The 56,415-nt window shown below is 63.1% G+C and carries 51 protein-coding genes and 3 pseudogenes (2 of these 54 cut by a window edge); 28 read left to right on the forward strand and 26 right to left on the reverse strand.

Features of this window, described 5'->3' with window-relative positions; translation table 11 throughout:
- The 5 genes and pseudogenes from IDM28_RS23280 to coaBC all read right to left on the reverse strand — a co-directional run.
- Positions 1 to 653, reverse strand: partial view of a CsgG/HfaB family protein gene (locus tag IDM28_RS23280; RefSeq protein WP_188036956.1) — the 5' portion only. It extends 28 nt beyond the left edge of the window; the window shows 653 of its 681 coding nt (coding positions 1-653); it begins with the start codon at positions 651 to 653; its stop codon lies beyond the left edge, outside the window.
- 150 nt (positions 654 to 803) lie between these two features.
- Positions 804 to 1,715: an acetylglutamate kinase gene (gene argB / locus IDM28_RS23285; RefSeq protein WP_150571447.1), complete on the reverse strand. Its 912-nt coding sequence runs from the start codon at positions 1,713 to 1,715 to the stop codon at positions 804 to 806.
- 29 nt (positions 1,716 to 1,744) lie between these two features.
- Positions 1,745 to 3,118, reverse strand: a pseudogene (locus IDM28_RS23290) (phosphomannomutase/phosphoglucomutase); the annotation flags it as partial.
- Between the two features lie 137 nt (positions 3,119 to 3,255).
- Positions 3,256 to 3,711, reverse strand: coding sequence for a dUTP diphosphatase (dut, locus tag IDM28_RS23295; protein ID WP_103435557.1), 456 nt, complete (start codon positions 3,709 to 3,711; stop codon positions 3,256 to 3,258).
- 5 nt (positions 3,712 to 3,716) lie between these two features.
- Complete coding sequence (gene coaBC / locus IDM28_RS23300; protein ID WP_101322890.1) at positions 3,717 to 4,928, reverse strand: bifunctional phosphopantothenoylcysteine decarboxylase/phosphopantothenate--cysteine ligase CoaBC; 1,212 nt, start codon at positions 4,926 to 4,928, stop codon at positions 3,717 to 3,719.
- A gap of 123 nt (positions 4,929 to 5,051) precedes the next feature.
- Here coaBC and radC point away from each other — a divergent pair, with 123 nt between their 5' ends.
- Positions 5,052 to 5,732, forward strand: a complete 681-nt coding sequence (gene radC / locus IDM28_RS23305; RefSeq protein ID WP_101322891.1) for a RadC family protein — start codon at positions 5,052 to 5,054, stop codon at positions 5,730 to 5,732.
- A gap of 6 nt (positions 5,733 to 5,738) precedes the next feature.
- Here radC and IDM28_RS23310 read toward each other — a convergent pair whose 3' ends face one another.
- A complete protein-coding gene (locus tag IDM28_RS23310) occupies positions 5,739 to 7,331 on the reverse strand; it encodes an ABC transporter substrate-binding protein (RefSeq protein WP_150571451.1) in 1,593 nt (530 codons plus the stop codon).
- A gap of 361 nt (positions 7,332 to 7,692) precedes the next feature.
- On the opposite strand from IDM28_RS23310, the gene rpmB reads away from it, so the two are divergent.
- Complete coding sequence (gene rpmB / locus IDM28_RS23315; protein WP_101322893.1) at positions 7,693 to 7,929, forward strand: 50S ribosomal protein L28; 237 nt, start codon at positions 7,693 to 7,695, stop codon at positions 7,927 to 7,929.
- 11 nt (positions 7,930 to 7,940) lie between these two features.
- Entirely contained in the window at positions 7,941 to 8,096 is a 156-nt protein-coding gene (rpmG, locus tag IDM28_RS23320; RefSeq protein ID WP_021702025.1) for a 50S ribosomal protein L33, read from the forward strand.
- A 135-nt stretch (positions 8,097 to 8,231) separates the two neighbouring features.
- On the opposite strand, the gene IDM28_RS23325 is transcribed toward rpmG, so the two are convergent.
- Positions 8,232 to 8,432, reverse strand: a complete 201-nt coding sequence (locus tag IDM28_RS23325) for a hypothetical protein (protein ID WP_101322894.1) — start codon at positions 8,430 to 8,432, stop codon at positions 8,232 to 8,234.
- 96 nt (positions 8,433 to 8,528) lie between these two features.
- The gene (locus tag IDM28_RS23330; RefSeq protein WP_101322895.1) at positions 8,529 to 8,888 is read right to left on the reverse strand and encodes a cupin domain-containing protein; all 360 of its coding nucleotides are present in this window, start codon (positions 8,886 to 8,888) and stop codon (positions 8,529 to 8,531) included.
- Between the two features lie 197 nt (positions 8,889 to 9,085).
- Here IDM28_RS23330 and IDM28_RS23335 point away from each other — a divergent pair, with 197 nt between their 5' ends.
- Together IDM28_RS23335 and IDM28_RS23340 are read left to right on the forward strand one after the other, a co-directional pair.
- Positions 9,086 to 10,579 carry an aldehyde dehydrogenase gene (locus IDM28_RS23335; protein WP_188036957.1) on the forward strand — a complete coding sequence of 498 codons (1,494 nt, stop codon included), beginning with the start codon at positions 9,086 to 9,088 and terminating at the stop codon, positions 10,577 to 10,579.
- A 129-nt stretch (positions 10,580 to 10,708) separates the two neighbouring features.
- Positions 10,709 to 11,848 (forward strand): MFS transporter, encoded by a 1,140-nt coding sequence (locus IDM28_RS23340; RefSeq protein WP_101322897.1) that lies wholly within the window; start codon positions 10,709 to 10,711, stop codon positions 11,846 to 11,848.
- Between the two features lie 41 nt (positions 11,849 to 11,889).
- Here the strand turns inward: IDM28_RS23340 and IDM28_RS23345 are convergent, their stop codons facing one another.
- A complete protein-coding gene (locus IDM28_RS23345; RefSeq protein ID WP_103435563.1) occupies positions 11,890 to 13,446 on the reverse strand; it encodes a phospholipase D family protein in 1,557 nt (518 codons plus the stop codon).
- A gap of 60 nt (positions 13,447 to 13,506) precedes the next feature.
- Positions 13,507 to 14,937 (reverse strand): PLP-dependent aminotransferase family protein, encoded by a 1,431-nt coding sequence (locus IDM28_RS23350; RefSeq protein ID WP_101322899.1) that lies wholly within the window; start codon positions 14,935 to 14,937, stop codon positions 13,507 to 13,509.
- Positions 14,938 to 15,116: 179 nt separating this feature from the next.
- On the opposite strand from IDM28_RS23350, the gene IDM28_RS23355 reads away from it, so the two are divergent.
- Positions 15,117 to 15,344, forward strand: a complete 228-nt coding sequence (locus IDM28_RS23355) for a DUF1127 domain-containing protein (protein ID WP_150572495.1) — start codon at positions 15,117 to 15,119, stop codon at positions 15,342 to 15,344.
- A gap of 12 nt (positions 15,345 to 15,356) precedes the next feature.
- Here IDM28_RS23355 and IDM28_RS23360 read toward each other — a convergent pair whose 3' ends face one another.
- Complete coding sequence (locus IDM28_RS23360) at positions 15,357 to 16,649, reverse strand: NAD(P)/FAD-dependent oxidoreductase (protein ID WP_188036958.1); 1,293 nt, start codon at positions 16,647 to 16,649, stop codon at positions 15,357 to 15,359.
- 208 nt (positions 16,650 to 16,857) lie between these two features.
- On the opposite strand from IDM28_RS23360, the gene IDM28_RS23365 reads away from it, so the two are divergent.
- A complete protein-coding gene (locus tag IDM28_RS23365) occupies positions 16,858 to 17,211 on the forward strand; it encodes a YkgJ family cysteine cluster protein (protein ID WP_101322903.1) in 354 nt (117 codons plus the stop codon).
- A 3-nt stretch (positions 17,212 to 17,214) separates the two neighbouring features.
- Here IDM28_RS23365 and dadR read toward each other — a convergent pair whose 3' ends face one another.
- Entirely contained in the window at positions 17,215 to 17,703 is a 489-nt protein-coding gene (gene dadR / locus IDM28_RS23370) for a transcriptional regulator DadR (RefSeq protein ID WP_039581953.1), read from the reverse strand.
- Between the two features lie 155 nt (positions 17,704 to 17,858).
- Here dadR and dadA point away from each other — a divergent pair, with 155 nt between their 5' ends.
- The 6 genes from dadA to IDM28_RS23400 all read left to right on the forward strand — a co-directional run bounded on the left by dadA (position 17,859) and on the right by IDM28_RS23400 (position 23,844).
- A complete protein-coding gene (dadA, locus tag IDM28_RS23375; RefSeq protein WP_101322904.1) occupies positions 17,859 to 19,160 on the forward strand; it encodes a D-amino acid dehydrogenase in 1,302 nt (433 codons plus the stop codon).
- Complete coding sequence (locus IDM28_RS23380; RefSeq protein WP_101322905.1) at positions 19,132 to 19,485, forward strand: RidA family protein; 354 nt, start codon at positions 19,132 to 19,134, stop codon at positions 19,483 to 19,485. Before dadA ends, IDM28_RS23380 begins: the two co-directional genes overlap by 29 nt.
- Before the next feature lie 93 nt (positions 19,486 to 19,578).
- Positions 19,579 to 20,652, forward strand: a complete 1,074-nt coding sequence (alr, locus tag IDM28_RS23385; RefSeq protein WP_150572499.1) for an alanine racemase — start codon at positions 19,579 to 19,581, stop codon at positions 20,650 to 20,652.
- 109 nt (positions 20,653 to 20,761) lie between these two features.
- Entirely contained in the window at positions 20,762 to 21,310 is a 549-nt protein-coding gene (locus IDM28_RS23390) for a cupin domain-containing protein (protein WP_101322907.1), read from the forward strand.
- A 135-nt stretch (positions 21,311 to 21,445) separates the two neighbouring features.
- Positions 21,446 to 21,868 carry a c-type cytochrome gene (locus IDM28_RS23395; protein WP_224785531.1) on the forward strand — a complete coding sequence of 141 codons (423 nt, stop codon included), beginning with the start codon at positions 21,446 to 21,448 and terminating at the stop codon, positions 21,866 to 21,868.
- A 113-nt stretch (positions 21,869 to 21,981) separates the two neighbouring features.
- Positions 21,982 to 23,844, forward strand: coding sequence for an acetyl-CoA hydrolase/transferase C-terminal domain-containing protein (locus IDM28_RS23400; protein ID WP_150570447.1), 1,863 nt, complete (start codon positions 21,982 to 21,984; stop codon positions 23,842 to 23,844).
- 3 nt (positions 23,845 to 23,847) lie between these two features.
- Here the strand turns inward: IDM28_RS23400 and xpt are convergent, their stop codons facing one another.
- Together xpt and rep are read right to left on the reverse strand one after the other, a co-directional pair.
- Entirely contained in the window at positions 23,848 to 24,420 is a 573-nt protein-coding gene (xpt, locus tag IDM28_RS23405) for a xanthine phosphoribosyltransferase (protein ID WP_101322909.1), read from the reverse strand.
- Positions 24,421 to 24,486: 66 nt separating this feature from the next.
- Entirely contained in the window at positions 24,487 to 26,496 is a 2,010-nt protein-coding gene (gene rep, locus IDM28_RS23410; protein WP_188036959.1) for a DNA helicase Rep, read from the reverse strand.
- Positions 26,497 to 26,811: 315 nt separating this feature from the next.
- Between rep and IDM28_RS23415 the strand changes: the two genes are divergently transcribed.
- On the forward strand, positions 26,812 to 28,476 hold the full coding sequence (locus tag IDM28_RS23415; RefSeq protein ID WP_101322911.1) for a putative bifunctional diguanylate cyclase/phosphodiesterase: 1,665 nt from the start codon (positions 26,812 to 26,814) through the stop codon (positions 28,474 to 28,476).
- 141 nt (positions 28,477 to 28,617) lie between these two features.
- Here IDM28_RS23415 and IDM28_RS23420 read toward each other — a convergent pair whose 3' ends face one another.
- Entirely contained in the window at positions 28,618 to 29,988 is a 1,371-nt protein-coding gene (locus IDM28_RS23420) for a NorM family multidrug efflux MATE transporter (RefSeq protein ID WP_101322912.1), read from the reverse strand.
- A gap of 156 nt (positions 29,989 to 30,144) precedes the next feature.
- Here IDM28_RS23420 and IDM28_RS23425 point away from each other — a divergent pair, with 156 nt between their 5' ends.
- The 3 genes and pseudogenes from IDM28_RS23425 to IDM28_RS24315 all read left to right on the forward strand — a co-directional run bounded on the left by IDM28_RS23425 (position 30,145) and on the right by IDM28_RS24315 (position 33,215).
- On the forward strand, positions 30,145 to 31,077 hold the full coding sequence (locus IDM28_RS23425; RefSeq protein ID WP_188036960.1) for a LysR substrate-binding domain-containing protein: 933 nt from the start codon (positions 30,145 to 30,147) through the stop codon (positions 31,075 to 31,077).
- 155 nt (positions 31,078 to 31,232) lie between these two features.
- Positions 31,233 to 32,354 (forward strand): annotated as a pseudogene (locus tag IDM28_RS24310) (Cache 3/Cache 2 fusion domain-containing protein); the annotation flags it as partial.
- A 132-nt stretch (positions 32,355 to 32,486) separates the two neighbouring features.
- Positions 32,487 to 33,215 (forward strand): methyl-accepting chemotaxis protein, encoded by a 729-nt coding sequence (locus IDM28_RS24315; RefSeq protein ID WP_371411595.1) that lies wholly within the window; start codon positions 32,487 to 32,489, stop codon positions 33,213 to 33,215.
- Between the two features lie 54 nt (positions 33,216 to 33,269).
- Here the strand turns inward: IDM28_RS24315 and IDM28_RS23435 are convergent, their stop codons facing one another.
- Together IDM28_RS23435 and IDM28_RS23440 are read right to left on the reverse strand one after the other, a co-directional pair.
- Positions 33,270 to 34,664: a VOC family protein gene (locus IDM28_RS23435; protein ID WP_188036962.1), complete on the reverse strand. Its 1,395-nt coding sequence runs from the start codon at positions 34,662 to 34,664 to the stop codon at positions 33,270 to 33,272.
- Between the two features lie 117 nt (positions 34,665 to 34,781).
- Complete coding sequence (locus IDM28_RS23440; RefSeq protein ID WP_181088528.1) at positions 34,782 to 35,672, reverse strand: LysR substrate-binding domain-containing protein; 891 nt, start codon at positions 35,670 to 35,672, stop codon at positions 34,782 to 34,784.
- 136 nt (positions 35,673 to 35,808) lie between these two features.
- Between IDM28_RS23440 and IDM28_RS23445 the strand changes: the two genes are divergently transcribed.
- Positions 35,809 to 37,299 (forward strand): aldehyde dehydrogenase family protein, encoded by a 1,491-nt coding sequence (locus tag IDM28_RS23445; RefSeq protein WP_103435578.1) that lies wholly within the window; start codon positions 35,809 to 35,811, stop codon positions 37,297 to 37,299.
- Positions 37,300 to 37,398: 99 nt separating this feature from the next.
- Positions 37,399 to 38,685: an NAD(P)/FAD-dependent oxidoreductase gene (locus IDM28_RS23450; protein WP_101322918.1), complete on the forward strand. Its 1,287-nt coding sequence runs from the start codon at positions 37,399 to 37,401 to the stop codon at positions 38,683 to 38,685.
- 106 nt (positions 38,686 to 38,791) lie between these two features.
- Here the strand turns inward: IDM28_RS23450 and IDM28_RS23455 are convergent, their stop codons facing one another.
- Complete coding sequence (locus tag IDM28_RS23455) at positions 38,792 to 40,216, reverse strand: mechanosensitive ion channel family protein (protein ID WP_188036963.1); 1,425 nt, start codon at positions 40,214 to 40,216, stop codon at positions 38,792 to 38,794.
- A gap of 228 nt (positions 40,217 to 40,444) precedes the next feature.
- On the opposite strand from IDM28_RS23455, the gene ycaC reads away from it, so the two are divergent.
- The 4 genes from ycaC (at position 40,445) to IDM28_RS23475 (ending at position 44,496) form a co-directional block, all read left to right on the forward strand.
- Positions 40,445 to 41,077, forward strand: a complete 633-nt coding sequence (gene ycaC / locus IDM28_RS23460) for an isochorismate family cysteine hydrolase YcaC (protein ID WP_101322920.1) — start codon at positions 40,445 to 40,447, stop codon at positions 41,075 to 41,077.
- Positions 41,078 to 41,153: 76 nt separating this feature from the next.
- Complete coding sequence (locus tag IDM28_RS23465; protein WP_188036964.1) at positions 41,154 to 41,720, forward strand: antibiotic biosynthesis monooxygenase; 567 nt, start codon at positions 41,154 to 41,156, stop codon at positions 41,718 to 41,720.
- 55 nt (positions 41,721 to 41,775) lie between these two features.
- Complete coding sequence (locus IDM28_RS23470; protein WP_150572509.1) at positions 41,776 to 42,594, forward strand: alpha/beta fold hydrolase; 819 nt, start codon at positions 41,776 to 41,778, stop codon at positions 42,592 to 42,594.
- 60 nt (positions 42,595 to 42,654) lie between these two features.
- A complete protein-coding gene (locus tag IDM28_RS23475; RefSeq protein WP_188036965.1) occupies positions 42,655 to 44,496 on the forward strand; it encodes an amidohydrolase in 1,842 nt (613 codons plus the stop codon).
- Positions 44,497 to 44,699: 203 nt separating this feature from the next.
- Here the strand turns inward: IDM28_RS23475 and IDM28_RS23480 are convergent, their stop codons facing one another.
- Positions 44,700 to 45,611 carry a LysR substrate-binding domain-containing protein gene (locus IDM28_RS23480; RefSeq protein WP_103435587.1) on the reverse strand — a complete coding sequence of 304 codons (912 nt, stop codon included), beginning with the start codon at positions 45,609 to 45,611 and terminating at the stop codon, positions 44,700 to 44,702.
- Positions 45,612 to 45,909: 298 nt separating this feature from the next.
- Here IDM28_RS23480 and IDM28_RS23485 point away from each other — a divergent pair, with 298 nt between their 5' ends.
- Both IDM28_RS23485 and IDM28_RS23490 read left to right on the forward strand, forming a co-directional pair.
- On the forward strand, positions 45,910 to 46,188 hold the full coding sequence (locus IDM28_RS23485; protein ID WP_188036966.1) for a type II toxin-antitoxin system RelE/ParE family toxin: 279 nt from the start codon (positions 45,910 to 45,912) through the stop codon (positions 46,186 to 46,188).
- A 13-nt stretch (positions 46,189 to 46,201) separates the two neighbouring features.
- Positions 46,202 to 46,486: a HigA family addiction module antitoxin gene (locus IDM28_RS23490; RefSeq protein WP_103435589.1), complete on the forward strand. Its 285-nt coding sequence runs from the start codon at positions 46,202 to 46,204 to the stop codon at positions 46,484 to 46,486.
- 7 nt (positions 46,487 to 46,493) lie between these two features.
- Here the strand turns inward: IDM28_RS23490 and IDM28_RS23495 are convergent, their stop codons facing one another.
- On the reverse strand, positions 46,494 to 48,278 hold the full coding sequence (locus IDM28_RS23495) for a monovalent cation:proton antiporter-2 (CPA2) family protein (protein WP_188036967.1): 1,785 nt from the start codon (positions 48,276 to 48,278) through the stop codon (positions 46,494 to 46,496).
- Between the two features lie 211 nt (positions 48,279 to 48,489).
- Complete coding sequence (locus IDM28_RS23500; RefSeq protein WP_101315222.1) at positions 48,490 to 49,791, reverse strand: Nramp family divalent metal transporter; 1,302 nt, start codon at positions 49,789 to 49,791, stop codon at positions 48,490 to 48,492.
- Positions 49,792 to 50,290: 499 nt separating this feature from the next.
- Here IDM28_RS23500 and IDM28_RS23505 point away from each other — a divergent pair, with 499 nt between their 5' ends.
- Positions 50,291 to 50,545 (forward strand): hypothetical protein, encoded by a 255-nt coding sequence (locus tag IDM28_RS23505; protein WP_188036968.1) that lies wholly within the window; start codon positions 50,291 to 50,293, stop codon positions 50,543 to 50,545.
- Between the two features lie 12 nt (positions 50,546 to 50,557).
- On the forward strand, positions 50,558 to 50,806 hold the full coding sequence (locus IDM28_RS23510) for a DUF3077 domain-containing protein (protein ID WP_188036969.1): 249 nt from the start codon (positions 50,558 to 50,560) through the stop codon (positions 50,804 to 50,806).
- A gap of 148 nt (positions 50,807 to 50,954) precedes the next feature.
- Here IDM28_RS23510 and IDM28_RS23995 read toward each other — a convergent pair.
- The 5 genes and pseudogenes from IDM28_RS23995 to IDM28_RS23535 form a co-directional block, all read right to left on the reverse strand.
- Positions 50,955 to 51,410: pseudogene (locus tag IDM28_RS23995) on the reverse strand (REP-associated tyrosine transposase).
- 163 nt (positions 51,411 to 51,573) lie between these two features.
- A complete protein-coding gene (locus IDM28_RS23520) occupies positions 51,574 to 52,317 on the reverse strand; it encodes a penicillin-binding protein activator LpoB (RefSeq protein ID WP_188036970.1) in 744 nt (247 codons plus the stop codon).
- A gap of 3 nt (positions 52,318 to 52,320) precedes the next feature.
- The gene (lpoB, locus tag IDM28_RS23525) at positions 52,321 to 52,908 is read right to left on the reverse strand and encodes a penicillin-binding protein activator LpoB (RefSeq protein WP_150572511.1); all 588 of its coding nucleotides are present in this window, start codon (positions 52,906 to 52,908) and stop codon (positions 52,321 to 52,323) included.
- A 21-nt stretch (positions 52,909 to 52,929) separates the two neighbouring features.
- Positions 52,930 to 53,295 carry a YcfL family protein gene (locus IDM28_RS23530; protein WP_150572512.1) on the reverse strand — a complete coding sequence of 122 codons (366 nt, stop codon included), beginning with the start codon at positions 53,293 to 53,295 and terminating at the stop codon, positions 52,930 to 52,932.
- A gap of 15 nt (positions 53,296 to 53,310) precedes the next feature.
- Positions 53,311 to 54,702, reverse strand: a complete 1,392-nt coding sequence (locus IDM28_RS23535) for a COG3014 family protein (RefSeq protein WP_188036971.1) — start codon at positions 54,700 to 54,702, stop codon at positions 53,311 to 53,313.
- 220 nt (positions 54,703 to 54,922) lie between these two features.
- Here IDM28_RS23535 and IDM28_RS23540 point away from each other — a divergent pair, with 220 nt between their 5' ends.
- Positions 54,923 to 56,415, forward strand: the 5' portion of a protein-coding gene (locus IDM28_RS23540; protein WP_188036972.1) for a cytochrome c/FTR1 family iron permease. Its footprint extends 439 nt past the window's final position; the window shows 1,493 of its 1,932 coding nt (coding positions 1-1,493); the start codon lies at positions 54,923 to 54,925; its stop codon lies off the right edge, out of view.

A 56,415-nucleotide genomic window follows, 5' to 3' on the forward strand; every position in this document is an offset into this window, starting at 1 on the left:
TTGTCGATCGCGTCGACCATCTTGTTGATCGCTTCGCGCATGGCCAGGTCGAGGACCTTGCCGTTGAGCGTGGAGTCATAGCTGGCGGTACCGCCAAAGCCGATGATCTCGCGATTGGAAAGGGCGTACTCGCCGGCACCCTGGGTCGAATAGACCACTTCCGAGGTGCTGATATTGACGATGTTCAGCGCCACTTTGGCGTAGGCGATCTGGGTCTTGCCGCGGCCAAGAATGCCGAACAGCTGGTGGTCGCCGACTTCTTTGCGGCCGAACTCGGTGACGTCACCGGTGACCACGAAATCCGCACCCTTGAGCTTCTGCGCCATGCCCTTGATGGTTGCTTCCTGCTGGATCTCGCCCATGTTGTCGCGATCAAGCACATTGAAGCGGTTGGTCTGCTGCAGGTGGGTGATGAGGATGGTCTTGGCCTGGCCGCCGAGGCGGTCGACGCCGTCGGAGAAGATCCCGCGCATGTAGCTGGAACGGTTGTCGAACTTGCCCACAGCGATTGGGGTGCGTTGGCCGCTGTACGGGCGGTTGACGCTTTCGACCTGTTGCACGGCAACAGCTTTGGACGTTTCAGTGGCGCAGCCGGCGAGGGACCCGACAGCCAGAACGGCTGCCAGCACGAGTCCATGTGATGCGTATTTCACGCGCTTTCTCCAGGGTAGGTATTAGTTTTTGCAGGGGTGTTGCGGGTCCGCTTTGCGGCCCTTCGCGGGCAAGCCCGCTCCCACAGGATGCACTGCTGGCCCTGTGGGAGCGGGCTTGCCCGCGAAGGGCTGCCAAGCAGCCCCGACAAATCAGGCCAAAGCGCGCTTGCTGTTGGTGATCAAAGTGCCTACACCGCTGTCGGTGAAGATCTCCAGCAGCACCGCGTTCGGTACGCGACCGTCGATGATGTGCGAACTCTGCACGCCGCCCTGGACTGCTTCCAGTGCGCATTTGATCTTCGGCAGCATGCCGCCGTAGATGGTGCCGTCGGCGATCAGCTCGTTGACTTGCTCGGTGGTCAGGCCGGTCAGGACCTGGCCCTGCTTGTCCATCAAACCGGCAATGTTGGTCAGCAGCATCAGCTTCTCGGCCTTCAGCGCTTCGGCAACCTTGCCGGCAACCAGGTCGGCGTTGATGTTGTACGACTCACCGTTGGCGCCGACACCGATCGGCGCGATCACCGGGATGAAGTCACCGCGGACCAGCATGTTGAGCAGGTCGGTGTTGACCCCGACCACTTCGCCGACGTGGCCAATGTCGATGATCTCGGGCGAGGTCATCTCTGGCGTCTGGCGGCTGACCTTGAGCTTTTTCGCGCGGATCAGTTCGGCGTCCTTGCCGGTCAGGCCGATGGCGCTGCCGCCATGGCGGTTGATCAGGTTGACGATGTCTTTATTGACCTGGCCGCCGAGCACCATCTCGACCACGTCCATGGTCGCCGAGTCGGTCACGCGCATGCCGTCGATGAAGTGGCTCTCGATCGACAGACGCTTGAGCAGGTCACCGATCTGCGGGCCACCGCCGTGCACTACCACCGGGTTGATGCCGACCGCTTTCATCAGCACGATGTCGCGGGCAAAGCCGGTCTTGAGCTCTTCGCTCTCCATCGCGTTGCCGCCGTACTTGATCACCAGCGTCTTGCCGACGAAGCGACGGATGTAAGGCAGCGCTTCGGACAAGACTTCGGCTACATGGGAGGCGGCTTCGCGATCGAGGGTCATGCAGGGCTCCAGTGGGTACGGATAATCGGTCAGAACGGCAGTTGCAGGTCAGGGGCAACCCGCAGCAACTGCGCGCGGAAAACATCCTTGATACGTTGCAATTCGGCCTCGCTGTCGGCTTCGAAGCGCAGCACCAGCACCGGCGTGGTGTTGGAGGCGCGGACCAGGCCCCAGCCTTTGGCGTAGTCGACCCGCACACCGTCGATGGTGGTCAGGTTGGCTTCACCCCAGTCGGCGTCGCGTTGCAGTGCATCAATGATGCTGAATTTACCCTCGTCGGTCACATCAATATTGATTTCCGGCGTAGAGATGTCGTTCGGGAATGCAGCGAACAGGCTCTCGGCGTCCTGCTCGGCCTGGCTCAGGATCTCGAGCAGGCGTGCGGCGCTGTAGATGCCGTCGTCAAAGCCGAACCAGCGTTCCTTGATGAAGATGTGCCCGCTCATTTCGCCAGCCAGCAAGGAACCGGTCAGCTTCATCTTCTTCTTGATCAACGAGTGACCGGTCTTCCACATTAGCGCGCGACCGCCGTGCTGTTCGATCAGCGGGGTCAGGCGACGGGTGCATTTGACGTCGAAGATGATCTCGGCGCCTGGGTTGCGCGACAGCACGTCCTGGGCAAACAGCATCAGCAGGCGGTCGGGGTAGACAATGCTGCCGGTGTTGGTCACCACGCCCACGCGGTCGCCGTCGCCATCGAAGGCCAGGCCGATATCGGCGCCGGTTTCCTTGACCTTGGCAATCAGGTCTTGCAGGTTTTCAGGCTTGCCCGGGTCCGGGTGGTGATTGGGGAAGTTGCCGTCGACCTCGCAGAACAGCGGGATCACTTCACAGCCCAGGGCCTCGATCAGTTGCGGGGCATTGACGCCCGCTGCACCGTTGCCGCAGTCGACCACTACCTTGAGTTTTTTCGCCAGTTTCACATCGCCGACGATCTGCTGATGGTAGCGCTGGAGGATCTCGACCTGCTCGACGCTGCCTTCGCCGCGGCTCAGGTCATCTGTTTTCAGGCGGGTCAACAGGGCCTGGATCTGCTCGTTGGCGAGGGTGTCGCCGGCGATGACGATCTTGAAACCGTTGTAGTCGGACGGGTTGTGGCTACCGGTGAGCATCACCCCGGAGGTACCGGCCAGCACGTTGGCGGCGTAATACAGGGCAGGGGTTGGCACCAGGCCAACGTCGCTGACCTTACAGCCGGCTTCGACCAGGCCCTTGATCAGTTGCTCGACCAGCATCGGCCCGGACAGGCGACCGTCACGGCCAACCGAGATATTCGGCTCGCCCTGAGCGAGGGTCTGGGCGCCGATGGCACGACCGATCCAGTAAGCGGTTTCAGCGTGCAGGGTCTTGCCGACCACGCCGCGGATGTCATAGGCGCGGAAGATGCTCTCAGGCAGTGCAGGGACCAGCTGGGCCATATCGTTCATCTCTGGGAAAGCTCCAATGTCTAAGGCTTCTGGGTAGGCGCAAACTGCACGCTTGGACGGTACTTTCGCCAGAGAGTTCGCCATCCGTGGCGCAAACGATCGTTCTCTGGCCGTTATTGGCTGCCCGAATGACCGAAGCCGCCAGCGCCACGTTGGCTCTCGTCGAAGGCCTCGACGATGTCGAAATGCGCTTGTACCACAGGTACCAGGACAAGCTGTGCAATACGCTCGCCAATGTTGATGGTGAAAGCGGTATTGCCGCGGTTCCAGCACGACACCATCAGCTCGCCCTGGTAATCCGAGTCGATCAAACCGACCAGGTTGCCGAGCACGATGCCGTGTTTGTGGCCCAGCCCCGAGCGCGGCAGGATCAACGCCGCCAGGCCTGGATCGCCGATGTAGATCGACAGGCCGGTCGGGATCAGCAGGGTCTGGCCCGGCTCCAGAACGGTGTCCTGTTGCAGCATGGCGCGCAGGTCCAGGCCAGCGGAGCCAGGCGTGGCGTACTGCGGCAGGGGGAATTCGGCGCCGATGCGCGGATCGAGAATCTTGGCTTGAAGAGCGTGCATGTAACTTATTGAACCTGCTTGAGTCGTTCGGCGATAAAAGCAACCAGCTGGCGGGCGATCTTGCCCTTGCTGGTCTGCGCGAATAGGGTCTGGTGCTGCTGGCGGTCGATCACGGTCAGGGCGTTTTCCTCGCTGTTGAAGCCGATGCTGGGGTTGGCCACATCATTGGCGACGATCAGGTCGAGGTTCTTGTCCTTGAGCTTGCGCGTGGCGTAATCGAGCAAGTGTTCGGTCTCGGCGGCAAAGCCGACGCTGAACGGGCGGTCGGCACGGCCAGCAATGGTCGCAAGGATATCCGGATTACGCACCATCTGCAGCAGCATGCCGTCGCCGGTCGTAGGATCCTTCTTGAGCTTCTGCGTGGCGACTACTTCCGGGCGGTAGTCCGCAACCGCAGCCGAAGCGATGAACAGGTCGCACGGCATAGCGGCTTCGCACGCCGCGAGCATGTCCCGCGCGCTTACCACGTCAATCCGGTTGACCCGGTCGGGGGTCTGCAGGTGCACCGGGCCGGTCACCAGGGTTACCCGAGCCCCGGCTTCGGCAGCCGCTTCGGCCAGGGCGAAACCCATCTTGCCGGAGCTATGATTGGTGATGTAGCGCACCGGGTCGATGTTTTCCTGGGTCGGCCCGGCGGTGATCAGCACGTGCTTGCCGGTCAGTGCCTGGCGCTTGAAGCTCTCGGCGGCGCACCAGGCCAGGTCGGTGGCTTCAAGCATGCGGCCAAGGCCGACATCACCACAGGCCTGGCTGCCGGAGGCCGGGCCGAATACCTGAATGCCACGGCTTTGCAGCAGTTCCAGGTTGGCCTGGGTCGCCGGGTCGCGCCACATCGCCTGGTTCATCGCCGGGGCGACGGCGACGGTGGCGTCGGTGGCCAGCACCAGGGTGGTCAGCAGGTCATTGGCCATGCCTTGGGCCATGCGCGCCATGAGGTCGGCGGTGGCCGGGGCAATGAGCACCAGATCGGCCCACTTGGCCAGTTCGATGTGGCCCATCGCCGCTTCGGCGGCAGGGTCGAGCAGGTCCATGTGCACCGGGTGACCAGACAGCGCCTGCAAGGTCAGCGGGGTGATGAACTCGGCACCGCCGTGGGTCATCACCACGCGCACCTGGGCGCCGTGTTCCAGGAGTCGGCGAATCAGCTCGGCGCTCTTGTAGGCGGCGATGCCGCCACCGACGCCGAGAACGATGCGCTTGCGATACAGCCGCTGCATAGGCTTGCCTTTTTTCAGTAAGCGGATGACGACGATGGGGCCTGCGGCAGATCGTCGCATTTTTGAAGCGAAATAGATTAACACACGGCTTAAACGCGCCGCAGCAGCACTCAAGGAGCAGTAATGAACATCAGGGAATGGCCGGCCGACGAACGGCCGCGAGAAAAGCTGTTACAGCGCGGCGCAGCCGCATTGTCCGATGCCGAATTGCTCGCCGTGCTGCTGGGTTCGGGGGTAGCCGGGCGCAATGTCGTCGACCTTGCCCGCGGCTTGCTGGTGCGCTTTGGCGGCCTTCGCCAGTTTCTCGAGGCGCCACGCAGCGCAGTGCTCGGTGAGCCTGGGCTGGGACCGGTGAAGTACGCGCAGTTGCAGGCGCTGCTGGAGACCGGGCGGCGTTATCTGCACGAGACCATCGAACGTGCCCCCGCGCTGGAAAGCCCGATGGCAGTGAGACGTTACCTGAAATCGATGCTGCGCCATGAACCTAGTGAGGTATTTGGCTGCCTGTTTCTCGACTCCAAGCACAGGCCGTTGGCGTTCGAGATCCTCTTTCGCGGCACCATCGACCGGGCCAGCGTGTACCCACGTGAGGTAGTCCGGCGCTCGCTGGTGCACAACGCCGCGGCGCTGATCATCTGCCACAACCATCCTTCCGGGAGCAGCGAGCCGAGCCAGGATGATGTGCACCTGACAATGACCCTCAAACGCGGGCTGGCGCTGATCGATGTGCGTGTGCTCGATCACCTGATCATCGGCGAGGGCGAGCCGCTGTCCATGGCCGAGGAGGGCTGGATCAGCGGCTGATCATGCTTAGCGAGTGACCGAGACCTTGCTGAAGTCCAGCCGCCCGAACGGGCTCACCTGGTAGCCCTCGACACCCTTGGCCAGCAACGTTGCGGCGGTTGGGTGAGCCAGCGGCAGCCACAAAGCCTGTTGCTGGATCAGTGCCTGGGCCTGCTGATACAACCGGCTGCGCACGCTTTGGTCGTTGGTGGTGCGGCCAGCGTTGATCAGCTGGTCCAGACGGCTGTCGCAGAAGCGCGCGAAGTTGGTCCCGGACTTGACCGCCGCGCAGGAAAACTGCGGGCTGAGGAAGTTGTCCGGGTCGCCGTTGTCGCCGGCCCAGCCCATGAACAGCAAGTCATGCTCGCCGGCTTTGGCGCGGCGGATCAGCTCGCCCCACTCGATCACGCGGATTTCGGCCTTGATGCCGATCTTGGCCAGGTCCGCCTGCAGCATCTGTGCGCCGAGGTTGGGGTTGGGGTTGAGCAGGCTGCCCGATGGGCGGGTCCAGATGGTGGTGCTGAAGCCGTCTGGCAGATCCGCCTTGGCCAGCAGCGCCTGGGCTTTTTTCAGGTCGGTCGGGTAGCCAGGCAGGTCCTTGGCGTAACTCCAGGTGTTGGCCGGGTAAGGGCCGTTGGCGGCGGTTGCGGTGCCCTCGAACACGGCTTTGAGATAACTCGACTTGTCGAAGGCGAGGTTGATCGCCTGACGCACCTCGGGCTTGTCCAGCGGCGGATGCTGGCTGTTGATGGCGACAAAGGCGGTCATGAAGGCAGGGGTGGACTCGACCTTGAGCTTGTCGTCCTCGCTGGCCGCAGTGATATCCAGCGGCTTGGGCGAAAGCGCCACCTGGCATTCGTTGCGTTTGAGTTTCTGCAGGCGCACGTTGGCGTCCGGGGTGATCGCGTAGATCAGCGGCCCGACCGCAGGTTTGCCGCCGAAGTACTCAGGGTTGGCCTCGTAGCGTACCTGCGCGTCCTTCTGGAAGCGTTTGAACACGAACGGGCCGGTACCTATCGGTTGCGTGTTGAGCTTCTCTGGGGTGCCTGCCTTGAGCAGCTGATCGGCGTATTCAGCCGAGTAGATCGAGGCAAAGCCCATGCTCAGGGTGGCCAGGAAGGTCGCATCCGGATGGCTCAGGGTGAAGCGCACGGTGTGCGGGTCGCTGGCATCGATCGACTTGATCAGGCTACCCAGCTGCAGCGACTGCGCGTGCGGGTAGCCGCCGGGCGCGGTCTTGTGCCAGGCGTGAGCGGGGTAGAGCATGCGCTGGAAGCTGAACAGCACATCGTCGGCGTTCAGGGCCCGGCTTGGCTTGAAGTAGGCGGTGCTGTGGAATTTGGCGTCGTCACGCAGCTTGAAGTCGTACACCAGACCGTCGGCCGAGACCGTCCAGCTCAGCGCCAGGCTTGGCACCACTTTGCCCTGCTTGGCATCGAATTCGACCAGACGGTTCATCAGCACGTCGGCCGAGGCATTGGTGGTAGTCAGCGAGTTGTACTGCACCACGTCGAAGCCTTCCGGGCTGGCTTCGGTACACACCACCAGTGGTGCGGCCTGGGCGAGGCCGGCCAGCAGCAGGCTGGATGAAAACAACAGGGAACGAGCGGCGGCGCGCATGTAAAGTCCTTGGCTGATCAGTGACCCATCTGCCGGTGCAGTCTGGAAATGTCCTACCCTAGTGTGCGAACTGACAAATGACCACACCCTTTTTTACAAACGTAGCGACGAGCGGTCGACAGCCTGCAACCCTAGTCGTTATGCTTGCCGCACTCGCTTGGCCTGCTGCAGAAAGTCATTTTCTGTTGTTGTGGTCGAGTCTTTCTGATATAAAGCAGCGCTCTTTTCTAGGGGCTCGCTCTGTCGCGAAAGCGGATCAGGTTGATAAGACCCCCGGAAACACGGCGCCTAGCGCCATAGACTGAGAGATTAAGCGGCCAACCCATGCCGGGTTGGGCATGTGGTTTTAGAGGGCTGAGGCATGTCGAGAGTCTGTCAAGTTACCGGTAAGGGTCCGGTGACTGGGAATAACATTTCCCACGCAAACAACAAAACCCGTCGTCGTTTCCTGCCAAACCTGCAGCACCACCGTTTCTGGGTTGAGTCCGAGAAGCGTTTCGTGCGTCTGCGCGTTTCCGCCAAAGGCATGCGTATCATCGACAAGCGCGGCATTGATGTCGTTCTGGTTGAAATCCGCCGTGCTGGCGCCAAGGTTTAAGGGAGAGCATCATGCGTGAATTGATCCGTCTGGTATCGAGTGCTGGCACTGGCCACTTCTACACCACTGACAAGAACAAGCGCACCACCCCGGACAAGATCGAGATCAAGAAATATGATCCGGTCGTCCGTAAGCACGTGACCTACAAGGAAGCCAAGATCAAGTAATTGATCCGGCGACCGAAAAAAACCCGCTTCCTCACGGAAGCGGGTTTTTTTTTGCCTGAATGGCTGGGCAGATATCGTTCAAGCAAGGCGCTGGTCTGCGGCTATAGCGCCTTGCTCAAGACCTGCCCGGCGCGCTCAGGAAATCACCAGGCCAGTAATGCAGTTGTCGCCATCAGCCTGGATAAGTACGCGGTCGCTGCGAAGATCCATGGTGCTGATGTCGTTGGGGCCGACTGCGATATGCAGGCCGGTCAGCTCGAGAATGTAGGCTTTGACGCTTTCTACATAACGCGAGCCGATGACGTGACGAGCAGGGCCGAGGATGTCGGTGGTCATGGTGAATCTCCTTGAAGTGTCCGAAATTGGACGCTTGCATGATTCACTGCAGCGCTTGCCGAGCTGCGGTACATGTTCAGCACGCCATGGCGTGACTTACTTCTGCTCGAACATCACGTAAATCTTGCGGCAGGGCTCAAGTACTTCCCAGGTGCCCTGGAAGCCTGCCGGAATGACGAATCGGTCACCTGCACGCAGCGTCTTCGCATCGCCGGCCTTGTCACGCAGCACCGATACGCCGTGGACGATCTCGCAGTACTCATGTTCGGTGTAACTCACCGTCCATTGGCCGACCGCGCCTTCCCACACGCCCGCTGCAAACTGACCGCATGGGCTTGAGTAGTGGTTGTAGACAGCCTGATCCGGCTCGCCCTTGAGGATTTTCTCGGCCGCCGGGCGGTAGCGTTCCGCTTCGGTCAGCACCTGGGCAAAGTCGATAATGCTGGAGATGGTCATCGGTCAAACCCTGTTGTTGTTTAATAAAATTAACATCTGTAGGCGTTTGGGCCTTTGGTGTCAAATATATTGATAGTTTATCCGGGCTGGTTTAGGGTAACTCCTGCCCGCGTGCGCTTGTCGCCCGGCCAGAATTTTTGCCAGCGCCCGAGAATCCTCAGTGCGGCGCTGCACCTTAACAAGAGGAGGAGTGTCCTATGACCACCCTGACGCGTGCAGACTGGGAACAGCGTGCCCAACAACTGAAGATCGAAGGCCGCGCCTTCATCAACGGCGAGTATACCGACGCGGCTTCCGGCCAGACCTTCGACTGCCTGAGCCCGGTGGACGGACGCTTCCTGGCCAAGGTTGCCAGCTGCGACGTGGCCGACGCCGATCGCGCTGTTGAAAACGCCCGTGCTACCTTCGAGTCTGGTGTCTGGTCGCGTCTGGCGCCAGCCAAGCGCAAGGCCAAACTGATCCGCTTCGCCGAGCTGCTGCGCAGCAATGTCGAAGAGCTGGCCCTGCTCGAGACCCTCGACATGGGCAAGCCGATCAGCGACTCCTCCAGCATCGACATCCCCGGCGCGGCGCAAGCCCTGCACTGGAATGCCGAAGCTATCGACAAAGTCTACGATGAAGTCGCGCCAACCCCGCATGACCAGCTTGGCCTGGTGACCCGCGAGCCGGTTGGTGTGGTCGGCGCCATCGTACCGTGGAACTTCCCTCTGCTGATGTCCTGCTGGAAGCTCGGCCCGGCGCTGGCGACGGGTAACTCGGTAGTGCTCAAACCATCCGAGAAGTCGCCGCTGACGGCCATTCGCATTGCCCAGCTGGCAATTGAAGCGGGTATCCCGGCTGGTGTTCTCAACGTGCTGCCAGGCTACGGTCACACTGTAGGCAAGGCGCTGGCCCTGCACATGGACGTCGACACGCTGGTGTTCACTGGCTCGACCAAGATCGCCAAGCAGTTGATGATCTACGCCGGCGAGTCGAACATGAAGCGCATCTGGCTGGAAGCCGGCGGCAAGAGCCCGAATATCGTCTTCGCCGACGCACCGGACCTGCAAGCCGCTGCCGAAGCCGCTGCCAGCGCCATCGCCTTCAACCAGGGCGAGGTCTGCACTGCCGGTTCGCGTCTGCTGGTCGAGCGTTCGATCAAGGACAAGTTCCTGCCTATGGTCGTCGAAGCGCTCAAGGCCTGGACCCCCGGCAACCCGCTGGACCCGGCCACCACAGTCGGTGCGCTGGTCGACACCCAGCAGATGAACACCGTGCTGTCGTACATCGATGCCGGCCATCAGGACGGCGCCAAGCTGGTTGCCGGTGGCAAGCGCATCCTTGAAGAAACCGGTGGCACCTATGTGCAGCCGACCATCTTCGACGGCGTGACCAATGCCATGAAGATCGCCCAGGAAGAAATCTTTGGCCCGGTCCTGTCGGTGATCAGCTTCGACACCGCCGAAGAAGCCATCGCCATCGCCAACGACACGCCATACGGCCTGGCCGCAGGCATCTGGACCTCGGACATCTCCAAGGCGCACAAGACAGCTCGCGCCGTGCGCGCTGGCAGCGTGTGGGTCAACCAGTATGACGGCGGCGACATGACCGCGCCGTTTGGTGGCTTCAAGCAGTCGGGCAACGGCCGTGACAAGTCGCTGCACGCACTGGAGAAGTACACCGAGCTGAAGGCGACCTGGATCAAGCTGTAATCCTCTAGGTAGCGTCTGCGGGCAAGCCCGCTCCCGGCGGTTCGGCGTCAGTCTCACTGACTGCGCCGTGCCTTTGGGGGCGGGCTTCGCTGCTGTTGGGTGAAAGACAATTCTGCCTGGGAGGCAGTCATGCGTTGGGCAACCTACTTTGCCGTGCTGGCCTCAGTGCTCAGCGTCGGCCTCGCGCTGGGCGTGAGCATGCCGCTGGTGTCGCTGCGCCTGGAAACCTGGGGTTACGGGAGCTTCGCCATCGGCGTGATGGCGGCAATGCCAGCAGTGGGCGTGCTGATCGGCGCCAGCCTGGCCAGCCGCCTGGCTGGCTGGGTCGGCGTGCCGGCCGCCATGCGCTTTTGCCTGTGGGGCGGAGCGTTGTCGATCGCCCTGGTTGCGCTGCTGCCCAGCTACCCGTTGTGGCTGGCGCTGCGGTTGGTGATCGGTATGTCGCTGACGGTGGTGTTCATCCTTGGCGAGAGCTGGATCAACCAGTTGGTGGTCGAGCAGTGGCGCGGCCGGCTGGTGGCGCTGTATGGCAGCAGCTACGCCTTGAGCCAGCTGGCGGGGCCGCTGGTGCTGGGTATGCTTGGTTCGGATGATGACTTTGGCTTCTGGGCGGCCACCGGGTTGTTGATCCTTGCGCCGTTGCTGCTGTTTGGCCGTGGCGGTGCGCCGACCACCGAAGCGTGCAGCGTGACCTTCCGCGACCTGCTCGGATTCTGCCGCCGACTGCCGGTGATTGCCTGGGCGATTGCCTTGTTTGCGGCGTTCGAGGCGATGATCTTGACGCTGCTACCGGTGTATTGCCTGCAGCAGGGGTTCAGCACTGAGGTGGCGTTGTTCATGGTCAGTACAGTGGTGGTCGGTGATGCGGTGTTGCAGCTGCCAATTGGCCTGCTGGCCGACAAGATGTCGCGGCGCACCCTGTTCAGTGGTTGTGCGCTGACGTTGATGGTGTCCAGCCTGGCGATTCCGTTGTTGATGGAGACCGCGTTGATCTGGCCGCTATGGGTATTGTTCGGTGCCAGTGCCGGTGGCTTGTTCACCTTGTCGCTGATCCTGATCGGCGAGCGCTACCGCGATGATGAATTGGTGCGGGCAAACGCCCATGTGGCGCAGTTGTGGGGCATTGGTTGCCTGCTCGGGCCGCTGTTGGCCGGGGCGGGCAGCCAGTGGATCAGTGGGCATGCATTGCCGTTGATCATGGCCTTGGGGGCGGCGGGGTTGGTCCTGCTGACCCGCCGGCCTGGGGCGTTCGAGCCGGTGCCTGACTGAAGATGGCTGGAGCCGCTGCGCAGCCCCGCAGCGGTCTCAAATCAAAGCATCTTCTCCAACCCCACCGCCTTGCTCACCCAGGCATTGAACCGCCGCCACATGCCGCCAGGCTCCTTGCTCAGCACATGCCGCTGGCCGTTGTCCTCGGTCACCCAGACCATCTTGCCGTCCTCCAGCAGCGGCTGATAACTCAGCGCCGGCGCCATACCCTGCAAGGCCAGCTCGCGGGTATATTCGGCCAGCTCCGGGCTGTCTACCAGCACGCCGACTTCGGTGTTCCACAACACCGAGCGTGGGTCGAAGTTGAACGAACCGATAAAGGTCTTGTGCCGATCGAACACGATCGCCTTGCTGTGCAGGCTCGAATCCGAACCGCCATGGAAATTCAGGCCGCGCCCGGCACTCGGATCACCCGGCTGCCGGCGCAGCTCGAACAGCTGCACTCCGTGTTCGAGCAGGGCACGCCGATACGGCGCATAGCCGCCATGCACCGCAGGTACGTCAGTGGCTTCCAGCGAGTTGGTCAACAGCCGCACCGACACTCCAGCGTCAGCCCGGCTGGTCAGATACACCAGCCCCGATTCACCCGGGACGAAATACGCCGACACCAGAATCAGCTCTTGCTTGACGTTGTTCAGGTCCGGCGCCAACTGCCGCGTCAGCAGCAGATGCGGATCCGGTTCGTCCTGCGCCAGCACCTTGCTCGGCGCGTCCCACAGCGCCTGGCTGTGGGCCCAGATCAATTCGTTGCGCCAAGTGTCCAGGCGCGGCTGCGATTGATACGCCATCAGCCGGTCATACAACGCCTTGCGTTTGATCCGCGCCTCGGCCAGTGACACCTCGAGACGCCGGCGGCTGGCGCGCAGGTCGTCGGCATCCGGCATGCTCCAGAGGAAATCGCCGATCGGCCGGCTGAGGGCGCTGTTCCAGTACTGGTCGAAACTGTGCCCAAGCTGCTCGGCTACTGGGCCGACGCCGAGCATGTCGATGTCGGTGAAGTTCAGGTTGGGCTCGGCGTCGAAGTACTCGTCGCCCAGGTTGCGCCCGCCGACAATGGCCATGCTGTTGTCGACCAGAAACAGCTTGTTGTGCATGCGCCGGTGCTGGCGCGACAGGTTGAACAGGCGGCCGACGCCGCGGGTGACACCGGTACTGCGGCCCAGGTGCAGCGGATTGAACACGCGCATGTGGATGTTGGGGTGGGCGGCGAGGGTGGCCATCAGCGTGTCGAGGCCGTCACTGGTGGTGTCGTCGAGCAGAATCCGTACGCGCACGCCACGGTCGGCGGCTTGCAGCAGTTCATGCACCAGCGCCCGGGTACTGAGGCCGTCATGGACGATGTAGTACTGCACGTCGATGCTGGCCTGGGCGTTGCGGATCAGCTCGGCACGGGCGCGGAAAGCCTCGTTGCTGTTGGGCAGCAGGCGAAAGCCCGAGCGACCTTCATAGGGCGCGGCCTGGCGCTGCACCGAGCGGCCAAAGGCCGAATCACTGGCCGGTAGCGCCTGGCTGACTTCACGAACCGGATTGACGCTGGCGCAGCCAGAAAGGCCGAGCAGCAGCGCCAGCATGAGAGGCAAAGCTCGCTGAAGTCTCAAGGATGAATCGTCCTGTGCGCAGAAGGCTGAGTGCTATGGACCATGCCAGGTGGGGCAAAGTTACGCCTCGCTGTGATCATCGACCAGCAGGCGCAAGGCGGTTTCGCCGACCTTGCGTACCGCCGCCTCGATCTCGGCGCTGGGCCGCGCCGCGTAGTTCATGCGCAGGCAGTGCCGGTACTTGCCGGAGGCGGAGAAGATACTGCCCACCGCGATCTGTACCCCTTGTTCGAGTAAAGCGCGGTTCAGCCGCAGCGTGTCGAAACTTTCCGGTAGCTCGACCCACAGCATGAAGCCGCCCTGTGGCCGGCTGACGCGGGTGCCTGGTGGGAAGTAGCGCGCCACCCAGTCGCTCATCAGATCGCGCCCGCGCTGATACTGGCTGCGCATCCGGCGTACATGCGGGTGGTAGTGGCCGCCTGCGATGAAGTCGGCGATGGCCAGCTGCGGTTGCACACAGGTGCTGCCAGTGCCGATGTATTTCATGTGCAGCACCCGCTCCAGATAGCGCCCAGGCGCCACCCAGCCGATGCGCAGGCCCGGCGCCAGGGTCTTGGAGAATGAGCTGCAGAGCAGCACGCGGCCGTCTTCGTCGAACGACTTGACCGTTGGCGGGCGCGGGTAGTTATAGGCCAGATCGCCGTAGACGTCGTCTTCCAGAATCGCCACGTCGTAGCGCTGGGCCAGGGTCAGCAGGGCCTTCTTGCGCGCCTCGGGCATGATGTAGCCCAGCGGATTGTTGCAGCTGGGGGTGATCTGGATGAGCTTGATCGGCCACTGCTCCAGGGCCATTTCCAGCGCCTCCAGGCTGATCCCGGTGGTCGGGTCGGTGGGGATCTCCAGCGCCTTCATGCCCAGGCCTTTGAGCGTCTGCATGGCGCCGTGAAAGCTGGGCGAGTCCACCGCAACGATGTCGCCCGGTTCGCACACCGCGCGGATGCTGGTCGACAGCGCTTCGTGGCAGCCGGTGGTCACCACCAGGTCGGCCGGGCTGACGTGGCAGCCGGAATCGAGCATCAGCCGCGCGATCTGTTCGCGCAGGGCGATGTTGCCGTGGATGTTGTCGTAATACAGACCGGGCATGTCCTGGCGCCGGCTGAGCTGGGCCAGGCTGCGCAGCAAGGGCTTGAGGCTTGGACTGTTGACGTCGGGCATGCCCCGGCCAAGCTGAACCACGTCCGGCCGAGGCGTGCCGCGCACCAGCTCCAGCACCTGCTCCCACTGTGAAATCTCCACCGGGCGTTGCGCTGGCCGGGTCACGGCGGGCAGGGCTGGCAGGCTGCGATGGTCGGTAACGAAGTACCCCGATTTTGGCCGCGGCGCGACCAGGCCGTTGTCCTCGAGCATGCGGTATGCCTGCTGTACGGTGCTCAGGCTGACCCCGTGTTCAACACTCAACGCGCGCACCGACGGCAGCCGCTGGCCGGGCCGGTAGAGACCTTGTTCGATGCGCGCGCCGAGCATCTCAGCGAGGTTCAGATACAGCGTCACGGCAATACTCCTGCAGCGCTTGAGGTGACTGACCAGTACAGATCGGGCAAAAATACAGCATTCAGCGCCAGATCCGCCAATTCTGTATGGGAATAATAAAGGTTTTTTGCGTCTGTATTGGCTATGGCTCAGGCGCGCATGCTTTCTCCACGGTGGATCTGGAACAGGAGCAAGCAGCAATGGGTGTTTTCAGTGATGTGCGCGTGCAACCCGCAGTGGAACAGCTTGAGGCGCATCAGCCCCAGGTCGCCAGCGCTCAAGCAGGCTTTAGCGGTGCTGGCCTGATGCTGCACCGCTGGCGTACCCGGCGCGCCCTGCTCGAGCTCGATGATCAGCAACTGCGTGATATCGGCCTGAGCTGGGAGCAGGCGCGCGAAGAGGGCAGCAAGCCGTTCTGGAAGGCCTGAAGCGCGTGGCGCCTACACCAGCTCTTTGAGTCGATGCCAGAGCATGCCCAGCGCCAACAGCGGCGAGCGCAGGTGCTGGCCGCCGGGGAAGGTCATGTGCGGCACCTTGGCGAACAGGTCGAAGCGCCCGCTGTGCTGGCCGCTGATCGCCTCGCCGAGCAGGCGTGCGGCCAGGTGCGTGGCGTTCAGGCCGTGACCAGCGTAAGCCTGGGCGTAATACACGTTGGCCTGGCTGGCCAGTCGGCCTACCTGCGGCAGACGGTTGGCGCCGATGCCGATCATGCCGCCCCATTGATAATCGATGCGCACGTCCGCCAGCTGCGGGAACACCTTGAGCATCTTCGGCCGCATGTAGCCGGCGATATCCTGCGGGTCGCGCCCGGAGTAGTGGCAGGCGCCGCCGAACAGCAGCCGGTGATCGGCCGAAAGGCGATAGTAGTCGAGCGCCACGCGTTGGTCGCAGACCGCCATGTTCTGCGGCAGCAAGGCCCGCGCGCGTTCCTCGCCCAGCGGCTCGGTGGCAATCACGTAGCTGCCGGCGGGCAGTACCTTGCCGCCCAGTTCGCGGTTGAGGTCGTTGTGATAAGCGTTGCAGCACAGCACCAGCGTGCTGGCGCGGACCGTGCCGCTGGCAGTGTGCACCTGCACTTGCGGGCCATAGTCGATGCGCGTGACCTCGGAGTGTTCGTGCAGGCGCACGCCCAAGCCCGCAGCAACAGCCGCCTCGCCCAGTGCCAGGTTGAGCGGATGCAGGTGGCCCGAGCCCATGTCGATCAGGCCGCCGACATAGCGCTCGGAGTTGACCACTGTGCGGATGTCATCTGCCGGTACCAGACGCAGCTCATGGCCATAACCGAGGCTGCGCAGCTCTTCGGCGTCGGCGGCAAAGCCCTGCAGCTCGCCGGGCTTGTTCGCCAGGTCGCAGTAGCCCCAGGTCAGGTCGCAGGCAATCGCATGGCGCTCGACCCGCTGGCGGACGATATCCACCGCTTCCAGGCCCATCAGCTTGAGGCTGTGTACACCCTGCTCGCCGAGCACCGGCAAAAACTGCTCAAGGCCATGGCCGACCCCGCGAATCAGCTGACCACCGTTGCGCCCGCTGGCGCCCCAGCCGATTTTGCGCGCTTCGAGCAAGATCACCGACAGGCCGCGCTCGGCCAGTTCGATGGCCGTGTTCAGGCCCGAATAGCCACCGCCGACGATGCACACGTCGGCGCTGTGCTGGCCTTGCAGAGCCGGGTGATCCGTCTGTGGCGCGCTGCTGGCGGCGTAATAGGAGGCGGCGTGCTGCGCGCTGTGGATCATCGGATCGGCCTTGGCGGAGAATGGAAGGCGGCGAGCATAAGCCGGGGGTTTGGCTTGCGGCAACCGGCGAGGGCTGCGCCCTCGTTCGCGGGCAAGCCCGCTCCCACAGGTACAGCGCTAGAGTCAGACCTTGCCCGATCCCTGTGGGAGCGGGTTTACCCGCGAATGGGCCTATAATCCACTTCACCTTCCAGATTCCTGTCACGCCATGTCCTGCAACCGCCACAAGATCCACTTTCTGCGCGAACTGATCCCTTCTTTCGAATGCGAGCCCGGCTGCCACGACTGCTGCGGGCCGGTGACCACCTCGGCGGAAGAAATGGCCGCACTGCCGCGTAAATCCGCTGAAGAGCAGGCCGCCGCGCTGGAGCGGCTCGACTGCGTGCACCTCGGCGCGCAAGGTTGCACGGTGTACGCTGAGCGGCCAATGATCTGCCGTCTGTTCGGCACCACGCCGCGCCTGGCCTGCCCGCGCGGGCGCGGCCCGGCCGAGCCAATCGAGCCCGAGGCGGAGCAACTGGTGCACCAGTTCATTGCCAGCACCCGCCAGGTGCTGGTCTGAGCCTCAGTCCGGAATCGGCAGGCACAGGCTCTCTTTGACTTCTTCCATGACGATGTAGCTCTTCGACTCGCGCACGTGCGGCAGCTTCAGCAGGATGTCGCCGAGCAGCTTGCGGTACGAGGCCATCTCGGAAATCCGCGCCTTGACCAGATAATCGAAGTCGCCCGACACCAGATGGCACTCAAGCACATGCGGCAGCTTGAGTACGGCGCGGCGAAACTCCTCGAAAGTATCCCCTGACTTGTAGTCCAGGCTGATCTCGACAAACACCAGCAGGCTGCCCTTGAGGTGCTGCGGATTGAGCCGGGCGTTGTAGCCCATGATGATCCCCTCGCGCTCCAGGCGGCGCACGCGCTCGGTGCACGGGGTGGTGGAGAGGCCGACCTTTTCACCCAGCTCGGTGAACGAGATACGGCCGTCACTCTGCAGGATCCGCAGGATATTGCGGTCGATCTTGTCCAGTTCACGCTTGCTCTGATGCTGGGTTCTCATAGGGGATGCCCCTCCGTAAAAGCCGACATGGCCAAGAATTGTCGCCAAATATAGGCCTTTATATAGTGAAATGCACTGGCCGGTCCTTCATATACTGCGCCCATTCATGCCATATAAACAAAATGTCGCGGCGTGCCGCGTGCGAGGGATAGACGATGCGAGTTCTGGTGCTTGGTAGCGGTGTAATCGGTACCGCCAGTGCCTACTACCTGGCCCGGCAAGGTTTCGAGGTGACGGTGGTCGACCGCCAGCCAGCGGTGGCCATGGAAACCAGTTTTGCCAACGCCGGCCAGATCTCGCCGGGCTACGCCTCGCCCTGGGCCGCCCCGGGTGTGCCGCTCAAGGCCATCAAGTGGCTGCTGGAGCGCCACGCCCCACTGGCGATCAAGCTCACTGGCGATGTAGACCAGTACTTGTGGATGGCGCAGATGCTGCGCAACTGCACCGCCAACCGCTATGCCGTGAATAAAGAGCGCATGGTGCGGCTGTCCGAATACAGCCGCGACTGCCTCGACGAGCTGCGCGCCGAGACCGGCCTGAGCTACGAAAACCGTGCGTTGGGCACCACTCAGCTGTTCCGCACCCAGGCGCAGCTCGATGCGGCGGCAAAAGACATCGCCGTACTCGAGCAGTCGGGTGTGCCGTACGAGCTGCTCGACCGCGATGGCATTGCCCGTGTCGAGCCGGCCCTTGCCGGGGTTACCGACATTCTCGCCGGTGCCCTGCGCCTGCCAAACGACCAGACCGGCGACTGTCAGCTGTTCACCAACAAGCTGGCCGAGATGGCCATCAAGCTCGGTGTCGAGTTCCGCTTCGGTCAGGACATCCAACGCCTGGACCATGCCGGTGATCGTATCAACGGCGTGTGGATCGACGGCAAGCTGGAAACCGCTGACCGCTACGTGCTGGCACTGGGCAGCTACTCGCCGCAGATGCTCAAGCCACTGGGTATCAAGGCGCCGGTGTATCCACTCAAGGGTTACTCGCTCACCGTGCCGATCACCGACCCTGGCATGGCGCCGACCTCGACGATTCTCGACGAGACCTACAAGGTCGCAATCACCCGTTTCGACAACCGCATCCGCGTCGGCGGCATGGCCGAGATCGCCGGTTTTGACCTGTCGCTGAACCCGCGCCGGCGCGAAACGCTGGAGATGATCGTCAACGACCTTTATCCTCGCGGCGGCGACCTGAGCCAGGCCAGCTTCTGGACCGGGCTGCGCCCGGCCACCCCGGACGGTACGCCGATCGTGGGTGCAACCAGTTTCCGCAATCTGTTCCTCAACACCGGTCACGGCACCCTGGGCTGGACCATGGCCTGTGGCTCCGGGCGTTTGCTGGCCGACCTGATCGCCAAGCGCAAGCCGCAGATTAGTGCTGAGGGTCTCGATATTTCCCGTTATGGCAACCACAAGGAGTTCGCCAAGCATGGCAATCCAGCGCCAGCTCACCAATGAGCGCATGAGTCAGATCGTCACCCACAACGGCACGGTGTACCTGGCAGGTCAGGTCGGTGATGACCTCAGCGCCGGCATCGAGCAGCAGACCCGTGAGACGCTGGCGACCATCGAGCAACTGCTCGACCAGGCCGGTACCGACAAGACCCGCTTGCTCTCGGTGACCATCTACATGAAAGACATCGACGCCGACTTCGCCGGCATGAACGCGGTCTGGGACCAGTGGCTGCCGGCCGGCGTCGCGCCAGCCCGGGCCACAGTTGAAGCCAAGCTGTGCGAGCCGGAAATCCTCGTCGAGCTGTCGGTGGTCGCTGCACTGCCGTAACCCGTTCCCTCACCCCGGCGCGGTGGCTACCTACTCCCCACCCACCGTGCCGGGGGCTTGTTCAACAACCCGTACTGCCAGAAGGCTGCCGCCATGCGTCCCGCCCGCGCCCTGATCGACCTCCAGGCCCTGCGCCACAACTATCGTCTGGCCCGTGAACTGTCCGGTGCCAAAGCCCTCGCCGTGATCAAGGCCGATGCCTATGGGCATGGCGCGGTGCGCTGTGCGCTTGCCTTGGAAGCCGAGGCCGATGGCTTCGCTGTGGCCTGTATCGAAGAGGCGCTGGAGCTGCGCGCCGCTGGCATCAAAGGGCCGATTCTGTTGCTCGAAGGCTTCTTCGAAGCCAGCGAGCTGGCGCTGATCAGCGCCAATGATCTGTGGTGCGTGGTGCATTCGTTGTGGCAACTGGAAGCGATCGAACAGAGCGCTGTGGCCAAGCCGTTGAAGGTCTGGCTCAAGCTCGACAGCGGCATGCACCGAGTGGGTCTGCATCCAGAGGATTACCAGCAGGCCTATCAGCGCCTGCTGGCCAGCGGCAAGGTGGCGCGCATCGTCTTGATGAGCCACTTCGCCCGCGCCGACGAGCTTGATGTGCAGGCCACGGCGCAGCAGCTCGCGGCATTCGAAGAGGCGCGCCAAGGCCTCAGCGCCGAATGCAGCCTGCGCAACTCACCGGCCGTGCTTGGCTGGCCGCAGGTGCCGAGCGACTGGGTGCGCCCTGGCATCATGCTGTACGGAGCGACGCCGTTCGAGGTGCCCCAGGCCGAGGCGAGCCGACTGCAACCGGTCATGACTCTGCAATCGCGGGTCATCAGTGTGCGCGAACTGCCTGCGGGTCAACCGGTCGGTTATGGCGCCAGGTTCATCAGTCCACGGCCGACCCGGGTCGGCGTGGTTGCGATGGGTTATGCCGACGGTTACCCACGCCAGGCCCCAACTGGCACCCCTGTGCTGGTGGCCGGCAAGCGCAGCCAACTGATCGGCCGGGTGTCGATGGACATGCTCTGCATCGACCTGACCGATGTCCCCGAAGCGACCCTGGGCAGCCCGGTCGAGCTGTGGGGCAAGCAGGTGTTGGCCAGTGACGTGGCCGGGCATGCCGGGACCATTCCTTACCAGCTGTTCTGCAACCTGAAGCGGGTGCCACTGGAGTACATCGGCGAATAAAGCTGCGCTGCGGACGGGCAGGGGTGTGGAGTGTTGTAAATACTGAACGGCATTGCCATGATATCGTTCACATTCGACCCCACCCCCACCGTTTCAGGAGGCGCAAGCTTTGGACGTCGGCGAACGACTGCAAGCCATCCGCAAGCTCAAGGGCCTGTCCCAGCGGGAACTCGCCAAGCGCGCGGGGGTAACCAACAGCACCATCTCGATGATCGAGAAAAACAGCGTGAGCCCTTCGATCAGCTCGCTGCGCAAGGTGCTCAGTGGCATTCCGATGTCGATGGTCGAGTTCTTTTCGGTAGAAATGGAAGTCGAAAGCCAGGCCCAGATCGTCTACAAGGCCCATGAGCTGATCGACATCTCCGACGGTGCGGTGACCATGAAACTGGTCGGCAAGTCGCATCCCAATCGCGCCATTGCCTTCCTCAACGAGGTCTACCCGCCTGGCGCCGACACCGGTGACGAGATGCTCACCCACGATGGCGAAGAGACCGGCATCCTCCTCGAAGGCCGCCTGGAGCTGGTGGTCGGTAGCGAGACCTTTGTGCTCGAAGCTGGCGACAGTTATTACTTCGAGAGCACCCGTCCGCACCGTTTTCGCAACCCGTTTGCCGAGCCCGCACGCTTGATCAGTGCCGCGACACCGTCGAACTTTTGATCCAGCGCAGCGTATTGATTCGCCAATAGCCCTTTCACTTGTGTGGTCGTTTCGCGGCTATGGTGTAGCCGCTATACTTTTCAACGCCCGCAATTCGTGGCTGCGGGCGTGATCAGCCACCATGAGGGTGAACGCGTGAACCAAATCAAGAAGATGCTGGCCATACCAGCTGCCGTTTTCGCCCTGTGGGCAGTCACCGCAAACGCGGCGACCAACGATGATATTGCCAAGCGCCTGGCGCCGGTCGGCCAGGTGTGTGTTCAGGGCCAGGAATGCAAGGGCATGGCCGTGGCGGCTGTGGCCAGCGGTGGCGCGGCCAAGTCGGCTGATGACGTGATCGCCAAGCACTGCAATGCCTGCCATGCCACCGGCCTGCTCAATGCGCCGAAGATCGGCGATACCGCTGCTTGGAAAGAGCGTGCCGATCATCAGGGTGGGCTTGATGGGATCCTCGCCAAGGCGATTACCGGGATCAACGCCATGCCGCCCAAGGGCACCTGCGCTGATTGTTCGGACGATGAGCTGAAGGCGGCGATTCAGAAGATGTCCGGGCTTTGACCTATCGGTTGCTGGGGCTGCGCAACAGCCCCAGCAATCCCAAGCCAGGTGCAGCAAATCCCGCCCGCCCACGGTCCAACCCCCTGACCGCATGGACGTAACAGGAGGCACCGATGGCCCACAGCTGCAGCATCGACCAGGCCGTAGATCACGTTCTGGCCCATTTGCCCGCCCATATTCACATGGGCCTGCCGCTCGGCCTGGGCAAACCGAATGCCTTCGTCAACGCGCTCTATGCCCGCATCCGTGAGCTGCCCGAACGCCGTCTGACCATCTACACCGCGCTCAGCCTCGGCCGGCCGCCATTGGGCGATGGCCTGCAGAAACGCTTCCTCGAACCCTTCATCGAACGGGTCTTCGCCGACTACGAAGAGCTCGACTACCTGGCCGACCTGCGCGGCGACAAACTGCCCGCCAATATCCGCGTCGAGCAGTTCTTCATGCAGCCCGGCAGCCTGCTGCACAGCTGCATGGCCCAGCAGGACTACGTCAGCAGCAACTACAGCCACGCCGCCCGCGATATCAACGCCAAGGGCCTCAACCTGATCGCGCAACTGGTGGCCGAAACCCCGGAGCGCCCGGATCACCTGAGCCTGGCCTGCAACCCGGACATCACCCTCGACCTGCTGCCGATGGTCGCCAAGCGCCGCGCCGCCGGCGAGACCATTCTTCTGCTCGGCCAGGTGCACACCGAGCTGCCGTACATGCCCGGCGCTGCCGAACTGGGGCGCCAGGCCTTCGACCTGTTGATCGACGAGCCCGAGCAGCGCCGGCTGTTTTCCACTCCGAACATGCCGGTGGCGACTCAGGACCATTGCATCGGCCTGCACGCCAGCGCCCTGGTGCGTGACGGTGGCACGCTGCAGATCGGCATCGGCGCCATGGGCGATGCGGTAACTGCTGCGTTGTTGGCGCGCCAGGGCGACAACGAGGGTTACCGCGCCGTGCTGGACGAGCTGGATATCCAGCCGTGGCTGGCGCTGATCGAACGTGAAGGCGGCCTGGATGGCTTCGCCCAAGGCCTGTATGGCTGCAGCGAAATGTTCGTCAACGGCCTGCTGGCGCTGGCCGAAGCCGGCGTGGTGCGACGCCCGGCCGATGAACACGGGGTGCTGGTGCACGGTGGTTTCTTTCTCGGCCCACAGGCGTTCTACCAGCGTCTGCGCGAGATGCCGCTGGAGCAGCGCCAGCGCTACGCAATGACCGCCATCAGCTACATCAACGAGCTGTATGGCCAGGAAGAATTGAAACGCCGCCAGCGCCGCGATGCACGCTTCATCAACACCGTATTCGCCATGACCCTGCTCGGCGCCGGCGTCGCCGACCAGCTGGAAGACGGTCGCGTTCTGAGCGGGGTAGGCGGGCAGTACAACTTCGTCGCCCAGGGCCACGCGTTGCAAGGCGGCCGCTCGGTGCTGCTGCTGCGCAGCTGGCGCGAGGCCGGTGGCGAGGTCAGCTCCAACCTGTACTGGACCTATGGCCACTGCACCATCCCGCGGCACCTGCGCGATATCGTCGTCACCGAATACGGCATCGCCGACCTGCGCGGGCAGACCGACAGCGAAGTCATCGCCCGGCTGCTGGCGATCAGCGATTCACGTTTTCAGGGCGAGTTGCTCGAGCAGGCCAAGGCCGCCGGCAAACTGGCCAAGGACTTCGTGCTGGATCAGCGCTTTTGCGACAACACCCCGGAGCGCCTCGAAGCGCTGCGTGAGCGGCATCCACGGTTGTTCCCGGAGTATCCGCTGGGCACGGACTTCACCGCCGAGGAGCGTGATCTGTTCAGGGCGCTGAACTGGCTCAAGAGCAAGTTCAAGCTGAGCGAGGTGCTCGAGCTGGGCAAGGCGGCGCTTGATGCACCGCCGCCCGAAGCCTATCCGGCGCAGCTGGCGCGGATGGGCCTGGAGCAGCCGCAGGGGCTGAAACAAGAGCTGTATCAGCGCCTGCTGCTGGCCGGGTTGCAGGCAACCCGGTGAGCGTCACTCGATGAAGGTGACCACGCCGCCTGCAAGCGACTTGACCCGCGCTAGCGACTCAACCCGGTAACCCTGGCTGTCGAGCTCGGCACGGCCGCCCTGGAACGACTTCTCGATGACGATGCCCAGCCCGGCAACGGTAGCGCCAGCCTGCTTGATGATCGAGATCAGCGCCTGCGAGGCCTTGCCGTTGGCGAGGAAGTCGTCGATAACCAGCACGCGGTCGCTGCTGTTGAGATGACGCGGCGAAATCGCCACGGTGTTCTCGGTCTGCTTGGTGAACGAATACACCGAGGCAGTCAGCAGGTTTTCGGTCAGGGTCAGCGACTGGTGCTTGCGGGCGAACAGCACCGGTACACCGAGTTTCAGGCCGGTCATGATCGCCGGAGCGATGCCCGAGGCTTCGATGGTAACGATCTTGGTCACGCCGGAGTCTGCGTACAGGCGGGCGAATTCGTCACCGATCAGCTGCATCAGGGCAGGATCGATCTGGTGGTTGAGAAACGCGTCGACTTTGAGAACCTGGTCGGAAAGCACGATGCCTTCTTCGCGAATCTTCTGCTGCAGTGCTTCCACTGTGGTATTCCTCGATGTAGCAAAAAGTGGCCACGGCTGGCTGCCGTGACAAAAGTGTAAAAGGGTTCAGCGCTTGAGCATTGCCCGTATATCGGCCAAGGCGTTGTTGCCGCGCGCGGCTTTGACTTCAACCGGCGCATCGTCCAGACCTTCCCAGCACAGATCATCCGGCGGTAGTTCGTCAAGGAAGCGGCTGGGCGTGCAATCGATGATTTCGCCGTACTGCTTGCGCTTGGCAGCGAAGGTGAAGGCCAGGGTCTGGCGTGCGCGGGTGATGCCCACGTAGGCCAGGCGCCGCTCTTCTTCGATGGTGTCGGCCTCGATGCTGGAGCGGTGCGGGAGGATTTCCTCTTCCATGCCCATGATGAACACGTAGGGGAATTCCAGGCCTTTGGAGGCGTGCAAGGTCATCATCTGCACGCCTTCGGCGTTTTCCTCTTCTTCCTGCTGGCGCTCGAGCATGTCGCGCAGGACCAGTTTGCCGATGGCGTCCTCGATGGTCATGTCACCCTCTTCGTCTTTCTCGAGGGTGTTTTTCAAGGCATCGATCAGGAACCAGACGTTGCTGATCCGGAAATCCGCCGCCTTGTCACTGGCGGTGTTCTGGCGGATCCAGTTTTCGTAGTCGATGTCGCGGACCATCTCGTGCAGCGCTGCGATCGGGTCATCCAGCGCAACCTTCTGGCGAACGCCGTCGAGCCAGTGCTTGAAGCGCTGCAAGCGCTCGGTGTAGCGCGCATCGAGGTGCTCGCCGAGGCCAATTTCGTCGCTGGCGGCGTACATCGACACGCCACGCTCGGTGGAATAGTTGCCGAGCTTTTCCAGGGTGGTCGAGCCGATTTCCCGGCGCGGCACGTTGATCACGCGCAGGTAGGCGTTGTCGTCATCCGGATTGACCAGCAGGCGCAGGTAGGCCATCAGGTCCTTGACCTCCTGGCGCCCGAAGAAGCTGTTGCCGCCCGACAGGCGATACGGCACCTGGTGGTGCTGCAGCTTCAATTCGATCAGCTTGGCCTGGTAGTTGCCGCGGTAGAGGATGGCAAAGTCGCTGTAGGGACGGTCGGTGCGCAGGTGCAAGGTGAGGATTTCCATGGCCACACGCTCGGCCTCGGTTTCCTCGTTCTTGCAGCGGATCACGCGGATTTCGTCACCGTGGCCCATCTCGCTCCACAGCTGCTTTTCGAAATCATGCGGGTTGTTGGCGATCAGCACGTTGGCGCAACGCAGGATGCGGCTGGTCGAGCGGTAGTTCTGCTCGAGCATGACCACCTTCAGCGACGGGTAGTCCTCTTTCAACAGCATGAGGTTTTCCGGGCGGGCACCACGCCAGGCGTAGATCGACTGGTCATCGTCGCCGACCACGGTGAACTGGTTGCGCATGCCGATCAGCATCTTCACCAGCAGGTACTGACTGGCGTTGGTGTCCTGGTATTCGTCGACCAGCAGGTAGCGCACCTTGTTCTGCCAGCGCTCAAGCACCTCGGGGTGCTCCTGGAACAGTTTGACCGGCAGCAGGATCAGGTCGTCGAAGTCCACCGCGTTGTACGCCTTGAGCGTGCGCTGATAGTGGGTGTAGACGATGGCGGCGGTCTGCTCGCGCGGATTGCGGGCTTTTTCCAACGCCTCGGCGGGCATGATCAGCTCGTTCTTCCAGGCACCGATCATGTTCTTGATCTCGTCGATGCCGTCGTCGCCGGAGTACTCCTTCTGCATGATGTCCGACAGCAAAGCCTTGATGTCGGCCTCGTCGAAGATCGAGAAGCCCGGCTTGTAGCCCAGGTGCTTGTGCTCCTTGCGGATGATGTTCAAGCCCAGGTTGTGGAAGGTGCAGACGGTCAGGCCGCGCCCCTCACCTGCGCGCAGCAGGGTGGCGACCCGCTCCTTCATCTCGCGCGCGGCCTTGTTGGTGAAGGTCATGGCGACGATGTACTGGGCACGGATGCCGCAGTTCTGGATCAGGTGGGCGATCTTGCGGGTGATCACGCTGGTCTTGCCGGAGCCAGCACCGGCGAGCACCAAAAGAGGGCCGCCGACATAGTCACAGGCTTCTTGTTGCCGGGGATTGAGTCGGGACATGCTAGAACCGGGGTCGCCAGAAAATAGCCGCGCATTCTAACAGGCAAGTCACGCTTGTGGCGCGACCGTCTGACGCCGGAGTCAGACTTTTGTGACGTCCGGTGCCCTACCTGGCGGGAGTGAATCATGGCCTTGCCGCCACAATCGAGCTATTACTCAAATCAGATTTGCCGGGTGTACGACTTTTGGAGCAGGATGCGCGACAGAATACGACGGAGTGCAGCCCCGGGATGGGTGTTAATAAGAGTGAATATCATTTGGCTCTTGAGGTAGGATACCCCCGTCACGGTTAACGACCTCGCCTAAGGAGCGCGCTTGTCCACGCCTGTCGAACCCTTGCGTTTGCTGCTGTTGGCCGATGAGCCGGAGTGGGCCGCCAGCTTGCGCGACTGCCTGCAGCCTTTGGCTGGCAGCGCGGTGCTGCTGACCGCGCCCAACTGGGAGGCGGTCAACAGCCTGTTTGCCCATGACCGTCAGGCGGTGGTGCTGGCAACGCCTGCGCTGCTGCCGACCCCGGGCCGCTGCGAGTTGCCGACCATTGTCCTGCTCGACGACGAGCCCGAGGCGCCGCCTGCCGGCGTCAGTGACTGGCTGGTGCTGGCGCAACTGAGCAGTGACAGCCTGCGCCGCTCGCTGCGTCATGTGCGCGAGCGCGGCGTGCTGGTCGCCACCCTGCAGCGCCTGGCCGAACAGGACCCGCTGACCGGCATCGCCAACCGTCAGGGCTTTCAGGCCCTGCTGACCACGCGCCTGGCCGAACACGACGGCCGTGGCGTTGCTCTTGGCCATCTGGATCTGGACAACTTTCGCCACGTCAACGATGCGCTCGGCCATCAGGGCGGCGACCGGCTGATCCTGCAGGTGGTGACCCGGCTCAAGTTGCAGCTGGAGGCGGGCGATCAGCTGGCCCGGCTGGGCAGCGACGAATTCGCCCTGCTGATCGACACCCGTCGCGAGCCGAACCGCGCCGAATGGGTGGCCGAGCGCATCGTCGAAGCGCTGGGTGAGCCGTACTGGGTCGATGGCGAAAGCCTGCTGGTGGGCTGCAGCCTGGGTCTGGCCCATGCCCGCGCGCAGGCCGGCGCCGACCCACTGATGTGGCATGCGCACATCGCCATGCGCCAGGCCAAGAGCGTGCAGGGTTGCAGCTTTCATGTGTTCAACGAGCGGATCAACCGCAATGCGCGCAGCCTGGCTGACCTTGAAGGCGAACTGCGCCGCGCCCTGCGCCGCGACGAGCTGGAACTGCATTACCAGCCACGGCTGAACCTCGTCGATGGCCGCATCGTTGGCCTCGAAGCACTGGTACGCTGGAACCACCCCGAACGCGGCCTGCTGCCGCCGAGCGAATTCGTGCCGCTGGCCGAGCAGAGCGGCCTGATCGTGCCGCTCGGCTACTGGGTCATCTCACGTGCCCTGCGCGACATGCAGGGCCTGCGTGAGCACGGCATTGCGCCGCTGCACATGGCGGTCAACCTGAGCTTTCGCCAGTTTCAGGACAGCCAGCTGCTGGCGACCCTGAGCCGGCTGATCATCGAGCATGGCGTCGATGCCCGGTGGCTTGAGTTCGAACTGACCGAAACCGCGGTGATGCGCCGCAACGAGCTGGTGCGCCAGACCATGGACGCCCTGGGCCGCCTGGGCGTGCGCTTCTCGCTGGATGACTTTGGCACCGGTTTTTCGTCGTTCGTGCACCTGAACAGCCTGCCGATCACCTTGCTCAAGGTCGACCGCAGTTTTGTCGGTGGTATGGAGCTGCGCGAAGAAAACCGCAAGCTGGTCCACGCGATGATCAACCTGGCGCACAACCTCAATCTCGAAGTGGTCGCCGAGGGTGTCGAAAGCGAAGAGCAGATGGCGCTGCTGCGCGGCTTTGGCTGCGACCAGGTGCAGGGTTTTCTGGTCAGCCAGCCGCTGCCGGTGGATGAGCTGGTGACCTACCTGCAGCAGGTGCCGGTCAGTGCGATCCGCGCTGTCTGAGTGCGCAGGGGCTGCTTTGCAGCCCTTTCGCGACACAAGGCCGCTCCTACAGGAACCATGTCGTCTGGGCATTGCGCGGTCCCTGTAGGAGCGGCCTTGTGTCGCGAAAGGGGCGCAAAGCGCCCCCAGCATTCCCGACCGTCACCCCCCCACGGCAACCTTGCGCAACATCCGCCGCACTCGCCATTCAAACGCGAAGGTCAGCGCCACCGAGGAGCAGGCCAGGCCCAGCGCCAGGCCCCACCAGATGCCGAGTGCACCGCCGCCGAGGTTGAAGGCAAACAGCCACGCACTTGGCGCGCCGATCAGCCAATAACAGCCCAGACCGATCAGGAAGGTGGTCTTGGCGTCTTGCAGGCCGCGGATCGAACCCATGGCGATGGTCTGCACACCATCGAACAACTCAAACCACGCCGCCACCATCACCAGCCCCACTGCCAGCTGGAAGATGCCGGCAAAGGCAGGGTCATTGCGGTCGATGAACAATCCCACCAACTGCTCGGGCAGCAACAGGAACAGCGCGGCGAAGGCAAACATCAACAGCGCACCAAAGCAAATACCGACCCGCCCGGCACTGCGCGCTGCAAGCAGGTTGCCGCCGCCGTAATACAGGCCGACCCGCATGGTCACCGCATAAGACAACCCGGTCGGCACCATGAAAGCGGTCGAGACGATCTGCAGGGCGATCTGATGCGCCGCCAGCTCGGTGCTGCCGAGCACACCCATGCACAGCGCGGCGAAGGCGAACAAGCCGACTTCGACCATGTACGTTCCGCCAATCGGCAGGCCCAGCCGCCACAGCTCGCGCAACGCCGACAGCGATGGCCGCGCCAGGCCCTTGCGCAGCGGGTAGGCGTCGTAGAAGCGGTGCCAGCGGATATACAGCGCCAGGGCGATGGCCATGCCCAGCGAGACCAGCGCGGTGACCAGGCCAATGCCGACCAGGCCGAGTTTGGGCAAACCGAACATGCCCTCGATCAGCGCATGGTTGAGCAGGTAGTTGAGCACCGTGCCGACCAGGCTGATGACCATCACCGGCGTCGACCGGCCAAGGGCGCTGGTGAAGCCGCGCAAGGCCATAAACGTCAGGTAGCTGGGTAGTGCCAGTGGCAACAGGGTGAGGAAGGCCATGGCCGCCTCGACGTTTTCCGGCTGCTGACCAAACATCAGCAGCACCGGGCCGAGGTTCCACAATGCCAGCGCGGCGCCCAGCGCCAAAGCCCAGGCCAGCCAGATGCCGGCCTGAGCGAGGCGGGTGGCGCCGGCGATATCCCCGGCACCCTTGCGGATCGCCACCAGCGTGCCGACGGCGGCAATCACGCCCAGGCAGAAGATCGACACGAACGAATAGCTCGCCGCGCCCAGGCCGCCACCGGCCAGGGCCTGCGGGCTGATCCGCGCCATCATCAAGGTGTCGGTCAGCACCATCAGCATATGCGCCAACTGCGAGGCAATCAGCGGCCCGGCCAGGCGCAGCAGAGCCTTGAGTTCAACGGTGGGCGCGACGTGCATGGTGAGAGTCCTTGATGCTGGGGGATGAACAGGAGGTGGATTCTGAGGCCTGGGTCAACTTTCCACAAAAGGATAAATGCGATCGCTCCCATGAGTTGAACTCATGTATGTATGATTTGCCTTGCTCGTTCGTGCCCCCCGTATTGCAGGTGCCCCATGTCCAGACAACTCCCTCCGCTCTATGCACTGCGCGCATTCGAGGCGGCTGCACGGCATTTCTCGTTCACTCGCGCCGGCGAGGAGTTGTCGATTACGCAAAGCGCCGTCAGCCGGCACATCCGCACGCTGGAGGAGCACTTCGCCTGCCGCCTGTTCGTGCGCAGCGGCCGCAGCCTGCAGCTGACCGAGGCGGCGCGGATGCTGCTGCCCGGCGTGCGCGATGGCTTCGCTTCGCTGGAGCGCGCCTGCGATACCTTGCGCGGCGAAGATGACATCCTGCGCATGAAAGCCCCGTCGACCCTGACCATGCGCTGGCTGTTGGCGCGGCTGAGCCGCTTTCGCCATCTGCAACCGGGCAACGAAGTGCAACTGACCAGCGCCTGGATGGACGTCGACCATGTCGATTTCAATCACGAGCCGTTCGACTGCGCGGTATTGCTCAGCGATGGCCAGTTCCCGGTCGACTGGGAGGTGCGGCGGTTGTTCTCCGAGTTGCTGATCCCGGTCGGCGCTGCGCAGCTGATCGACGAGGGGCCTTGGGATGAGCAGCGCCTGGCTGACATCGAACTGCTGCATCCGACCCCGGACAAACGTGACTGGCGTAGCTGGCTGGCGCGCATGGGCCTGGCTGACAAGGTTTCGCTCAAGGGTGGGCAGGTCTTCGACACGCTTGAACTGGGCATGATCGCTGCGGCGCGTGGCTACGGGATCTCCATGGGCGATCTGTTGATGGTGGCCGAAGACGTCGCTCAAGGCCGGCTGAGCCTGCCGTGGCCGACCGCAGTGGCCAGCGGCATGGACTATTACCTGGTCTGGCCACGGACCAGGCCCGGCACAGAGCGCCTGCGTCGCTTGAGCGGGTTTCTCCAGGAAGAGGCGGCAGCAATGGACTTGCCAGCGGTGCAAATCCTGCCAGCGCTTGCGCAGTAAAACGTTTGCGAATGTCCCGGTCCGGCACTCAAGTATTCGTCCGCGACGCCGATTTAGTGGCACCAGCGTCCCGCAAGAGGACGCGATTACCCGTCGAATGCAGCGGGCGGTCAGCGCGATCAGGATGATCCCGGCCCCTTGCCAGGAGCTTGCACATGCCTCAACCCCGTGCCCGGATTGCCTCACAGCTCGGGATCGCCCTCGCCATCGTGCTGGCGCTGGTGATCACCGGCAGTACCCTGTTTGCCCTGCGCTCGCTGGATAACGCCAACCTCGCCACCCGCCAGGAACACCTGGCCAGTGAAGCGCGGCTGCTGGCTGACCAGCTGGATACCTTCCATGGTTCGCTGAAGGACAACACCCAGCGCCTCAGCGGCCTGTTCGAGCGCCGTTTCGCCTCGGGTCTGAGCCTGCATGCCGGCGAAAGCGCCACTGTCGCCGGCCAGGCCACGCCGGCGCTGTATCTGGGGGAACACCTGCTCAACAACGATTTCCAGCAGGTCGACGAGTTCAAGCAGATGACTGCTGGCGTCGCCACCGTGTTCGTGCGCAGTGGCGATGACTTCATCCGCATCAGCACCTCGCTGACCAAGCAGGATGGCAGCCGCGCCATCGGCACCCAGCTCGACCGCCAGCACCCGGCCTATGCCAAGTTGATGGCCGGGCAAAACTACGTTGGCCGTGCCGTGCTGTTCGAGCGCAACTACATGACCCGCTACGTGCCGGTGCGCGATGAAAGCGGCCGAGTCATTGCGGTGCTGTTCGTCGGCTTTGACTACACCGATGCGCAGAACGCCCAGCTCGCCAACCTCAAGCGCTTCCGCATCGGTCACACCGGCTCGCTGGCGCTGCTCGACGAGCAGGGCAAGTGGCTGGTGCCGCCGGCTGATGTGGGCAATGCCGAGGCGGCCGCGCAAGCCGTCAAGAACCTCGCTGCAGAGCCGGGTACTGGCAGCTTCTGGGACAACGCCGACGAGCAGATTTTCAGCGTTGCCATGCCGTTTGCCGAAGGCCCGTGGACAGTTGTTGCGAGCATGCCCGAAGCCGAGATTCGCGACGTGACCTGGAGTGTCGGCCTGCGCCTGGCGATTGGCAGCCTCCTGGCCATGCTGCTGGCGGTGGCGGCGACGCTGTTCCTGCTGCGGCGCAAGCTGCGCCCACTGAGCGACCTGCTGCGTCAGGCCGAAGCCCTGGGTGCGGGTGATCTGAGCGCGCGTCTGACGGTCAGCAGCAACGACGAGATTGGCCAGTTGGCGCGCAGCTTCAACCAGATGGGTGAAGCACTGTCGACCATGGTTGCGCACATTCGCAGCGCCTCCGAGCAGGTCAGCGGCCGTGCTCGTTCGCTGGCCGGGCTGTCGTCCGGTGCCTGCGAAGGCATGGAGCAGCAGTCTGGCGAAATCACTAGCATGGCTGGCGCCGTCGAAGAGTTCAGCGCCACCTCGATGAACATTGCCGACAATATGGCCGGCACCGAACGCATGGCCCGCGACAATGCCGAGCACACCCGGGTTGGCCGCAGCGCGATGAACGAAGCGTCAGCCTCGCTACGCCAGATCGCCGATGCCCTCGGCGGCACTGCTGAGGTCATGGACACCCTTGGCGCCCGCTCGCAGGAAATCGGCGGCATCGTCGGGGTGATCACCGCCATCGCCGAGCAAACCAATCTGCTCGCGCTCAACGCGGCAATCGAGGCCGCTCGCGCCGGTGAGCAGGGCCGTGGCTTTGCCGTGGTGGCCGATGAGGTGCGCGGCCTGGCGGCGCGGACCCGTTCGGCAACTGACGAGATTTCCGGAATGATCGGCAGTATCCAGCAGCAGACCGGGCACGCCATCAGCACCCTGCAGCAGGGCAACCGGCTGATGCAGGAAGGCCTTGAACGCAACGTCAAAGTGGCTGATGCGCTGGCTCAGATTGACCAGCAGAGCCGCGACGCCGGTGAGCAGTTTGCCGCGATCAGCGCTGCCACTCAGGAGCAGAGCAGCACCGCGACCTTGCTCAGCCGCAACCTGCAGAGCATCGCCCAGGCCAACAGCGAGCAGCACGATGTGGCCAATGAACTGGCCACCACCGCACGTGAGCTGGAAGGCCTGGCGGCGCAGTTGCGCCAGGAAGTGGATCGCTTCCGCGTCCGCTGACAGCGGCAGCCGCCGCGCAGATCGGCCTGCGTAGCGGCTGCAATCAGGCGAGGGTTACAGCGCGCTCAGGTTCAGTGCCTGCGCACAGGCCTGCAGCGAGCGCTGTTCGCTCTGCGCGTATAGCGCCAGCTCGTCCTGCACCGCCAACCCCAGCGCCGCCTCGAACGCTTCGCGGTTGGCATTGCTGCCGTAGTTGGCCTGGGCATCGTCGCCCAGGTTGGACTGGAAGATCCCCGCCGCACTGACCGGCAGGAAGTCTTCGTAAACCAGCGCCTCGAAATGCACATGCCCGGCGTCGATCAGGCCCTGCAAGGTGCTCGGCCGGCCAGCTTCGTTGCGCGCTGCCAGGCCCTTGTCGGTGGCGAAATAACGGAAGTAGGCCAGGCCCTGCTCGCGCATCTGCGCCAGGTCATCGGGGAACTTGGCGAACTGCGCCTGGAGCAACTGCTGGTAGCGCTCGGCATTGGCCTCGGCCGGAACCCCGCCGAGTGCTGCGCGGGTCGCATCAAGCAGGGTGTCGTACAGCGCCCGGCCCTTGGGCGTCAGCGCTGCTCCACGCTGTTCGATTTCGCCGAAGCGCGCAGTATGGCTGCCTTCGCTGCCGGCCTGATCGGTGAAGGCGACCTTCTCTTGCAGGGCCTTGAAGCTGGTCTGACGCAGCAGGATCGGGTGGCGCCGGGTTGGCGGGCCTTCGACCACTGCCTTGGGTGGAATGCCCTTGGCCGGCATGCCCAGCTGAATCGCATCGATGTCCAGCGTGCGCGGGGTCAGGTGATTGATGTGCGGGCCTTTGAACGCCACCACATCGGCAATCAGCCGGTGCTGGTCATGCAGCTGCTTATACTGCTCGGCAGTCACTGTCGCCTGCTGGTGCCAGCGGAAGGTGTGCAGCGCCTCCTGCACAAAGGCCTCGGCGTCGGCGGCGTTGAGGCCGTTGTTGCGCTCACATTGGGCGATCAGTTCCAGCACCCGCGGGGTGAAGATCTGCCGCTTGGCCAGAATGCTCGCAGCCAGCTCGCGCAGTTGCGGGTTGTCGATCAGCTCCAGGCGCAACAGCGAGGTGAACACGCGGAAAGGGCTGACGTGCAGCGACTGTTCATGCACCGCACGAAACGCCGTCGAGTGCACCGGCACGCCCGCCGAGCTCAGGTCGTAGTAACCCACCGGCTGCATGCCCATCACCGCGAACAGGCGGGCGATGGTGGCCAGCTCGGCGGCGGTGCCAACGCGGATGGCGCCATGGCGTTCGTGGTCGAGACGCTCGATTTCGCCGGTCCAGCGCAGCGCTTCAGCGACCTGCGGTTGTTGCTGCATGACCTGCTGGTTGATTTCGCTGACCAGCTCCAGCAGCGTGCCGTACAGCGGCACTTCCTGTTTGTACATGAGCGACATGGCGGCAGAGAACTGCGCACGGATGCTGTCTGGGCTGACGAAATCATGGGCGGGCATCGCAAGCTTCCTGGTGGTTGATGGGACCGTTACATGAAAACTGGGAATGGACTGCCGCCACAAGCGAAAAAAAGTAGAGGTGTCATTCCCTTTATGATTGATGTCGCCCCGACACTATCAGCCCCCAAGCTGAGTTTTGATCCATTCCACCAACGCCCGCACCTTCGGCACTTCGGCCGCATGCTCGGCATACGCCAGATAATGCGCGCCATTACTGCGCATAGCATGCTGCCAGGCAATCACCAAACTGCCCTCGGCCAGTTCCTTCTCCGCCAGATACCGCGGCACCAGTGCCACGCCGCAGCCCGCCTGAGCCGCACTCAAGGCCATGTAAAAGGTGTCGAAGCGTGGCCCGTGGTAGCTGTTGTCGGTGTGCAGGCCCTGCTCCAGGAACCACTCATGCCAGGCCTCCGGCCGTGAAGTGCTCTGCATCAACACCAGTTCGGCCAGCGCGCTGGCATCGCTCAATTCGCGCCCTTGCAGCAGCTCAGGCGCGCACACCGGCACCACTTCCTCGTCGAACAGCTGCACGCAGGTTGCCCCCGGCCAGGTGCCCTGGCCAAAGAAGAACACCACGTCGGCCGAGCCCTGCAACAGCGAGAACGGCTCCATCTCGTTGCGGATATCAAGGTGGATATTCGGGTAGCGCTTGCCAAAACCCTTGAGGTGCGGGATCAACCAGCGCACGCCAAAACTCGGTTGAGTAGCTACCTTCAATATCTCGGTCTGCTCGCCGTACGTCAGGATGTAGCGGCTGGACATGTCGACCTGGGTGAGGATCTTGTTCACCTCGGCCAGGTACAGGCTGCCCGCAGGCGTCAGCTGCAAGCGCCGGCGAATGCGCAGGAACAGGTGATGGTGGAGCATTTCTTCAAGCTGCGCGACCTGTTTGCTGACCGCACTTTGGGTCAGGTGCAGCTCTTCGGCAGCGCGGGTGAAGCTCAAGTGACGGGCTGCGGCTTCAAAGCACTGCAGGGCCGTCATCGACGGTACCAGACGTTTCGACATGGCAGTCTCTATGCAAGGGGATCATGACCTGACGGAATGATATGCGGAATAAAGGTCGTTTGTTGCACTGCTGTGATCGGATTAATACTGATCCACATCATATTTACCACCCTTCAGCCGATTTAGGAGAAGCACGATGGTTGCTGCATTGCTCGAGCGCCTTGGCGTCGCCGCCCAGGCCTACACCCAGGGCGACTACCCTGTTCATACCCCGATCGACGGTAGCCAGATCGCCACGGTGAAACTGCTCGGCAAGGCCGAGACCACCGCCTGCATCGACCAGGCCCACGCCGCCTTCGAAGCCTGGCGCACTGTACCGGCCCCGCGTCGCGGCGAGCTGGTGCGGCTGTTTGGCGAAGTCCTGCGACAGCACAAGGCCGAACTTGGTGAGCTGGTCTCGATCGAAGCCGGCAAGATCACCCAGGAAGGCCTGGGCGAAGTGCAGGAAATGATCGACATCTGCGACTTCGCCGTCGGCCTGTCGCGTCAGCTGTACGGCCTGACCATCGCCTCCGAGCGCCCCGGCCACCACATGCGTGAGTCGTGGCATCCGCTGGGCGTGGTTGGCGTGATCAGCGCCTTCAACTTCCCGGTGGCGGTGTGGGCGTGGAACACCGCGCTGGCGCTGGTAGCCGGTAACGCCGTGGTCTGGAAACCGTCCGAGAAGACCCCGCTGACCGCACTGGCCTGCCAGGCGCTGTTCGAAAAAGCCCTGCTGGCCTTCGGTGATGCACCGGCCGGCCTGGCCCAGCTGGTGATCGGCGGCCGTGAAGCCGGCGAAGCGCTGGTCGACGACCCACGTGTACCGCTGGTCAGCGCCACCGGCAGCACCCGCATGGGCCGTGAAGTCGGCCCACGGGTTGCCGCACGCTTTGGCCGCAGCATCCTCGAACTGGGCGGCAACAACGCCATGATCCTCGCGCCGAGTGCCGATCTTGATCTGGCTGTGCGCGGCATTCTGTTCTCCGCCGTCGGCACCGCTGGCCAGCGCTGCACCACTCTGCGTCGGTTGATCGTGCACCGTTCGATCAAGGACGAAGTGGTTGCCCGCGTCAAAGCCGCCTACGGCAAAGTGCGCATCGGCGACCCGCGCGAGAACAACCTGGTCGGCCCGCTGATCGACAAGCAGTCGTTCGACGCCATGCAAGGCGCACTGGCCAAGGCCCGTGACGAAGGTGGCCAGGTGTTTGGTGGTGAGCGTCAGCTGGCCAGCCAGTATCCGAACGGCTACTACGTGACCCCGGCAATCGCCGAGATGCCTGCGCAGAGCGAAGTGGTCCGCCACGAGACCTTCGCACCGATCCTGTACGTGCTGGCTTATGACGACTTCGAGGAGGCCTTGCGCCTGAACAACGAAGTGCCACAAGGCCTGTCGTCGTGCATCTTCACCACCGACCTGCGTGAAGCCGAGCGCTTCCAGAGCGCAGCCGGCAGCGACTGCGGCATCGCCAACGTCAACATCGGCACCAGCGGTGCAGAGATCGGTGGCGCGTTCGGCGGCGAGAAAGAAACCGGCGGCGGTCGCGAGTCGGGTTCGGATGCCTGGAAAGGCTACATGCGGCGCCAGACCAACACCGTCAACTACTCACGCGAATTGCCGCTGGCGCAGGGCATCGTGTTCGACTGATGATCGCAGGCGGGGGCCTCGGCCCCCTTTCGCGGCCGTGTGCCGCGAGCGGCCGCCTGGCGGCCACACCGTAACAAGAAAAATAAGCTGAGGCCGGTCATGCCAGAATTGCGTCAACAATGTCTCTGGGAACACGTCACTCCGGCGAGCGTCGCCGTGCAGGCCCTGGCGGGCGAGCACAGGGCCGACGTCTGCGTCATCGGTGGCGGTATCACCGGCCTGTCGGCAGCGATCCATCTGCTCGAACAGGGCAAGTCAGTGATCGTTGTCGAAGCCTGGAAAATCGGCCACGGCGGCTCCGGGCGCAACGTTGGCCTGGTCAACGCCGGCACCTGGATTCGCCCCGACGATGTCGAGGCGACCCTCGGTCAACAACAGGGCAGCCGCTTGAACAAGGCCTTGGGCGAGGCCCCCGCCGAGGTGTTCGCCATGATCGAGCGCCTGGGCATCGACTGCCAGGCCCAGCACAAAGGCACTCTGCACATGGCGCACAACGCCACTGGCCTGGCTGACCTGGAGGCGCGCCATCAGCAATGGAGCCGGCGCGGCGCCAACGTCGAACTGCTGACCGGCGCGCAGTGCCAGGAATACTGCGGTACCGACAAGATTTCCGCCGCGCTGCTCGACCACCGCGCCGGCACCATCAACCCGATGGCTTACACCCAAGGCCTGGCTGCTGCAGTAGAGCGGCTGGGCGGCAAGCTGTTCCAGCAATCCTCGGTCGAAGGCCTGCAGCGCGATGGCGCTGGCTGGCAGGTCAACACCGGCAAAGGCGTGGTCCGTGCCGACAAGGTGGTGATCTCCACCGGCGCCTACACCGAGGGCGACTGGAGCAACCTGCAAAAGCATTTCTTCCGTGGCTATTACTACCAGGTTGCCTCGGCACCGCTGCACGGCGCAGCCGCCGACAAGGTGCTGCCCCATGGCCAAGGCTCGTGGGACACCCGTACCGTACTCAGCAGCATCCGCCGCGATGACCAAGGCCGCCTGCTGCTCGGCAGCCTCGGTCGGGTCGACAACAAGCCGGCATGGTTCGTACGGCGCTGGGCCGACCGCATTCAGAGCCACTACTACCCGGAGCTGGGCAAGGTCGACTGGGAAATGCACTGGACCGGCTGCATCGACTTCACCCCCGATCACCTGATGCGCCTGTTCGAACCTGCACCGGGGTTGGTCGCGGTGACCGGCTACAACGGTCGCGGCAATACCACCGGCACCGTGATTGGCCGAGCCTTTGCCGAGTTTCTGCTCAAGGATGACCCCGAGCGCCTGCCGGTGCCGTTCTCGCCGATGAAAGCCGTCAGCGCGCCGTCGTTGCGTACTGCGTTCTATGAGTCAGGCTTCTCGCTGTACCACGCCGGCCAGTGCTTGCGCGTGGTCCTGTAGGAGCGGCCTTGTGTCGCGAAAGGCCAGCGTAGCTGGCCCGGCGATACCCGCGGCGAAGCTGAAATCTGGGGCCGCTACGCGGCCCTTTCGCGACACAAGGCCGCTCCTACCGCAGCCAGCTGAGAAAGCCGCCTTTCTTGACCAGCACCGGTTTCTGCATCAACAGTGAATCGCGGCTCTGCCGGCGGAACCGTTGCAGCTTGGTCAAGGCCATCTGCACGTCGCCGCGCTGGTCCAGGCAACTGCGCAGCTGTTCCTTGTCGATCCGATACAGCACGCAGCCGCTCAGGGTACGGAACTCCACCGCCGACTCTTCTTCATCGACCAAACCTTCAATGGCCAGCAGCTCGCCCGGTCCCATGCGCCCGGCCTCGACCAGCTGCTCGCCATCGCGCACCGACGCCGAGACCACGCCGCTGGCGATCACCAACACATGCTGCGAGCGCTCGCCGATGCCAAGGATCACCTGATCGACCAGGTACTCCACCGTCGTCATGTGCTGGCTCAGCTCATCGCGCTCTTCGCCGCTCAGCGAGCGGAACAGGCGCACCTCATCCAGCAGCTCGCGCTGACGGCTGCGTGGCGCCGAGGCCAGGTCGGCATTCCAGATCACGCCGCTGGCTTCCAGGTGCCGATGGGCCAGGTCGAACAACTGATTGCGCACCTCGCCCTTGCGCGCCATGTCGGTGATGAAACCACTGGCTTCATATTCCACCGACTCCAGGCTTGAGGCTTTTACCGAGACCTTCGGTGCAGGCGTGGCGAGTAGCGCAGAGGTGCCTTGCAGGGCCTTTTCCAGCGCATCGAACACCCGCTTCGGGCGCACTTTGGCCGGCACCACCACGGTGATGCTCAGCCCATGCCGGTCCGCCGGGCGGCTGTGATTGAGCAGCTTGGCCTTGGCTGCCACCGAGTTGGGTACCACCGCCAGGCTGCCGCTGGCAGTGATCATCCGCGTCGCCCGCCAGTCGATATCGACCACCTTGCCTTCGGTGCCATCGATCGAAATCGAATCGCCGATCTGATACGGCCGCGTGGTATTCAGAACGATCCCCGAGAACACATCGCTCAAGGTGCTCTGCAACGCCAGGCCGATCACGATCGCCATTACCCCTGACGTCGCCAACAGCCCCTTGACCGGCAACTGCAGCACATAGGCCGCTGCGGCCACCACCGCCACCAGAAAAATCAATGCCCCAAGCACGTCCTGCAACAAACGCCCGCCATGGCTGCCGCGCGCCACCAGCAGCACGCCGAACACCACCGTCACCGTCCGCGCCGCAAACAGCCACCAGCCAATCGCCAGCACCGTCGCCAACAGATTGCGCGCCACATCATCGACCCACGGCGGCGGCTGCAACGGGCTCATCCCCGCCGCCACCAACACCGCGCTGAACAACAGGAAGATCGCCAGACGCGCAGCGATCCGCCACGGCTGGCGCTGCAGCGTGATCAATTGCCAGAGCAGCACATCGAGCAGGATCAAACAGGTGCCGAGCAACAGCGGGTAGGACTGGATGAACGCCAGCATCACGGTCTCGGTGCGGGGGAGGGCTGATGGGTAGTAAAGAGTAGGTGAGGGGGACAAGCAACTGGGCCGTAGTCGCAACAACAGGCCGTAAGCACCATCGTTCATAAAATAGAACGCTAAAGACAAATTTAGCTATCTAGTCGCACAAAGGTCTTGGTTTTAATCTTTACTCATCAACGCGAAACACCCAACTCACTCGAAACCAAGACCCTTGCGGAGCACCAAGCCATGAACAACTTCAAATACAACCGCCTGAACAAAGACGACGCCGTAGTCCTGCTGGTCGACCATCAAGCTGGCCTGCTGTCGCTGGTGCGTGACATCGAGCCGGACAAGTTCAAGAACAACGTGCTGGCCCTGGCTGACCTGGCCAAGTTCTTCAACCTGCCAACCATCCTCACCACCAGCTTCGAGCAAGGCCCCAACGGCCCGCTGATCCCCGAGCTGAAAGCGCTGTTCCCGGATGCGCCGTACATCGCTCGCCCTGGCCAGATCAACGCCTGGGACAACGAAGACTTCGTCAAGGCGGTCAAGGCGACTGGCAAGAAGCAACTGATCATCGCTGGTGTGGTGACCGAGGTTTGTGTGGCGTTCCCGGCACTGTCAGCGCTGGAAGAAGAGTTCGATGTGTTCGTGGTTACCGATGCGTCCGGCACCTTCAACGAGATCACTCGTGACGCCGCCTGGAACCGCATGAGCAGCGCTGGTGCACAACTGATGAACTGGTTCGGCGTGGCCTGTGAACTGCACCGCGACTGGAGGAACGACATCGAAGGTCTCGGCGCGCTGTGCTCCAACCACATCCCGGACTACCGCAACCTGATGACCACCTACAGCGCCCTGACCGCCGCCGGCAAATAAGCCGCGCCCTCAACCCAGCGCCGGCCCACAGCAACAGCGTGGGCCATGGCCAGCCGCCTTTGCCCAGGGAACACCCATGAACAGTGCAACCGTCGATAACCGCAACGTGGTGACCCTGGTCATCCAGCACAAGGCGCGGGCCGCCGCGCTGGCGCAGTACGAGGCATGGCTCAAGCGCGCGGTAACCACCGCCCGCCAGCAGCCGGGCCACCTCGACGTCAATGTGATCCGCCCCGATGGCGGTGGTTGCCACTTCACCACCGTGGTGCGCTTTGCCGATGCTGAACTGCTGCAGGCATGGGTCAATTCGGCTGAACGCCAGGCACTGGTCAGCGAGGTGCTGCCGCTGCTTGAAGACGGCGACCACACCCGTGTGCATGACGATCCGGAGTTCTGGTTCACCCCGGCCAGCAGCAACACCCCAGCGCCGCCGCGCTGGAAGCAGGCCGTGCTGACCTACTTGGTGATCTGCCCGTTGACCATGTTGGTACCGATCGTGCTGGCACCGCTGTTCACTCGCGTGCCGCAACTGGCCGGGCCGGTCATTGGCAACCTGATCGGCAACCTGCTGGTGATCCTGCCGGTGGTGTTTTTCATCATGCCGTGGGTAACCCGCCGCTGCGCCAACTGGCTACGTGGTTGAAACATTTCTGACGCTACGCTGTGCAAGCCCCTACCTAAATTCTGGAGATACCGATATGAGCACGTTCGTAACCCGCGATGGCACTTCGATCTACTTCAAGGACTGGGGCAGCGGCAAGCCCGTGCTGTTCAGCCATGGCTGGCCGCTGGATGCGGACATGTGGGACACCCAGATGGAGTTTCTCGCCAGCCGCGGTTACCGCGCCATCGCCTTTGACCGGCGTGGCTTCGGTCGCTCCGACCAACCGTGGACCGGCTATGACTACGACACCTTCGCCGACGACATCGCCCAGCTGATCGAGCACCTCGACCTGCGCGACGTGACCTTGGTCGGCTTCTCCATGGGTGGCGGTGACGTTAGCCGCTACATCGGTCGGCATGGCAGCGAGCGGGTGGCCAAGCTGGTGTTGCTCGGCGCAGTAACGCCGGTGTTCGGCAAGTCCGAGAGCAACCCGGATGGCGTCGATGCTTCGGTGTTCGAAGGTATCCAGGCGGGCCTCAGAGCCGACCGTGCACAGTTCCTGGCCGACTTCGCCACACCGTTCTACGGCATCAACAAAGGCCAGGCGGTCTCCACCGGAGTGCAGGCGCAGACCCTCAATATCGCCCTGCTGGCGTCATTGAAAGCGACTCTGGATTGCGTCAGCGCCTTCTCTGCCACCGACTTCCGTCCAGACATGGCCAAAGTCGATGTGCCGACCCTGGTCATTCATGGCGACGCCGACCAGATCGTACCGATGGAAACCACCGGCAAGCGCGCAGCAGAAATGATCAAGGGCGCTGAGTTCAAGGTATACAGCGGCGCGCCGCACGGCTTTGCGGTCACCCATGCGCAGCAGTTGAACGAAGACCTGCTGGCGTTCCTGGCCAAGTAAGCCACCGAGGCGGCGCGGTTCACTCCGCGCTGCTCCCGCCCCCTATCCGAGGATTTGCCCATGACCGCCGACCTGATCCTGTTCAACGGCAAGCTGCACACCGTCGACCGTGAAAACCCAACCGCCACCGCCGTGGCCATCAAGGACGGGCGTTTTCTCGCCGTGGGCAGCGACGCCGAGGCCATGGCCTTGCGCGGTGACAGCACGCAAATCATCGACCTCAAGCAGCGCACGGTGATCCCCGGCCTCAACGACTCGCACCTGCACCTGATCCGCGGCGGTCTCAATTACAACCTGGAACTGCGCTGGGAAGGCGTGCCTTCGGTAGCCGATGCCCTGCGCATGCTCAAGGACCAGGCGGCGCGCACGCCAACTCCGCAGTGGGTGCGGGTAGTCGGTGGCTGGAACGAATTCCAGTTCGCCGAAAAACGCATGCCGACCCTTGAAGAGATCAACCAGGCCGCGCCCGATACCCCGGTGTTCCTGCTGCACCTGTACGACCGCGCGCTGCTCAACCGCGCCGCGCTCAAAGCCGTCGGCTACGACAAGGACACGCCCAACCCAGCCGGTGGCGAGATCCAGCGCGACAAGTTCGGCAACCCGACCGGCATGCTCATCGCCCGCCCCAACGCGATGATTCTCTACGCGACCCTGGCCAAAGGGCCGAAGCTGCCCTTGGAGTATCAGGTCAACTCGACCCGCCAGTTCATGCGTGAACTCAATCGCCTCGGCCTGACCAGCGCGATCGATGCCGGTGGTGGCTACCAGAACTTCCCCGACGATTACTCGGTAATCCAGGAGCTGGCCGACAACAACCAGCTGACCGTGCGCATCGCCTACAACCTGTTCACGCAAAAACCCAAGGAAGAGCTCGACGACTTCCGCAAGTGGACCTCCAGCGTCAAGCTGCACAGCGGCACCGACTTCCTCCGGCATAACGGCGCCGGCGAGATGCTGGTGTTCTCCGCCGCCGACTTCGAGGACTTCCTCGAGCCGCGCCCTGACTTGCCGCAGACCATGGAAGATGAGCTGGAGCCGGTGGTTCGCCATCTGGTCGAGCAGCGCTGGCCGTTCCGCCTGCACGCCACCTACAACGAGTCGATCACGCGCATGCTCGACGTGTTCGAGAAGGTCAACCGCGACATCCCGTTCAACGGCCTGCCGTGGTTCTTCGACCACGCCGAAACCATCACCCCGCAGAACATCGAGCGCGTGCGTGCCCTGGGCGGCGGTATCGCCATTCAGGACCGCATGGCCTTCCAGGGTGAGTACTTCGTCGACCGTTACGGCGCCAAGGCGGCCGAACAGACCCCGCCGATCAAGCGCATGCTGGAAATGGGCGTGCCGGTCGGTGCTGGTACCGACGCCACTCGGGTTTCCAGCTACAACCCGTGGACCTCGCTGTACTGGATGGTCAGCGGCAAGACCGTCGGCGGCATGGAGCTGTACCCCGAAGGCCTGAGCCGCGATACCGCGCTGCAGTTGTTCACCCAGGGCAGCGCCTGGTTCTCCAGCGAGCAGGGCAAGAAAGGCCAGCTCAAGGTCGGCCAGCTGGCTGACCTGGCAGCGCTGTCGCTGGACTTCTTCAGCGTCAGTGAGGAGGCGATCAAGAGCATCGAGTCGGTGCTGACCATTGTCGATGGCAAGGTCGTGTACGGCGCCGCCGAGTTCGACAAGCTGGGCCCGGCGCAGGTGCCGGTACTGCCTGAATGGTCGCCGGTGGCCAAGGTGCCGGGACACTGGCGGGCGGGCACACCGTCGCTGGCAGCGATGCCACATCAGTGTTCCGGGCCGTGTGGGGTGCATGCTCACAGCCATGACAAGGCGCGCAAATCGAGTGTGCCGGTGAGTGACTTCCAGGGCTTCTGGGGATCGCTGGGCTGTTCGTGTTTCGCGTTCTGATCTGATCCGAGGCGGCCGCCTCGACGCGATCTCTGTAGGAGCGGCCTTGTGTCGCGAAAGGGCCGCGCAGCGGCCCCGACGATCTCTGGTGCTGCACAGATCCTGGGCCCGCTACGCGCGCCTTTCGCGACACAAGGCCGCTCCTACAGGGATCGCGTCAAACCTCAAGATCACGCTTCGGGACAGATGTCGCTTTAACCCATTCAAGCCATGTCGCAGGACACGAACTCTTCCGCCAGGTGATCGATCAGCGAGCGTACCGACGGCAGCAGGCCACGCCGCGACGGGAAGATCGCATGGACGATACCGCAGCGCGGATTCCAGCCCGGCAGCACTTCTACCAGGTGCCCGCTGGCCAGATCCTCACGCACGGCCACCTTCGGCAAGTGCGCTATACCGATCCCCGCCACCACAAAATGGCGCAGCGCAAACAGGTCATCGGTGACCATCCGCGGCGTATGCGGGATGACGATGCTGCGGCTCATGTCCTCGCCCTGAAACAGCTCCCACTGATACTCCCGCTGCGCGCCGCCCCAGTGCAGGCTCGGCAGCTGGCTGAGCTGCTGCGGATCGAAGCCCGCCGGCAGTTGCTCAAGAAACGCCGGCCGACCGACCAGACACTGGGTGCTGTTGCTCAGCACCTTCATCACCATGTCGGTGTTTTCCAGCGGCGGAAAGCGCACCCGCAGCGCCACATCGAAGCCCTCGTGCAGCAAATCGACGCGGCGGTTGGTGCTCTCGATGAACAATTCGACCCGCGGATACTTGAGCATATAGCGCGTCAGCATCGGCCCGACCCAGGAGTTGAGCAGGGTGGTCGGGCAGCTCATGCGCACCAGCCCGCGCGGCTCGCTGCGGTTGCGCTCGATCACCTCGGCAGCGCTCTCGGCCTCGACCCGCATGGCCAGGCAGCGGCGGTAATACTCCTGGCCGATTTCGGTCAGTGAGCAATGCCGGCTGGTGCGGTGCAGTAGGCGCACGCCGAGCCTTTCTTCGAGGTCGGCGATGCGCCGGCTGAGCTTGGATTTGGGCATGTCCAGCGCCCGCCCGGCAGGGGCAAAGCCACCGTGCTCGACTACCTGAGTGAAGAAGTACAGCGAGTTGAGGTCTTCCAAGCGGGTCTCCTGGTCAGTCGCTTGCTGCTGCGCCGGAGTGTTTGCGACTCGAGCGAGACGGAGCGTAACAGGCCAGGGGGGGAGGGAGCGGGGGATTTTTTGTGGTCGCGGGGTGGAGGTGACCTGACGGATGGACAGCTGCTTAGGAAATTTCCCACGTGCTTGGCTGACGCCATCACGGCGTCTTTGAAGCTGGCAAAGAACAAACTGCACTCCTGGAAATTCTCAGGAGTGTCTCCATGCAACGAGCCATGGTCTACATGAAAAGTGTAAGGCATGACCTTACACTTCAGCGTCGATGACCAGGAGTTTCAGGCATAAGGGCCTGAAGGCACTTTATCAGCGGGGAGATACATCCGGTGTCCGAGCTGATCAAGTAGCACGCCTGCGCCGGCTTCTCGCGTCACTCGCAGTCGCACAATCGCCTGCCGATATGGACCGACCCGGTTATCGGCTCCATCCCTTGCGAGGCAACCTGGACGGTTTCTGGGCCGTTAGCATCTCTGGTAACTGGCGGGTGATATTCCACTTTGTCAGCACCGACGTTGGGCTGGTCGACTATCTGGATTATCACTAGGAGCTGAATGCTTATGTCGATGCACAACCCGCCTCACCCCGGCGAATCGCTGCGCGAAGATGTCCTGCCCGCTATTGGTATGAACGTCTCGTCGCTGGCTCGCCACCTTGGCTACTCACGCGGGCAGCTGTCTGCCGTCATCAATGGACGCGCAGCGCTTTCGGCTGACCTGGCTTATCGCCTTGAGCTGGCAGGCCTGGGTGCGGCCCGGCAGTATCTGGCGGAGCAGGCGGCCTACGATCTATGGCAGGCCGCGCAGCGGGAGCATCCGCCTATCTGTCGACTGGTGTTGGCCTGAGTTGGCCTCAGTCGGCGTCTGACTCGAATAGCCGGGCTAGCTCCATTCGTGCTTCCTTGGCGTTCTGCATGACCTTGGCGCGGTCGTCGCGGATGCGGCCCTGGGCTTCGAGCACCTGCTCGTCATGTTCGGCAAAGCGCTGGATGCGGTCAGCGGCCTGATCATCCGACAAACCCAGGCCGACCAAGGCGCGTCGGCTCATTTCCAGGCTGGAATAGAACGTCTCGCGGATCGGCTCGGCGCCGACGTCCATCAGCTTGTGCACATGCTGGCGGTTGCGCGCGCGGGCGAGCACTTTCAGATGTGGATAGAGACGTTTGACCCTCTCTGCCGTGCGTGTGGTGATCTCGGGGTCGTCAGTGGTCACGATCAGGTATTCGGCCTCGCCGACTTTGGCGGCGTGCAGCACTTCGGCGCGCATCGGGTCGCCGTAGAACACCGGCGCCTGCTCGAAGGTGCGGGTCATCTCGATGGCGTCGACCGAGGTGTCGAGGGCAATGAACGGGATCTTCTGCGCACGCAGGATGCGCGAGACGATCTGGCCCATGCGGCCCATGCCGACGATCACCACCCGCGGCGCATCGGTCTGGATGTCCTTGTACTGTTCCGGCACTTCACGCGTGGCAGGCGGGCGCTTGAGCAGGCGGGCGCAGGCCATCAGCAACAGCGGCGTGGCGGCCATCGATAGAGTGATGGTCATCAGCAGCAGGTCGTAGGTGTAGCTGTCGAGCAGGCCTTGGTCCTTGCCCAGCTTGAACACCACAAAAGCGAACTCGCCGCCAGCCGCCAAGACCACGCCGAGGCGCAGGGCATTGGCCGTATTGAGGCCGCCCAGACGCCCGACCAGCATCAGCATCGGCAGCTTTACTGCGATCAGCAGCGCAGTCAGGCCGAGCAACAGCCAAGGCGTGTCGAACAACAGACTGAGATTGGCGCCCATGCCGACACTGATGAAGAACAGGCCCAGCAGCAGCCCTTTGAACGGTTCGATCTGCGACTCCAGTTCGTGCCGGTATTCCGAGTCGGCCAGCAACAGGCCGGCGAGAAATGCGCCCAAGGCCATGGAGATTCCGGCCAGCTCCATCAGCCAGGCAGTGCCGATCACCACCAGCAGTGCGGTGGCCGTGGACACTTCCGGCAAGCCGGTGCGGGCGACGATGCGGAACACCGGGCGCAGCAGATAACGGCCGCCGACGATGACCACGGCAATGCTGGCAAAGATGGTCAGGCCGTGTTGCAGGCTGTCGCCATGGCTGGTGTCCGGGCCGCTGGCGGCGAGCAACGGCACCAGTGCGATCAGCGGGATGGCGGCGATGTCCTGGAATAGCAGAATGGCAAACGCCAGACGCCCGTGCGGGGCATTCAATTGCTTGGTTTCGGCCAGCGTCTGCAAGCCAAAGGCAGTCGACGACAAGGCCAGGCCCAGACCCAGCACCAGCGCTGCGGGCAGTGATTGGGCGAAACCGAACAGAGCGATGGCGCCGAGTATCGCGCCGGTCAGCAGCACCTGTGCCAGGCCCACGCCGAATACCGCTTTGCGCATCAGCCACAACCGCCGCGGTGACAGTTCCAGGCCGATGATGAACAGCAGCAAGACTACGCCCAGCTCGGAAATGTGCGCGACGCTTTCGGTGTCGCGGATCAAGCCTAAAACCTGTGGGCCTATGGCTACGCCGGCAAGCAGGTAACCGATGACGGCGCCGAGTTGCAGGCGCTTGGCCAATGGCACGGCAATCACTGCGGCGAGAAGGAAGATGACCGCGGTTTGTAGCAGGCTGCCTTCGTGTGGCATCGCTCGAACTCCATGAGCTGCGAAGAGGGCAGCGGGATCAGATTAGTCGCGCATTGTGAAGGGCAGGGTGGGTGCAGACAATCCGCCTGTGCAGAGACACATTGTCATTTCAGTGGCGACAATCAACGCACACTGGCTGCAAACAAACACGGGGCAAGCCCTTTTCAAGACCTGCCCCGCAGAGTGTTTTACAGCAGCGTTGTACGATGACTTAGCTGAACAGCTCCACACCCAGCTGGAACGCCACCCACAGCGCCAGGCCGGTGGCGAATGCCAGGGCGATGTTCTCGAACAGGTTGTTGCGGTATTCCTTGCTCAGCAGCGATTTCTGGTTGGACATGATCAACAGGCCCAGCGAGATCACCGGCAGACCAATGATATTCAGCGCGCTGACGCCGATGGTCAGGGTGACGAAGTCAGGCATGCCCGGGATCGACCAGATCAGTGGCGTAACCAGGATGAACAGCATGAACCAGCGGTGCGCCGGGTCCTTGTGGAACTCCTTGCCATAACGCTCGCGACGCTTGGGCTGCACGTGCTGCAGGGCGTCGGTGATCAGCATCGGGAAGGCTGTGGTCTTGCCGGAAATGCTGGCGAACAGGGTGGCGAACACGCCGATGAAGAACACATACCAGCCGATCGGGCCGAAGAAGATTTCCAGCGCCTTGCCCAGATCGCCGAGGGTTTTCACTTCGATGCCGTTGGGCCGCAGGATTTCTGCGCCGACGATCCAGATCGCCAGGTTGATGACGATACCGACGAATACTGCAAACAGCAGGTCGTTGCGTTGCACACGCTTGTGCTGCGGGCCAACCCAGCCCTTCTGGCGCATCACGTAGGGGTGGACGAAGTTGGCCACCGAACCGGCCACTGCGCCGATCACCGACACCGCTACCAGCATGGCGCCATGCACGCCCTCGTCAGGCGGGATGCTGAAGCCGATGGTGCCTTTGACGATGCCTGCCACATCCGGCCCGGACATCACCGCCAGCGCCAGAAACGCCAGGGTCATGATCGCCAGCAATGCCTTCATCACGCCTTCGATAAGCGAATAGATATTGCGCCCGACCAGCATCCACACCGCCAGCACCACCGCCATCGAGCAAAGCAGCGGGTAGTCGACGCGCAGCAGCATGGCCAGTGATTCGCCGGCGCCCTTGATCATGTATGCGTTCATCAGGTGGCCCATGATCAGCGCGTAGCCGAGCATGAACCAGGCGAACACCGGGTGCAGTTGCGCGTAGCCCTGAAGGATGGTCATGCCCTGGTTATTGCACAGTTGGAAGCGGGCGATGATGTTGACGATCAGGTAGCGCAGCAGCAGCGAAACTGCCAGCACCCACATCATCGCGTAACCGTAGTTGGCGCCGGCCACGGAAGAGGTGATCAGATCACCTGCGCCCAGCCACGACAGCACGGCGATGATGCCTGGGCCGAGCAACTTGGCGATGCGCGCGAGGCGGCTTTGCGAGGGCACGGCAGCTTTGCCCTCAACGGAAGGTAGGCTGGTCATTGGATGTCTCCGTTATTTTTGTAGTGAGAGCCGGCGCAGTCGAACATGCTGATAGGACGTCGTACAACTAAAATCGCAGAGCAAACATTACAAAGTATTACGGCAAATCCAGGCTGTTTTGTGCAGGCCTTGCGGGGCTTGAGCTGCCGTGGAATATGGCCTGCTGACATCATGGGGGTGCTTGTAAGACCTTTCCCAACTTCGCGCTGAGCGCTTCAGGCTGTGGGGCCTTCGGAAGTATCCTACGTCCTTTGCGGAAGCTGCCGTATTGTCGGGGAAATGCCTCAGGGCTAACGTCGTCGGGTCGCCTGAACAGGGCGAACGGGCGTGAGATACCCGACCCTAACGCACTCCGCTTTATGGCGGTCTTACGCGGGCAGACTTCGGTCTGGCCGGGTTAGCGTATGGGCCCGGGTCTCACCCCGCGTACGACTGCCACCCAAATCCGTGAGACGAAAAGGAGGGCAGCGACCATTCATACGCTATGAGGTGTCGTCCCATGAAAAAGATCGTCCCTGATCCACCCCGTTTAAAGCTGATCATCTCCCCGCATTTTTCTGTCCACAGCGACATGCTCCCGCCTGATTCCCTGGCCTTGGCCAATGAATTTCTCTGCGGCGTGGTCGAGACCCTCGACCAGCAGTGCAGCGACTCGGCTGAGCAACCTGACCTAAACGCCCTGGCCAGCGCCGCCCATGCCACGCGTATGGCCCGTACCCTGGTTGAACACGCATTGACCCGGCTGCGTAGCTGAAGGAGCCAAGGTATGAGCGTGCAAACCAACGGCATTACCACGGTGGGCGTGGCCTCAACCGAGCTGTTCACCGTTCGCCCTGGCATCCCGATCCCCCAGGCGTTTGATGAGCTGTCGGTGTTGCTGGGTTGTATCCGCCATCTGACCGATGAGGCCGAAATGCAGGGCGACCTCCAGGCCGGCAGCGCGGCGCGGATCCTCAGCGGGCTGGCCAAGGCGCTGGTCAATGACATGGAGTCTGGGGTCAATCGACTGCGGTGAATGGCCCTGCAGCGGCGTACAGGGGCCGCTTTGCGGCCCTTTCGCGACACAAGGCCGCTCCTACCCCGACCGCGTACAAGCGCCGTGCGCGGACAATGTAGGAGCGGCCTTGTGTCGCGAAATGAGGGCGAAGCCCTCACCGAGGCCGCTACAGCCAAACACAATCCCAATGCGAATACTCGCCAGCTCTGCGTACCAGTCCCGCGCGTATTGGGTTGCGAATGATGTACAGCGCGACAGCCTTGACATCCTCATCCCGGCGCAGGGCCCGGTCATGAAATCCTTGTTGCCAGATGTGCTGTCGAGCGGCCCCAGCGCGGTACAAACCGACGCTGCAGCGTGATTTAAAGGTACACATCAGACTGGCGAGGGATCCCGTTCCAAGCTCAACCAGCCAGTGAAGGTGGTCGGGCATGAGTACCTAGGCTAAAGAGCGGCATCCACCCTCATCCTGGATTGTGCGTAGTTGATGGATGGCCGTTCTGGCGTAGGTCAGATCAGTGAAGACAGGCCGACGATCTCGGGTGACAGTGGTGAGTAAATATAAGCGTCCGGGCTCAGATGTTCGACCGCGACGCAAGCTGCTGGCATGAGGACTGTCCATGTCCTGCTCCCGTGATTACGGTTTGGAAACGGTAGTCGCGGTGGCGCAGAGGTATGTGTGATTACGGTATCTGGATGTGACTTCGGTGAGGGCTGCGCCCTCATTTCGCGACGCAAGGCCGCTCCTACAGGAGCGGGCTTGCCCGGGAGAGTGCTTTCAGCCCTCAGCGCAAAATCTGCGCCGGTTCATCCGGCGGCAAGTTGCTCTGCACACCTTCTCGCGCTGGCGCCGCCGACACTTCGCCGGCCAGCTGCTCGGCCAGTTGCCGCGCTACATCCATGCCCAGCTCCCTGGACACCTCGCGGACCACCCGCGGGCGGTTGAGGGTCACGCGGGTATCCTGGCGTTTTACCAGCTTGGTGTCCTGGCCCTCGCCCATGGCGGTGAAGGCCGAGGTGATCTCGTAGGTGCGGGTATTGATCAGGCTGAAATCAGCCACCACGCTCAGGGCCAGTACCGCCGAGTAGCTGTCGGTGTGGTCGAGTGCGTTGATGTCCCTCTGGAAGTCGATATCCGACAGGGTGCCGAACAGCACGTAGTCGGCACCTGGGAACCCGCCGGCTTTGATCCGGGCGATCACGTCGTAGACATCGTCGTTGGAACGGCTGGTGTAAGGCTTGCCCTGCACCAGCTGGAACAGCCCACCCTTGAGGATCGCGCCCTTGATGTCGCCACCGAAATTGCGCAGCTCGGTCTGCTCGATGTAGCTCTTGCTGCTCTCGTACTCGCTGTAGCTGGCCGAGTGGCTGGCGCTGTACGGGCTCGCCTGGCCGCTGTTGTGCGCACTGACGCTGTGGATGTATTCCTCCACCTGCGCCTGATAGGCAAGGTCGGTGACTGCGACCTTGGGCGCCGCCTGCGCAGAAAATGCGCAAGCCATAGCGATGACTGCCATCCATGTACGCATCGCTTAGCGCTCCGTGGTCTTGCGGATTTCTTTTTCGTCCATCCATTCAGCCAGGCCGCTTTCGACGTCGACCAACTGCAGGCTGAACTTGTAGAACACGTCTTTGTAATCGCTGCTGCGTTTGACGATGGAGCTGATCGAGCCTTCCAGGCGGTACTGCGCGGCGATCATGTTGCCCGTCTTGGCGACGGTGGCTTTTTTGTACAGGCCGCTTTGGTTCTGCAACTTGAGCTGGTCGACCTGGCTCTGCATGTCGGTGTTGTCGCTGGCAAAGCGGGCAACGCCGGTCTTGAGCAGTTGGGTCTTGATCGTGGTGGTGATCTCGCGGGTATCGATGTACTCGCTGGTCTTGTTCTTCACGTCATACACCTGCACCACCGGGCGGCCCTGCAGCACGCCGGACTGGGCCAGCGAGCGGGTCATGCTCTCGGCGATCATCTGCAGGTCGGTGGAGCCGAATTCGTTGGTAATCAGCTCGACTGCCTTGGTGTCGCCGTAGCTGATGTTCTTGCTGCCCAGGCCTGGTGACGGCGTGCTGCAGCCGCTGAGCAAGGCGAGGGTGAGGGCGGCGAGGGTAATGCGTGCAAACATCAAAAGTGCTCCTGAAAATGATTACCGGGTATGGACTTCGAGGCGGAAGTCGCGCGCCTGCGGAACCGGGGCGATGGCGGGCAGGAAGCTGGCCTGCTTGCCGTACAGGGTGAGGGTCTTCCAGCTTTCTTCATCGCCTACCGGGAAGCCGTCGTCGCCCAGCCAGGCGAAGCGGTAGTAAAGGGTCTGGTTGCTGCGGCTGGTGTTGTTGATGGCGACCTTGACGGTGAGAAATCCGCGTTCGCGGGCCACCCGCATCGGGCCAATGTCAAAGTCGTCGAGCTGGCCCATGGTCACCACCTTGCTGGCGGCGCTGCCAGGCTCGGGCGGACTGGCGCAGCCTGCCAGGAGGGCGGCGGCGACAAGAGCGATGCAGATTAAACGCATGTTCGATCCTTGAGATTATTTGAGGTTGGCAAGCACCGGCGCTTGGGCCGGCTGCGGCAGTTGTATGGCGGCGCCACTGGCGAACACCTGATGGCCGAGCACGCGCAGGCTGATCACTTGGTAGGGTTGGTCGATCTTGACCTTGAGCGTACCGCTGCCGAGGATCGCCGGCAGGCTCAGGCGATGTTCGCCTTGGGCCAGATGCACGCGGGCGACCTGGGTCTGGTTGGGCAGAGTGCGCCAGGTGCGGGTGTCGGCGCCTTCGACCACTGCCGCGGCAATGCCCACGATCAGGGCTGCCAGCGGGTCGACCTCGTTCAGCTTTTTTTGCGCCAGGGTGCGGCTGACCGCGCGCACGCTGGTGCGCAGGATGATCTCCGGCATGTCGTCACGCAGGGCCCTGCGCGACATGGCGCTGGTGTTGTTGAGTGAAGTGAGGCTGACAGCCTGGTCGTTCAGGTAGACCTCGCCAAAGCGCGCAGTGCTGTTGTCTTCTCTTATCACCGGGAACGACAGCGTGGTGATCACCAGGTTACCGTCGATCGTCAGTGGCAGCGGGATGCGCATCGAGTCGCGTGCCGGTGCCAGGCCGCTCTGGACCACAATCAGCACATCGCTCTCGCCGGACTTGCTTCGCTTGCCATCAAGGTTGAGCAGGGCTTGCTCGAGCAATGGCGTCTTCGGCCGTAGCTCGGCTGCAGTGCGGTAGCCCGGCGCGGCCAGGCCCTTCTCGCCAAGGGCCTCGTAGACGAAGCCGGACAGGTAATGGCTGAACGCGCTCTGGTAGCTGTTTTTCAGACTGACCACTTCAGGGTCGTCGAGGCTGGCCACCGGATATCCCTTCAGATCCTTGAACTCGGTGCTGGCACCTTGTTGTTCGGCTTCCTGCTCGCCCTTGAGGTACTGCTTGTCACGCAGCTCGGCAATGACCGCTTCGCGTTCGTGGGTCTTCTTGATTTCGGTACGGGCGCCGGCGAAATCGTTCTGCGCCAGCAGGTTCAGGGCCATCTGGGTGGTCAGCATGACCTTTTCGTAGTCGTAGCCCTGGTAGCGGCGGACCTTGTCGTTGACCAGATAGCTGGCGAACTGGCTGAGGTACTTTTCAGTGTCCAGTTTGACTGCTTCTTCCCACTCGAAGACCACGCCGTCGGCCACGCGCCAGGCTTGCTGGCTACCCTGCAGATCACCTTTGGAACGCAGCAGCTCGCCTTTTTCGAAGTAGTAGAGGAGGTCTTTGACGTCGCTCTTGTTGTTGCTCTCGAGCAGAGCCAGGGCAGCGTCGACATTGCCGGCGACAAGCTGCTGGTTGGTTTCCTGAAGCTCGCTGTCGTAACTGCGAAACACAGCGCAGCCGGTCAGTTGCGTGACGGCGATAAGCGCTGCCAGAAGTACTGCGCGGGGGACCATCGGTGTTGTTCTTCCCTGAATGGATGGACTGCGTCCTGCGCCAGCGCGGCCCGTGATTGCGGGGGAACAAAGGCAAAGGCGCGACATTATAAGCACAAGGTGGCGTTTTGCTGGCATGGAGGCTTGAATTAGGTTGCGCTGGCCCCTATTGCTAATCTGTTACAAGATTTTTCGTGAAATCTGCCGGTAGCCCTTGAGCAGGCGCGAGTGGAAGTGAACAATGTTCTCTTTCGTATTCCCCTCGAGATCGGCCATGACTTCCCGTCCCCGTTTACTCGCCTGGCTGCTGTGGCCAGTGCTGGCGCTGTGCAGCACGCTGGCCATGGCCGAAGCCCCTGCAGAGGCGACCAAGGCCTTGCACCTGCTCGATTACATTGGCGCGGATTACCCGCCAACGGTGCGCGAGGGCAGGGTGGTCGATGACGGTGAGTACCGCGAGCAGCAGGAATTCAGCAGCGTGCTCGCCGAACTGGTGAAAAACCTGCCAGCGCACGCCGAACGTGATGCCCTCGAACAGGGCGTACAGGCCTTGCGCACCGCCATCGACCAGCGCCAGGACGGCCCTACCGTTGCTCGCGAGGCGCGCCAGCTCGGTGCCCGTCTGGCGGTTGCCTATGAGGTCAGCCAGGCCCCGATAATCACCCCTGATCCTGCCCGCGGCGCCGCGCTGTACGCGCAAAACTGCTCGATCTGCCACGGTGACAGTGGTGCCGGCGATGGCCCGGCCGGGCTCGGTCTGGAGCCAGCGCCGGCCAACCTGCGCGACGTCGCCCGGCTCGATCAGCTCAGCCTGTTCGACCTCTACAACACCCTTGGCCTGGGCATCGAAGGCACCGAAATGCCCTCGTTTGCCGACCAGCTCGACGAGCGTCAGCGCTGGGACGTAGCGGCCTTTGTCGCCAGCTTCAGCGCCGAGCCGCAGGCCGCTGCTGGCGCCCCGGCCTGGAACCTCGCTGATCTGGCCCGGCAGACCCCTGCAGAAGTCGCCGCCAGCCACAGCGCCGAGACCGTCGCTGCGTTTCGCGCCCAGCGTGCACGGCCGCCGCAGGTCAAGCGCGGCCCGGCGCAGTTGCTCGACTACACCGCCAGCACCCTCGACAAGAGCCTGGCGGCCTATCGCGACGGCGATCATGACCAGGCCTACGACCTGTCGGTTGCGGCGTATCTGGAAGGTTTCGAGCTGGTCGAAAGCTCCCTCGACAACATCGATGCCCAAGTACGCAAAGACACCGAGAAGGCCCTGATGGCCTATCGGCAGTCGTTGCAGGACGGCCTACCCTTCGCCCAGGCCGAACAGCGCCTGAGCGAGGCCAAGGTCAAGCTCGACGCCGCCGCCAAGCTGCTTGGCAGCGATGGCCTGAGCTGGTCGCTGAGCTACATCTCCGGGCTGTTGATTCTGCTGCGCGAAGGCCTCGAGGCGATTCTGGTGCTGGCCGCGATCCTGGCATTCCTGCGCAATACCGGCCAGCAATCTGCGGTGCGCAGCGTCAACGTTGGCTGGGCGCTGGCACTGGTCGCAGGCTTCGCCACCTGGGCGGTAGCGGCGTATCTGATCGACGTTGGCGGTGCTCAGCGCGAATTGCTCGAAGGTTGCACCGCGCTGTTTGCCAGCGTGATGGTGCTGTGGCTCGGCGTGTGGATGCACGACCGGCGCCACGCTGCGGCCTGGCAGGACTACATCAAAAGCAGCCTGGTCGGCGGCGGCGGGCGCTT

The sequence above is a fragment of the Pseudomonas sp. EZ-C24 genome, assembly GCF_014525325.1.
GTDB lineage: Bacteria > Pseudomonadota > Gammaproteobacteria > Pseudomonadales > Pseudomonadaceae > Aquipseudomonas > Aquipseudomonas shirazensis.

Coding starts and splice junctions, on each gene's coding strand:
- IDM28_RS23310 (WP_150571451.1), bottom strand. CDS start 7,331: ATGCGCGCCGCCGCTCGTTCCCTGTTGTTTTCATCCAGCCTGCTGCTG.
- IDM28_RS23500 (WP_101315222.1), bottom strand. CDS start 49,791: ATGACCAGCCTACCTTCCGTTGAGGGCAAAGCTGCCGTGCCCTCGCAA.
- coaBC (WP_101322890.1), bottom strand. CDS start 4,928: ATGCAGCGGCTGTATCGCAAGCGCATCGTTCTCGGCGTCGGTGGCGGC.
- IDM28_RS23505 (WP_188036968.1), top strand. CDS start 50,291: ATGAAAAAGATCGTCCCTGATCCACCCCGTTTAAAGCTGATCATCTCC.
- IDM28_RS23425 (WP_188036960.1), top strand. CDS start 30,145: ATGTCCAGACAACTCCCTCCGCTCTATGCACTGCGCGCATTCGAGGCG.
- IDM28_RS23495 (WP_188036967.1), bottom strand. CDS start 48,278: ATGCCACACGAAGGCAGCCTGCTACAAACCGCGGTCATCTTCCTTCTC.
- rep (WP_188036959.1), bottom strand. CDS start 26,496: ATGTCCCGACTCAATCCCCGGCAACAAGAAGCCTGTGACTATGTCGGC.
- IDM28_RS23420 (WP_101322912.1), bottom strand. CDS start 29,988: ATGCACGTCGCGCCCACCGTTGAACTCAAGGCTCTGCTGCGCCTGGCC.
- argB (WP_150571447.1), bottom strand. CDS start 1,715: ATGACCCTCGATCGCGAAGCCGCCTCCCATGTAGCCGAAGTCTTGTCC.
- alr (WP_150572499.1), top strand. CDS start 19,579: ATGCGTCCCGCCCGCGCCCTGATCGACCTCCAGGCCCTGCGCCACAAC.
- IDM28_RS23475 (WP_188036965.1), top strand. CDS start 42,655: ATGACCGCCGACCTGATCCTGTTCAACGGCAAGCTGCACACCGTCGAC.
- IDM28_RS23340 (WP_101322897.1), top strand. CDS start 10,709: ATGCGTTGGGCAACCTACTTTGCCGTGCTGGCCTCAGTGCTCAGCGTC.
- IDM28_RS23355 (WP_150572495.1), top strand. CDS start 15,117: ATGGGTGTTTTCAGTGATGTGCGCGTGCAACCCGCAGTGGAACAGCTT.
- IDM28_RS23470 (WP_150572509.1), top strand. CDS start 41,776: ATGAGCACGTTCGTAACCCGCGATGGCACTTCGATCTACTTCAAGGAC.
- IDM28_RS23535 (WP_188036971.1), bottom strand. CDS start 54,702: ATGGTCCCCCGCGCAGTACTTCTGGCAGCGCTTATCGCCGTCACGCAA.
- IDM28_RS23335 (WP_188036957.1), top strand. CDS start 9,086: ATGACCACCCTGACGCGTGCAGACTGGGAACAGCGTGCCCAACAACTG.
- IDM28_RS23400 (WP_150570447.1), top strand. CDS start 21,982: ATGGCCCACAGCTGCAGCATCGACCAGGCCGTAGATCACGTTCTGGCC.
- IDM28_RS23485 (WP_188036966.1), top strand. CDS start 45,910: ATGACCAGGAGTTTCAGGCATAAGGGCCTGAAGGCACTTTATCAGCGG.
- IDM28_RS23490 (WP_103435589.1), top strand. CDS start 46,202: ATGTCGATGCACAACCCGCCTCACCCCGGCGAATCGCTGCGCGAAGAT.
- rpmG (WP_021702025.1), top strand. CDS start 7,941: ATGCGTGAATTGATCCGTCTGGTATCGAGTGCTGGCACTGGCCACTTC.
- IDM28_RS23510 (WP_188036969.1), top strand. CDS start 50,558: ATGAGCGTGCAAACCAACGGCATTACCACGGTGGGCGTGGCCTCAACC.
- IDM28_RS23520 (WP_188036970.1), bottom strand. CDS start 52,317: ATGCGTACATGGATGGCAGTCATCGCTATGGCTTGCGCATTTTCTGCG.
- IDM28_RS23465 (WP_188036964.1), top strand. CDS start 41,154: ATGAACAGTGCAACCGTCGATAACCGCAACGTGGTGACCCTGGTCATC.
- rpmB (WP_101322893.1), top strand. CDS start 7,693: ATGTCGAGAGTCTGTCAAGTTACCGGTAAGGGTCCGGTGACTGGGAAT.
- dadA (WP_101322904.1), top strand. CDS start 17,859: ATGCGAGTTCTGGTGCTTGGTAGCGGTGTAATCGGTACCGCCAGTGCC.
- ycaC (WP_101322920.1), top strand. CDS start 40,445: ATGAACAACTTCAAATACAACCGCCTGAACAAAGACGACGCCGTAGTC.
- IDM28_RS23380 (WP_101322905.1), top strand. CDS start 19,132: ATGGCAATCCAGCGCCAGCTCACCAATGAGCGCATGAGTCAGATCGTC.
- IDM28_RS24315 (WP_371411595.1), top strand. CDS start 32,487: ATGGCTGGCGCCGTCGAAGAGTTCAGCGCCACCTCGATGAACATTGCC.
- IDM28_RS23530 (WP_150572512.1), bottom strand. CDS start 53,295: ATGCGTTTAATCTGCATCGCTCTTGTCGCCGCCGCCCTCCTGGCAGGC.
- IDM28_RS23455 (WP_188036963.1), bottom strand. CDS start 40,216: ATGCTGGCGTTCATCCAGTCCTACCCGCTGTTGCTCGGCACCTGTTTG.
- IDM28_RS23450 (WP_101322918.1), top strand. CDS start 37,399: ATGCCAGAATTGCGTCAACAATGTCTCTGGGAACACGTCACTCCGGCG.
- IDM28_RS23445 (WP_103435578.1), top strand. CDS start 35,809: ATGGTTGCTGCATTGCTCGAGCGCCTTGGCGTCGCCGCCCAGGCCTAC.
- IDM28_RS23440 (WP_181088528.1), bottom strand. CDS start 35,672: ATGTCGAAACGTCTGGTACCGTCGATGACGGCCCTGCAGTGCTTTGAA.
- dadR (WP_039581953.1), bottom strand. CDS start 17,703: ATGAGAACCCAGCATCAGAGCAAGCGTGAACTGGACAAGATCGACCGC.
- dut (WP_103435557.1), bottom strand. CDS start 3,711: ATGCACGCTCTTCAAGCCAAGATTCTCGATCCGCGCATCGGCGCCGAA.
- radC (WP_101322891.1), top strand. CDS start 5,052: ATGAACATCAGGGAATGGCCGGCCGACGAACGGCCGCGAGAAAAGCTG.
- IDM28_RS23435 (WP_188036962.1), bottom strand. CDS start 34,664: ATGCCCGCCCATGATTTCGTCAGCCCAGACAGCATCCGTGCGCAGTTC.
- lpoB (WP_150572511.1), bottom strand. CDS start 52,908: ATGTTTGCACGCATTACCCTCGCCGCCCTCACCCTCGCCTTGCTCAGC.
- IDM28_RS23365 (WP_101322903.1), top strand. CDS start 16,858: ATGTCCTGCAACCGCCACAAGATCCACTTTCTGCGCGAACTGATCCCT.
- IDM28_RS23330 (WP_101322895.1), bottom strand. CDS start 8,888: ATGACCATCTCCAGCATTATCGACTTTGCCCAGGTGCTGACCGAAGCG.
- IDM28_RS23360 (WP_188036958.1), bottom strand. CDS start 16,649: ATGATCCACAGCGCGCAGCACGCCGCCTCCTATTACGCCGCCAGCAGC.
- IDM28_RS23325 (WP_101322894.1), bottom strand. CDS start 8,432: ATGACCACCGACATCCTCGGCCCTGCTCGTCACGTCATCGGCTCGCGT.